This is a genomic window from Nocardiopsis yanglingensis (assembly GCF_045809185.1).
In the GTDB taxonomy this organism is placed as follows: Bacteria; Pseudomonadota; Gammaproteobacteria; order Xanthomonadales; family Xanthomonadaceae; genus Stenotrophomonas; species Stenotrophomonas yanglingensis.
The window spans coordinates 6,106-51,615 of sequence record NZ_JBJNRH010000007.1 but is presented as its reverse complement, the minus strand read 5'-3'; the positions used below and the strand labels follow the sequence as shown (position 1 = coordinate 51,615).

General features: G+C 68.4%; 38 protein-coding genes. 18 read left to right on the top strand and 20 right to left on the bottom strand.

The window, feature by feature from the left end:
* Positions 1–87 precede the first annotated feature (87 nt).
* Both ACJ7C5_RS11550 and ACJ7C5_RS11545 read right to left on the bottom strand, forming a co-directional pair.
* Entirely contained in the window at positions 88–1,515 is a 1,428-nt protein-coding gene (locus ACJ7C5_RS11550; protein WP_412703959.1) for an amino acid permease, read from the bottom strand.
* Positions 1,516–1,690: 175 nt separating this feature from the next.
* Positions 1,691–2,686 (bottom strand): aldo/keto reductase, encoded by a 996-nt coding sequence (locus ACJ7C5_RS11545; RefSeq protein WP_412703958.1) that lies wholly within the window; start codon positions 2,684–2,686, stop codon positions 1,691–1,693.
* A gap of 121 nt (positions 2,687–2,807) precedes the next feature.
* Here ACJ7C5_RS11545 and ACJ7C5_RS11540 point away from each other — a divergent pair, with 121 nt between their 5' ends.
* Positions 2,808–3,710 (top strand): LysR family transcriptional regulator, encoded by a 903-nt coding sequence (locus ACJ7C5_RS11540; RefSeq protein WP_412703957.1) that lies wholly within the window; start codon positions 2,808–2,810, stop codon positions 3,708–3,710.
* Positions 3,711–3,786: 76 nt separating this feature from the next.
* Here the strand turns inward: ACJ7C5_RS11540 and leuE are convergent, their stop codons facing one another.
* Together leuE and ACJ7C5_RS11530 are read right to left on the bottom strand one after the other, a co-directional pair.
* Complete coding sequence (gene leuE / locus ACJ7C5_RS11535; RefSeq protein ID WP_412703956.1) at positions 3,787–4,416, bottom strand: leucine efflux protein LeuE; 630 nt, start codon at positions 4,414–4,416, stop codon at positions 3,787–3,789.
* 15 nt (positions 4,417–4,431) lie between these two features.
* Positions 4,432–5,397 (bottom strand): LysR family transcriptional regulator, encoded by a 966-nt coding sequence (locus ACJ7C5_RS11530; RefSeq protein WP_412703955.1) that lies wholly within the window; start codon positions 5,395–5,397, stop codon positions 4,432–4,434.
* Between the two features lie 97 nt (positions 5,398–5,494).
* On the opposite strand from ACJ7C5_RS11530, the gene ACJ7C5_RS11525 reads away from it, so the two are divergent.
* Complete coding sequence (locus ACJ7C5_RS11525; RefSeq protein WP_412703954.1) at positions 5,495–6,502, top strand: zinc-binding alcohol dehydrogenase family protein; 1,008 nt, start codon at positions 5,495–5,497, stop codon at positions 6,500–6,502.
* A gap of 67 nt (positions 6,503–6,569) precedes the next feature.
* Here the strand turns inward: ACJ7C5_RS11525 and ACJ7C5_RS11520 are convergent, their stop codons facing one another.
* Positions 6,570–7,175 carry a glutathione S-transferase family protein gene (locus tag ACJ7C5_RS11520; protein ID WP_412703953.1) on the bottom strand — a complete coding sequence of 202 codons (606 nt, stop codon included), beginning with the start codon at positions 7,173–7,175 and terminating at the stop codon, positions 6,570–6,572.
* A gap of 45 nt (positions 7,176–7,220) precedes the next feature.
* Between ACJ7C5_RS11520 and ACJ7C5_RS11515 the strand changes: the two genes are divergently transcribed.
* From ACJ7C5_RS11515 to ACJ7C5_RS11505, 3 genes are all read left to right on the top strand, one after another.
* Positions 7,221–8,756 (top strand): DNA recombination protein RmuC, encoded by a 1,536-nt coding sequence (locus tag ACJ7C5_RS11515; RefSeq protein ID WP_094001779.1) that lies wholly within the window; start codon positions 7,221–7,223, stop codon positions 8,754–8,756.
* Between the two features lie 71 nt (positions 8,757–8,827).
* Entirely contained in the window at positions 8,828–9,226 is a 399-nt protein-coding gene (locus ACJ7C5_RS11510; protein ID WP_412703952.1) for a hypothetical protein, read from the top strand.
* A 128-nt stretch (positions 9,227–9,354) separates the two neighbouring features.
* Positions 9,355–9,900 (top strand): glutathione peroxidase, encoded by a 546-nt coding sequence (locus ACJ7C5_RS11505; protein ID WP_094001781.1) that lies wholly within the window; start codon positions 9,355–9,357, stop codon positions 9,898–9,900.
* Positions 9,901–10,044: 144 nt separating this feature from the next.
* Here the strand turns inward: ACJ7C5_RS11505 and ACJ7C5_RS11500 are convergent, their stop codons facing one another.
* From ACJ7C5_RS11500 to ACJ7C5_RS11475, 6 genes are read right to left on the bottom strand one after another with little or no spacing between them, the layout of a single operon-like run.
* The gene (locus ACJ7C5_RS11500; RefSeq protein WP_412703951.1) at positions 10,045–11,058 is read right to left on the bottom strand and encodes an MlaA family lipoprotein; all 1,014 of its coding nucleotides are present in this window, start codon (positions 11,056–11,058) and stop codon (positions 10,045–10,047) included.
* 1 nt (position 11,059) lies between these two features.
* A complete protein-coding gene (locus tag ACJ7C5_RS11495; RefSeq protein WP_094001783.1) occupies positions 11,060–11,371 on the bottom strand; it encodes an STAS domain-containing protein in 312 nt (103 codons plus the stop codon).
* The gene (locus ACJ7C5_RS11490) at positions 11,361–12,023 is read right to left on the bottom strand and encodes an MlaC/ttg2D family ABC transporter substrate-binding protein (protein WP_088028135.1); all 663 of its coding nucleotides are present in this window, start codon (positions 12,021–12,023) and stop codon (positions 11,361–11,363) included. Before ACJ7C5_RS11490 ends, ACJ7C5_RS11495 begins: the two co-directional genes overlap by 11 nt.
* Entirely contained in the window at positions 12,020–12,544 is a 525-nt protein-coding gene (mlaD, locus tag ACJ7C5_RS11485) for an outer membrane lipid asymmetry maintenance protein MlaD (protein WP_010487482.1), read from the bottom strand. Before mlaD ends, ACJ7C5_RS11490 begins: the two co-directional genes overlap by 4 nt.
* A 59-nt stretch (positions 12,545–12,603) precedes the next feature.
* Positions 12,604–13,353: an MlaE family lipid ABC transporter permease subunit gene (locus ACJ7C5_RS11480; RefSeq protein ID WP_005414955.1), complete on the bottom strand. Its 750-nt coding sequence runs from the start codon at positions 13,351–13,353 to the stop codon at positions 12,604–12,606.
* Positions 13,353–14,141 (bottom strand): ABC transporter ATP-binding protein, encoded by a 789-nt coding sequence (locus tag ACJ7C5_RS11475; RefSeq protein WP_041864700.1) that lies wholly within the window; start codon positions 14,139–14,141, stop codon positions 13,353–13,355. The genes ACJ7C5_RS11480 and ACJ7C5_RS11475 overlap by 1 nt, the downstream gene beginning before the upstream one ends.
* A 189-nt stretch (positions 14,142–14,330) precedes the next feature.
* Here ACJ7C5_RS11475 and recC point away from each other — a divergent pair, with 189 nt between their 5' ends.
* Genes recC through recD form a run of 3 tightly spaced genes read left to right on the top strand, consistent with a single transcriptional unit; the run spans position 14,331 to position 23,232 of the window.
* Positions 14,331–17,678, top strand: a complete 3,348-nt coding sequence (gene recC / locus ACJ7C5_RS11470; RefSeq protein ID WP_412703950.1) for an exodeoxyribonuclease V subunit gamma — start codon at positions 14,331–14,333, stop codon at positions 17,676–17,678.
* On the top strand, positions 17,675–21,355 hold the full coding sequence (recB, locus tag ACJ7C5_RS11465) for an exodeoxyribonuclease V subunit beta (protein WP_412703949.1): 3,681 nt from the start codon (positions 17,675–17,677) through the stop codon (positions 21,353–21,355). Before recC ends, recB begins: the two co-directional genes overlap by 4 nt.
* Positions 21,352–23,232, top strand: a complete 1,881-nt coding sequence (recD, locus tag ACJ7C5_RS11460; RefSeq protein ID WP_412703948.1) for an exodeoxyribonuclease V subunit alpha — start codon at positions 21,352–21,354, stop codon at positions 23,230–23,232. Before recB ends, recD begins: the two co-directional genes overlap by 4 nt.
* Before the next feature lie 327 nt (positions 23,233–23,559).
* Here recD and ACJ7C5_RS11455 read toward each other — a convergent pair whose 3' ends face one another.
* The 6 genes from ACJ7C5_RS11455 to ACJ7C5_RS11430 all read right to left on the bottom strand — a co-directional run bounded on the left by ACJ7C5_RS11455 (position 23,560) and on the right by ACJ7C5_RS11430 (position 29,240).
* Complete coding sequence (locus tag ACJ7C5_RS11455; protein WP_046988844.1) at positions 23,560–23,958, bottom strand: hypothetical protein; 399 nt, start codon at positions 23,956–23,958, stop codon at positions 23,560–23,562.
* Between the two features lie 94 nt (positions 23,959–24,052).
* The gene (locus tag ACJ7C5_RS11450; RefSeq protein ID WP_412703947.1) at positions 24,053–26,092 is read right to left on the bottom strand and encodes an FUSC family protein; all 2,040 of its coding nucleotides are present in this window, start codon (positions 26,090–26,092) and stop codon (positions 24,053–24,055) included.
* A gap of 3 nt (positions 26,093–26,095) precedes the next feature.
* Positions 26,096–27,556 carry an efflux transporter outer membrane subunit gene (locus ACJ7C5_RS11445; protein WP_412703946.1) on the bottom strand — a complete coding sequence of 487 codons (1,461 nt, stop codon included), beginning with the start codon at positions 27,554–27,556 and terminating at the stop codon, positions 26,096–26,098.
* On the bottom strand, positions 27,553–28,470 hold the full coding sequence (locus ACJ7C5_RS11440) for an efflux RND transporter periplasmic adaptor subunit (RefSeq protein ID WP_176433110.1): 918 nt from the start codon (positions 28,468–28,470) through the stop codon (positions 27,553–27,555). Before ACJ7C5_RS11440 ends, ACJ7C5_RS11445 begins: the two co-directional genes overlap by 4 nt.
* Entirely contained in the window at positions 28,467–28,676 is a 210-nt protein-coding gene (locus ACJ7C5_RS11435) for a DUF1656 domain-containing protein (RefSeq protein ID WP_010487502.1), read from the bottom strand. The genes ACJ7C5_RS11440 and ACJ7C5_RS11435 overlap by 4 nt, the downstream gene beginning before the upstream one ends.
* 108 nt (positions 28,677–28,784) lie before the next feature.
* On the bottom strand, positions 28,785–29,240 hold the full coding sequence (locus ACJ7C5_RS11430; protein WP_094001792.1) for a MarR family winged helix-turn-helix transcriptional regulator: 456 nt from the start codon (positions 29,238–29,240) through the stop codon (positions 28,785–28,787).
* A 602-nt stretch (positions 29,241–29,842) separates the two neighbouring features.
* Between ACJ7C5_RS11430 and folE the strand changes: the two genes are divergently transcribed.
* The 4 genes from folE to ACJ7C5_RS11410 all read left to right on the top strand — a co-directional run bounded on the left by folE (position 29,843) and on the right by ACJ7C5_RS11410 (position 36,121).
* A complete protein-coding gene (folE, locus tag ACJ7C5_RS11425; RefSeq protein ID WP_004141296.1) occupies positions 29,843–30,454 on the top strand; it encodes a GTP cyclohydrolase I FolE in 612 nt (203 codons plus the stop codon).
* Between the two features lie 112 nt (positions 30,455–30,566).
* Positions 30,567–32,036, top strand: coding sequence for a DUF3375 domain-containing protein (locus ACJ7C5_RS11420; protein WP_107433750.1), 1,470 nt, complete (start codon positions 30,567–30,569; stop codon positions 32,034–32,036).
* The gene (locus ACJ7C5_RS11415; RefSeq protein WP_087924080.1) at positions 32,023–32,724 is read left to right on the top strand and encodes a DUF4194 domain-containing protein; all 702 of its coding nucleotides are present in this window, start codon (positions 32,023–32,025) and stop codon (positions 32,722–32,724) included. The genes ACJ7C5_RS11420 and ACJ7C5_RS11415 overlap by 14 nt, the downstream gene beginning before the upstream one ends.
* A gap of 16 nt (positions 32,725–32,740) precedes the next feature.
* The gene (locus ACJ7C5_RS11410; protein WP_412703945.1) at positions 32,741–36,121 is read left to right on the top strand and encodes an ATP-binding protein; all 3,381 of its coding nucleotides are present in this window, start codon (positions 32,741–32,743) and stop codon (positions 36,119–36,121) included.
* Positions 36,122–36,217: 96 nt separating this feature from the next.
* On the opposite strand, the gene ACJ7C5_RS11405 is transcribed toward ACJ7C5_RS11410, so the two are convergent.
* The gene (locus ACJ7C5_RS11405; protein WP_014039007.1) at positions 36,218–36,997 is read right to left on the bottom strand and encodes a sulfite exporter TauE/SafE family protein; all 780 of its coding nucleotides are present in this window, start codon (positions 36,995–36,997) and stop codon (positions 36,218–36,220) included.
* Between the two features lie 101 nt (positions 36,998–37,098).
* On the opposite strand from ACJ7C5_RS11405, the gene ACJ7C5_RS11400 reads away from it, so the two are divergent.
* On the top strand, positions 37,099–37,491 hold the full coding sequence (locus ACJ7C5_RS11400; RefSeq protein WP_097048076.1) for a YchJ family protein: 393 nt from the start codon (positions 37,099–37,101) through the stop codon (positions 37,489–37,491).
* A 3-nt stretch (positions 37,492–37,494) separates the two neighbouring features.
* On the opposite strand, the gene ACJ7C5_RS11395 is transcribed toward ACJ7C5_RS11400, so the two are convergent.
* Positions 37,495–38,775 carry a GGDEF domain-containing protein gene (locus tag ACJ7C5_RS11395; protein ID WP_412703944.1) on the bottom strand — a complete coding sequence of 427 codons (1,281 nt, stop codon included), beginning with the start codon at positions 38,773–38,775 and terminating at the stop codon, positions 37,495–37,497.
* Positions 38,776–38,925: 150 nt separating this feature from the next.
* On the opposite strand from ACJ7C5_RS11395, the gene egtB reads away from it, so the two are divergent.
* From egtB to ACJ7C5_RS11370, 5 genes are all read left to right on the top strand, one after another.
* A complete protein-coding gene (egtB, locus tag ACJ7C5_RS11390; protein WP_412703943.1) occupies positions 38,926–40,197 on the top strand; it encodes an ergothioneine biosynthesis protein EgtB in 1,272 nt (423 codons plus the stop codon).
* Complete coding sequence (gene egtD, locus ACJ7C5_RS11385) at positions 40,194–41,168, top strand: L-histidine N(alpha)-methyltransferase (protein ID WP_097048073.1); 975 nt, start codon at positions 40,194–40,196, stop codon at positions 41,166–41,168. The genes egtB and egtD overlap by 4 nt, the downstream gene beginning before the upstream one ends.
* 84 nt (positions 41,169–41,252) lie before the next feature.
* Positions 41,253–42,521, top strand: a complete 1,269-nt coding sequence (locus tag ACJ7C5_RS11380) for a lytic murein transglycosylase (RefSeq protein ID WP_097048072.1) — start codon at positions 41,253–41,255, stop codon at positions 42,519–42,521.
* 40 nt (positions 42,522–42,561) lie between these two features.
* A complete protein-coding gene (locus ACJ7C5_RS11375; protein ID WP_097048071.1) occupies positions 42,562–43,428 on the top strand; it encodes a D-hexose-6-phosphate mutarotase in 867 nt (288 codons plus the stop codon).
* A gap of 50 nt (positions 43,429–43,478) precedes the next feature.
* Complete coding sequence (locus ACJ7C5_RS11370) at positions 43,479–44,252, top strand: DUF2628 domain-containing protein (protein ID WP_412703942.1); 774 nt, start codon at positions 43,479–43,481, stop codon at positions 44,250–44,252.
* A 6-nt stretch (positions 44,253–44,258) separates the two neighbouring features.
* On the opposite strand, the gene ACJ7C5_RS11365 is transcribed toward ACJ7C5_RS11370, so the two are convergent.
* Positions 44,259–45,510, bottom strand: a 1,252-nt coding sequence (locus tag ACJ7C5_RS11365) for a benzoate/H(+) symporter BenE family transporter (protein ID WP_412703941.1), incomplete at its 5' end; no start/stop codon positions are given.

Genomic DNA, 45,510 nt, shown 5'->3' with positions numbered 1-45,510 from the left:
GTGGGTTTGGGCGGGCCGGGGGCGGTCTTGGCCCCAAACACCCGGACCGGTGGGGCCGCCCCGGGGCCGCCACTACCGGTGATCCGGTTATTTCGCGATCAGCGCGTGGCGACGGCTGTACAGGAAGTACAGCACCAGGCCGGCCAGATTCCACAGCAGGAAATACAGCTGGGTGGTGTGCGGCAGGCTGATGAACAGATAGATGCAGCCCAGCGCGGCCAGCGGGCCGACCACGAAGGCCAGCGGCGTACGGAAAGTACGTTCGCGGTTGGGCTCGCGCAGGCGCAGCACCACCAGGCACACACCTACTGCGGTGAAGGCGGCCAGGGTGCCGGCATTGGCCAGGGCGGCGATCTCGTCCAGGCGGGCCACTCCGGCCAGCGCCGACACCACCACCGCGGTGAACAGCGTGGTCGCCACCGGCGTGCCGGTGCGTGCGTTGACCTTGGACAGGCTGCGCGGCAGCAGGCCATCGCGGCTCATCACGAAGAAGATGCGGCTCTGGCCGTACAGGAAGGCCAGCAGCACCGTCGGCAGCGCGATGATCGCGATCACGCCGATCACCATCGCGGCGGTCGGATGGCCCAGCTGGCGCATGATCAGGGCCAGCGGCTCGGCACTATGGCCAAACACCGCGTAGCTCATCGCACCGACGGCCGCGAGTGCGACCAGCACGTAGACGATGGTGCAGCCGATCATCGAACCGATGATGCCGATCGACAGGTCGCGGCCCGGGTTCTTGGTTTCCTCGGCCGCGGTGGAGATCGCATCGAAGCCGTAGAAGGCAAAGAAGATGATCGCCGCCGCCGCCATCACGCCGTGTTCGACGCCATCGGGGCCGATCGACTTGGCAAAGCCGTACGGCATGAACGGCTGCAGGTTGGCGCTGTCGAACGCGGGCAGCGCCACGGCCACGAAGATGGCCAGCGCGATCAGCTTGAACACCACCAGGATGGCGTTGAGGGTGGCGCTTTCCTTGGTGCCGGCCATCAGCATGCCGGCCACCAGCCAGGTGATGATGATCGCGGGCAGGTTGATCATGCCGCCTTCCACGTGAGGACCGGCCGCCAGCCACGCGGGCAGGTGCACGTTCCAGCCGAACTGGGTGTGGACCCATTCGAGGAAGCCGACGAAGTAGCCGGACCAGCCCACCGCCACGGTACTCACCACCAGCGAGTACTCCAGGATCAGGCTCCAGCCCACCACCCAGGCGAACACCTCGCCCAGCGCGCTGTAGCTGTAGGTGTAGGCACTGCCGGCGGCCGGCATCATCGTCGACAGCTCGGCGTAGGACAGCGCCGCGCAGGCACAGACCGCACCGGCGATGGAGAAGGAGATCAGCACGGCCGGGCCGGCCAGGTTGGCACCGACGCCGATCAGCGTGTAGATGCCGGTACCGACGATGGCGCCAATACCCAGCGCGATCAGGTGCGGCCAGCTGAGCGTCGGGATCAGACGCCTGCCGGCTTCGTGGACGGTGACGGAATCTAGGGACTTGCGCCGGAACAGGGACATGCAGGCCTCGGAAGGGGTGACTAAGAACGACAAGTTCCCGAGTGTGACCGAACGCAGCGCAGCATTACCACTGACGGGGGTCATGCATGGCGGGGCGCGCGCTGCGCCCCAGCCAGGCTGCCGGAATCGGCACAATCCGGCGGCAGCCACCGGTGTGCGTTCGTCCCGGCCGCTGCTACGACTCGATGTTGGCCATGCCACTGACCGAATAGCGGTCACCGGCCGCGGCATGCAGCGGGAAGGCCGCATCCAGTGCGTCCAGCGTGGCCGCATCCAGTTCCATCTGCAGCGCACCGAGGTTCTCGTCCAGCCGTACCTGCCGCGTGGTGCCCGGAATCGGCACGATGTGCTCGCCACGCGACAGCACCCAGGCCAGGGCCAGCTGCGAGGCGGCAATGCCGCGTTCGGCGGCCAGCGCCTGCACGGTGTCCACCAGCGCCAGGTTGCGCTGGAAGTTCGCGCCTTCGAAGCGGGGCGAGGTGCGCCGGTAATCGTCGGCGTCGAAGTCATCCGGACTGCGGATGGCGCCGGTCAGGAAGCCACGGCCCAGCGGCGAATACGGCACGAAGCCGATGCCCAGTTCCACCGTGGCGGCCAGCACTCCGTTCTGCTCCGGCTCGCGCGACCACAGCGAGTACTCGCTCTGCACCGCAGTGATCGGGTGCATCGCATGGGCGCGGCGCAGGGTGGCCGCCGAGGCCTCGGACAGGCCCAGCCAGCGCACTTTGCCCTGTTCCACCAGGCGTGCCATCGCACCTACGGTGTCCTCGATCGGCACGGTCGGGTCGACGCGATGCTGGTAGTACAGGTCGATGTGGTCCACGCCCAGGCGGCGCAGGCTGGCCTCGCAGGCAGCCTGCACATAGTCCGGATGGCCGTTGACCTGCCGCCCCTTCGGGTCGGTCGGGTCCAGGCCGATGCCGAACTTACTGGCCAGGAACACCTGGTTGCGGCGCCCGGCAATCGCGCGGCCGACCAGCACCTCGTTGGTGTGCGGGCCATACACATCGGCGGTGTCGAGCAGGGTCACGCCACGGTCCAGCGCGTGCCGGATGACGGCAATGCCGTCATCGTCACTGCCGCGGCCGCCGTAGTAGGCGCTCATGCCCATGCAGCCAAGGCCGAGGGCGGACACGGTGGGGCCGGCGGGGCCGAGAGTACGGGTCTTCATGCGGTTCTCCTTGGGGAAGGCGCCGCGCTTGGATGGGCAGCGGCGAGGGGCACAGCATCCTCCACGTCATCATGTGGATAAACTGCGTGCCACCGGACTTACATTGAAGACTGGCTTCACAATGGATGCCTCCGTCCCCCTCACCGCTGTGGTCGCCTTCGTCCACGTGGCAGAGCACGCCAGCTTTACCCGCGCCGCCGATGCCCTGGGCGTGTCGACCTCGGCGCTGTCGCAGAGCGTGCGCGCGCTGGAAGCGCGTATGGGCGTGCGCCTGCTGCAGCGGACCACACGGCGGGTCAGCCTGACTGAACACGGCGCGCGTTTCCTGCAGCGCGTGCGCGGCGGCCTGGACCAGATAGACCAGGCATTTGCCGAACTGGACAGCGCGCGCTCGGTGCCTGCAGGGCGGCTGCGGGTGACCCTGCCGCGCATCGTCGCCGATCGCATGGTGCTGCCGCGGCTGCCCGAATTCCTCGCGCGTTGCCCACAGGTGCAGGTGGAACTGTGCGTCGACCCGGCGCTGACCGATCTGGTGGCCGAGGGCTTCGACGCCGGCATCCGCCTGGGCGAATCACTCGCACAGGGCATGATCGCGGTGCCGGTCGGGCCACCCGAGCGGCAGGTGGTGGTGGCCACGCCGGCCTATTTCGAACGCCATGGCGTGCCGCAGACCCCGCATGATCTGCAGGGCCACGCCTGCATCGTGCACCGGCTGGCCAATGGCCGGCTGATGCCCTGGGAGTTCAGCCGCGAAGGCCACGACCTGGACGTGGAAGTGAGCGGGCAGCTGGTGTTCAACGATGCCGGTGTCGCCCATCGCGCCGTGCTGGCGGGGCTGGGCATGGCCCAGGGCTTCGCCTCGCTGATGGCCGATGACGTCGCCGCTGGGCGACTGCAGAGCGTGCTGCAGGACTGGCAGCCGCCGTTCCCCGGCTTCCACCTGTACTACCCGGCGCGCGAGCAGATGGCACCCAAGCTGCGGGTGTTCATCGATCACCTGCGCGCGGGAATGCCGCTCGGGTAACGTTGCTTCGGTAGATGCCAACCTTGGTTGGCTACTGATTGCAGCGGTCGAGCAAGCTCGACGCTACGCTGCCCGATCAGCCGTTCAACCCCAGCCTGATGCCGAAGCCGACCAGGAACAGGCCGGCCACGCGGCGCAGCGCATCGCTGATCCGCGGGTGCTGGATCAGGCGGCGACGGGCGAGGTTGCCCACGCAGATCAGCATCGAGCAGTAGGCGATGCTGACCACCAGGATGATGCCGGCCAGTGCCGCGAAGGTGGCGATGCCCTGGTGTGCCTTCGGATCGATGAACAACGGCAGGAAGGCCATGTAGAACAGGATCGCCTTCGGATTGAGCAGGCTGACCAGGATCGCCTGCTGGAAGTAGCGGCCCGGCTGCATGCGGATCGGGCCGGCGTCACCGCCCTCGTGCTTCGGCGTGCGCAGCAGGCTGATGCCCACCCACACCAGGTAGGCCGCACCCAGGTACTGCACCGCGTGGAACACCAGCGGGTTGGCCTTGAGCAGCGCGGCCACGCCGGCCAGCGCCAGCCACATCAGGATCTGATCGCCGACCAGCAGGCCGGCCAGTGCGGTGTAGCCGCCACGCACGCCACCACGGCCGGTGGCGGTCAGCAGGGTGAAGGTGCCAGGGCCGGGCAGGGCGAGAAACACCAGCACAGCGACCAGAAACGTCCACAGGTCCTGGATGCCCATCCACGGCATGGCGGCGTTCTCTTGTTACGGGGGGCCGCCATTGTCGGTCAGCGCCGGGATTGGCGACAGGGGGCCGGTGGACCCACCAGGCATGCCAGACAGCAGCGGTTGCAGGTGCTGGCGCAGCTGCGCGTGCAGTTGTCGCACGGCCGGCGAGAACTGCTTGCGGTGCGGGCATACCAGCTGCAGCGGGATGCTGCTGCCAACACCGTCCAGCAGCAGCTGCAGGCGCCCGGCCAGCACGTCCTCGCGCAGGTCCAGCCAGGACTTGTAAGTGATGCCTTCGCCGGCCACGGCCCAGCGTCGCACTACATCAGCGTCGTCGCAGACCAGCGGACCGCGCACCGGAATCACGCTGCGGCGCCCGTCGACCTCGAACGACCAGCGATCGTAGGCGCGGCCACTGAGCTGGTAGACCAGGCAATCGTGCTCACGCAGATCCTCCAGGCGGGTGGGCGTGCCACGCCGCTGCAGGTAGTCGGGCGAGGCCGCGAGTACGCGCCGGTTGCCTTCCAGCAGGGGCAGGGCGACGTAGTTGGCGTCGTCGAAGTGGCCGATGCGGATGGCCACGTCGACCGGGTCGCGGAACACATCGGCCACTTCGTCGGACAGGCGCAGGTGCAGGCGCAGCCGCGGGTGCGCAGCGCGGAAGGCGCTCAGCCAGGGCAGCAGCAGGTTGCGGCCGAGGTCCGAGGGCGCCGACAGCTGCAGGGTGCCGTGCAGCTCGGTGTCCTCGCCCTGCACGCGCGCCTGGCCCTCGCGCAGGGTGGCCAGCACCTCCTGCGCGTACGGCAGGTACAGCGCGCCCTCGCCGGTCAGGCGCAGGCTGCGGGTGGTGCGCACGAACAGGCGCAGGTCCAGCTCGCGTTCCAGCCGCGCCACCGCTGCAGCCACCTGGCCGGGCAGCAGGTCGGCCTCGCGTGCGGCCTGCGAGAAGCTGCCCAGCGCGGCAGTGCGGACGAACAGCTGCAGGTCGTCAAAGCGGATCATTTTCATTGCCGGAGTGAAAGTGCTGACTGATTCTGCGCCTTTCTGCGGGAGCGCGCGCGGCGCAACCTGTCGCCTCCTTCCCCACTGGACCGCTGCCATGCGCGCCATTGCCTACACCCAAGCCGGCCTGCCGATCGATGATGCCCGGGCCCTGATCGACATCGAACTGGAGCTGCCGCAGCCCGGCCCGCGTGACCTGCGCGTGGCGGTACGAGCGGTGGCGGTGAACCCGGTCGACACCAAGGTCCGTCGCGGCGTGGCCACCGATGGCCCGCGTGTGCTGGGCTGGGATGCGGTCGGCATCGTCGACGCGGTGGGCAGCGAGGTGACCCTGTTCCAGCCTGGCGATGCGGTCTACTACGCCGGCGTCATCGATCGCCCGGGCAGCAATGCCGAGTACCAGCTGGTGGACGAACGCAGCGTCGGCCGCAAGCCGGCCAGTCTGGATGACGCCGCCGCCGCCGCGCTGCCACTGACCGCGATCACCGCCTGGGAACTGCTGTTCGACCGCCTGCGCATCCCCGAGGGCGGCGGCGAAGGCCAGACCCTGCTGGTGATCGGTGCTGCCGGTGGCGTTGGTTCGATCCTGGTGCAGCTGGCGCGGAAGCTGACCAGGCTGACCGTGATCGGCACCGCCTCGCGTCCGGATACCCAGGACTGGGCGTACGCAATGGGCGCACACCACGTGATCGACCATGGCCTGCCGCTGGCCGAGGGACTGGCGCGGTTGGGCATCAGCGAGGTGCAGCACGTGGCCAGCCTGACCCACTCCGACCAGCACTACGCGCAGATCGTGGAACTGCTGGCGCCGCAGGGCCAGCTGGGGCTGATTGATGATCCCGGCCAGGTCGACGTGATGGCGCTCAAGCGCAAGGCACTCTCCCTGCACTGGGAATCGATGTTCACCCGGCCGCTGTACAAGACCGCCGACATGCAGCGCCAGCACGACCTGTTGAACCGGGTGGCCGAGCTGATCGACACGGGCGTGCTGCAGACCACGCTGGGCGAGCATTTCGGTCGCATCGACGCGGCCAACCTGCGGCGCGCCCATGCACTGCTGGAGAGCCACCGCGCCAAGGGCAAAATCGTGCTGGAAGGCTGGTAAGGCAGGTTGTTCCCGCGCCCTTGGGGTCAGATCCCTTTGCCCTTGGGAAAGGGATCTGACCCCTGCCTCAGGCCTCGCCGTTGTCGACGTATTCGGCGAAACCGGGCTGCTGGCGCAGGCGCTCGAACCACGCGGCGAGGTGTGGCAACGCGGGCTTGCTGCCCGGCGTGCTGCGCCAGCGTTGGGTCGACAGCCCGAGCACGATGTCGGCGAGGGTGAAAGTGTTGCCCACCACATAGCCGTCGGTGGCGGCCAGCTGTGCATCAAGCACACCCATCAGCCGGTTCCACTGCACCAGGCTGGCCCCGGCGCGGGCGTCATCCGGATAGTCCGGGTGCTGCCGCACGCGCGCCATGAACACATGGCGCCAGGCGCTGTTGAGGTCGCTGGCCTGCCAGTCCATCCATTGCTCCACCCGTGCACGGGCCTGCGCCGCGGCGGGCAGCAGGTCCTCGCGTCCGGCGCGCGTGGCCAGGTAGCGGCAGATGCTGTTGGATTCCCACAGCACGAAGTCGCCATCGCGGAGCACCGGCACCTGCCGGTTCGGGTTCAGCGTGGCCAGCATGTCCGGCAGTGGCGCAGGCTCGCGTTGTACATGCAGGTCCAGCCCGGCACACAGCCACAGAACCTTGCGCACATTGATGGAGGTGGGCTTTCCGTACAGGGTGAGCATGGTCCTGACGCAGCAGTTGAGACTCGGCCAGCCTACACTTGCCCCATGCAAACCGAATATCTGCTCATTGGCGGCCTGCTATTGGCCGTGCTCATCCTGCAGCTGGTCGCCCTGCTGCGCCGCCCGCCGCATGACCGCCTGGAACAGGCGGTGCGCGAGGAGGCGCGCGCCGGGCGCAGCGAGCTGCGTGAACAGCTCGATGGCTTCGCCCGCGCGCTGACCGATCTGTCCACCCGCACCGACCAGCGCCTGGACCTGCTGCGCGAAGCGCTGGGCGAAGATGCCCGAAAGGCGCGCGCCGAAGCGGCCGAGAGCCAGCAGCGCGGCGCGGCGTTGATGGGACAGCGGCTGCAGGAACTGCGCGGCCAGCTGGAAACCTTCGGCCAGCAGCAGGAAGCCCGCATCCATGCGTTTGGCCAGCAGCTGCAGGAGCTCACCGGGCGTACCGATACCCAGCTTGGCGCGCTGCGGCAGACCCTGGTGGACGATGCACGCAAGGGCCGCGAGGAGGGCGCGCAGTCGCAGCAGCGCCTGACCGAGAACCTGGGCCTGCGCCTGCAGGAACTGACCCAGCGCAACGAGCAGCGCATCGCGGAGATGCGCACGACGCTGGAAGAGCAGCTGCGCGCGCTGCAGAGCGACAATGCGCAGAAGCTGGAGCAGATGCGCGTGACGGTGGATGAGAAGTTGCAGTCCACCCTGGAAACACGCCTTGGCCAGTCCTTCAAGTTGGTCTCGGAGCGTCTGGAACAGGTGCAGCGTGGCCTCGGCGAGATGCAGCAGCTGGCCACCGGCGTGGGCGACCTCAAGCGCGTGCTGACCAACGTCAAGACGCGCGGCAGCTGGGGTGAAGTACAGCTGGAGAACATCCTCGAGCAGACCCTGATCCAGGAGCAGTACGCGCGCGGGGTGAAGGTACGCCCGGACAGTGGCGAAATGGTCGACATCGCCGTGCGCCTGCCGGGCCGCAGCAGCGACGACACGCCGGTGTGGCTGCCGATCGACTCCAAGTTCCCACGCGAAGACTACGAGCGCCTGCTGGACGCACAGGAGCAGGGTGACGCCGAACTGGTACGCGTGCAGGGTGCGCAGCTGGAGCGTGCGGTGAAGGTGCAGGCCAAGTCGATCTGCGAGAAGTACATCGTGCCGCCGCACACCACCGACTTCGCGGTGATGTTCCTGCCTACCGAAGGCCTGTATGCCGAGGTGATCCGGCGCCCCGGCCTGGTCGATCTGCTGCAGCGCGACCACCGCGTGGTGGTCGCCGGGCCGACCACGATCACCGCACTGCTCAACAGCCTGCAGATGGGTTTCCGCACGCTGGCCATCGAGAAGCGGTCCAGCGAGGTGTGGAGCCTGCTGGGTGCGGTGAAGACCGAGTTCGGCAAGTTCGGCGATGTGCTGGACAACGTGAAGGCCAAGCTGGACCAGGCCAGCAAGCAGATCGACCAGACCGGGGTGCGCACCCGCGCGATCGCCCGCAAGCTGAGGGATGTTGAGTCGCTGCCGGTTGAGCAGAGCCGCCAGTTGCTGCCGGACGCGCTGCCAGCAGAGGAAGGCAGTGACAGCGACGAGACCTGAGCCACGCTGACACGCCGCCTGCATCGCCGATGCGTATGCTGGCGGCCTGTCCGCTTCGATCAGGTATCGTCATGCGCCTGCGCTGCTTCACCAGCCTTGTCCTGACCGTGCTGCTTGCCGCCTGCAGCAGTGCACCACCGGCCGCCGATACGGTGGCGGCACCCGCCGCAGCCACCAGCCCTGAAGCGGCCGAGGCGTACCGTGAAGCGCGCGACGTCGACTGCCAGGCCGCCGGCGGCACCCTGCAGCGGCTGGGCCGCCTGCAGCGCGAGCAGTGCGTGATTCCCTATGCCGATGCCGGCAAGGCCTGCAGCCGCAGGAGTGATTGCACGGGCCAGTGCCTGGCCGGTCCCGAGGTGGCTGCTGGCAGTGCCGCCACCGGTACCTGCCAGCGCGATGTGCGCCAGAACTTCGGCTGCCGCCAGCGCATTGATGACGGCAAGGCGCAGGGCACGATCTGCGTGGACTGAGGATGTCCTCTGTGGAGCCGAGCCCATGCTCGGCTGCCCAGCAGTGAGCCGAGCATGGGCTCGGCTCTACAACAGCGCGCGCGGCGCTATGCTGGTGGGCCATTCCCCGCTGTTGCCGGAGCCCCCGCGTGAGCACCTCGATCCAGGATATTTCCCTCACCACCATCGACGGCCAGCCGTCCTCGCTTGCCGACTACCAGGGCAAGGTGCTGCTGCTGGTCAACGTCGCCTCCAAATGCGGCCTGACCCCGCAGTACGAGGGCCTGCAGGCGCTGTATGCGGAAAAGCATGCGCAGGGCCTGGAAGTGCTGGGCTTCCCTGCCAACAACTTCCTCGGCCAGGAGCCGGGCAGCGAGGCGGAAATCCAGCAGTTCTGCCAGCTCACCTACGACGTCAGCTTCCCGATGTTCTCCAAGATCAGCGTGGCCGGTGACGACGCCCACCCGCTGTATCAGCAGCTGACCGCCGCGCAGCCGCAGTCGATCGGCGAAGGCCCGCTGCGCGAGCGCCTCGCCAGCAAGGAAATCCCGATCCACCCGGCGCCGGCGGTGCTGTGGAACTTCGAGAAGTTCCTGGTCGGCCGCGACGGCAAGGTCATCGCCCGCTTCGCCCCGGACGTGGCCGCCGATGATGCGCGCCTGCGCGAGGCCATCGAGGCCGCGCTGGCAGCCTGAGCAAAGCGTGCCAACCAAGGTTGGCACCTACCGGTACCGGGCCGGGGTCGGATCCCTTTCCATGGGAAAGGGCTCCGACCCCATCCAGGGCCACAAAAGAAAAACCCCGCCGAGGCGGGGTTTTTCATGTGCCGCTGAAAGGACTCAGTGCGTCCACTGCGGCATCGGCATCGCATCGACCGGGATCGGCGAATTGGCATCGTCGTGGCCACGGTCACGCTTGCTGCGCAGATCGTTCTCGATCTGGTAGTTGCGGCGCTGCATCCACGCATCGCGGACCAGCGAGTACTCGTCCACGGCGGTGTCGCGCAGGTCGTCGATCGCCAGCAGCTGCGCGCGGGTATCGACCAGCTGCAGGCCCTGCAGGCCGATGCGGACCTTGTCCTCTTCGATGCGGCGGATCGGCGACAGCGGAATGTCACCGGCCAGGCCGAACACATCGCGCACGGTACGCGGGCCGAAGAACGGCAGTTCCACGTAGCGCGAACGCCGCCAGCCCCAGGCACCCAGGGTCTGGCCGAAGTCTTCATTGCGACGCGGCACCATCGCCTTGCTGGCCGGATCGAACAGGCCGCCGATACCCAGCGTGCTGTTCATCAGGAAGCGGCCCAGGCTGTCCCACGCATCGGCACCGCGGCCCTGCAGCAGCTGGTTGGTGATGGTCACCGGCGCGCGCAGGTTGCTGAAGAAGTTGCTGACGCCGGTACGCGCGAAGCGCGGCACCACGTGGGTATAGGCGGTGGCCAGCGGACGGGCGATACCGCGGTCGACCGCGTTGTTGAACGTGTGCACCTTGCGGTTGAACGGTTCCCACGGATCGTAGGCCGCCGCGCTGCCGGTGTTGCCGGCACCGCCATAGAGGGCATCGAAGTCGTCATCACCACCGGGAGCGGTCGCCGCTGCGGCCCTGGCCGCATCGGTGTCGGCGCTGCGGGCCGGTGCCGATGGCGGCGTGGCCGGCGCAGGTGCGGCAACCACGGCTGCTGCTGGCGCGGTATCGACCGTAGCGGAATCGGCGGTGGGGGCGGAGGTTTCGGCGATGGTACTGGCCGGGACCACGGTGCTGGCCGCCGGCGCATCGCTGCGCGCGGGCTTGCCGGCGCAGGCGGTGAGGGCGGTGGCCAGGACGATCAAGGGGAGAGTGCGTACGACGTTCATGTCAGCTCGCAGCAGAAGTAGCGTTGAAATCCAGGTCGGGCGACAGCCGGTAGGCTGCGCTCAGCTCGTTGTAGCCGGCCGGTGCGCCGGAGACTGCCAGCGGGTGACCGCTCTTGCGCGCACGTGCGGCCAGCTCGGCCAGCAGCGCCAGGCCGGCGCTGTCCACGCGTTCGACCTCACTCAGTTCCAGTCGTGCCAGCTGTGCCGGCAGCGCCTGCAGCTGTGGCCACAGCGCAATCACCGCGGCACGGTCGAGCACCCCACGCAGGCGCAGGGTGTCGCCTTCCAGCAATGCCAGTGCGTTACTTGCCATTGCCCGCGGGCCCGGCCTGCATGCTGCCGCTGTGCAGCTCGGTGGCCACCTGCTTGATGCCCTTCTGGCGCAGCGGGGTGTCGAACTGGTTGCGGAAGGTCTGCACGTAGGAGATGCCTTCGATGTTGACGTCGAAGATCTTCCACTGGCCGTTCACGTTGCGCATCCAGTACTCGACCGGGGTCGGTTCATTGCCGGCGCGGACCAGCTCGGTGCTCACGCGCACGCCGCGGTTGCCCGGCAGCGGGCTCTCACCCTTCAGGCGGAAGCTCGGCTTGCCCTGGATGTTGAGCAGGGTCGAGCCGTAGCGCTGCATCAGGCTGTCAGCCATGGCATCGGCGAACAGCTTGATGTCGGCATCGGAGGCGCCACGGGCGTGCGGGCCCAGCACCAGGCGCGCGGCATAGTCGCGGTCGAAGGTGCGGGTCAGCTCGCTGTCGATGTAGCTGCGCAGGCTGGCCGGGTTGCTGGTGAACTCGCTCTTGCGCTGCTGCAGCGTGGACAGGATGCGGCTGCTGGCATCGATCACCACCTTGCCGGCCTGGCCCTGCGTTGCGGCAGCGGCGGGAGCGGCGGCCTGCGCCTGAGCGAGGAACGGAGTGGCCGCCAGCAGCGCCGAGGCGAGCAGGGCCGGGATCAGTTTCATCTTCATGGTTGCGGTTCCGTTGCAGGCGCCTGCGCGCCATCGTTGGGCTTCTGAGCAGCGCCGCCACCGGCACCGCCACTGAACATGTACTTGCCGACCAGCTGGATCAGGTCCACTGCCGGCTGGGTGAAGACGATCTCGTCGCCGGCCTTCAGCACGTCCGGATCACCGCCCGGCTGCAGACCGATATAGCTCTCGCCGAGCAAACCACTGGTGAAGATACCGGCCGAGGTGTCTGCCGGCAGGTCCTTGACCTTGCTGTCCATGCGCAGGGTCACGATCGATTCGAACTTCACCGGGTCCAGGTCGATCGAGGCGACCTGGCCGACGGTGACGCCACCGATCTTCACCGGCGCCTGCTTGCGCAGCTGGCCGACCTGGGAGAAGCGCGCTTTCAGGTCATAGCCTTCACTGCCCCAGCTCCAGCGCTGGTTGGTCGAGGCCACGGCCAGCACCATCAGCGAGGCCAGGGCCAGCAGCAGGAAAGCGCCGACGGAGAATTCGAGTCTGGGACCGCGGATGGCCATGTGGATTACCTGATCGAGTCGTTGTGGCCGCGCGCGCCTGCGCACCGCCGGTGGAGGGGTTAGGTGAACAACATTGCCGACAGCACGAAGTTGAACATCAGTACCAGCAGCGAGGCGTTGACCACCGCACGGGTGGTCGCCACCGACGTGCCTTCAATGGTGGGCTCGGCATGGAAACCAACGTAGGCGGCAACCAGCGCGGCGGTGCCGCCGAAGATCGCCGACTTCAGCATTGCCACGCCGAAGTCGTCCCAGAAGTCCACGCTGTTGCGCAGCGCCGACCAGAACACGCCGTTGTCCAGGCCCAGCACGTGCACTGCTTCAAAGTAGCTGGCGCTGATCGCCAGCGAACAGAAGATGCCGGTCAGCAACGGCACGGTCAGCACCGCCGCCCAGAAGCGCGGCGCCACCGCCTTGGCCACCGGGTCGATCGCCATCAGCTCCAGCGCCTTGATCTGGTCGGTGGCACGCATCAGGCCCAGTTCGGCGGCGATCGAGCTGCCGGCGCGGCCGATGAACAGCAGCGCGGTCAGCACCGGTGCCAGCTCGCGGTAGAGCGACAGGCCGAGCAGGGTCGACAGCGCGTCAGCCGCACCGAAGGTGGTCAGCGTGCGGTAGCCCTGCAGGGTCAGCACCAGGCCGACGAAGGCACCGCCGACGGCGATGATCGGCAGCGAGCGCGCACCGATCTTGTAGATCTCGCGGGTCAGCTCGGCCAGGAAATCACGCGTCGGCAGCGAACCGCGCAGCACGGTCAGCGAGAACAGGCCGGCGCGGCCAAGCGAGCGGGTGGCTTGGACGAACGGCATCAGGCAACCCTCGCGCGTGGTGCGGCATCGAACGGAATCGGGCCATCGGGCTGGCCGTGCAGGAACTGCCGCAGCAGCGGGTCCTGGCTGGACTGCAGCGCCTCGGGCGTGCCCTGGAACACGATGCCGCCATTGGCGATCGCGATCACCTGGTCGCAGATCGGCAGGGTCTCGTGCACGTGGTGGCTGACGATGATGCTGGTCAGGCCCAGGCTGTGGTTGAGGCGCTGGATCAGGCTCATGATCACCCCCGAGGCGATCGGGTCCAGCCCGGTCAGCGGCTCGTCGTAGATCATCAGCGGCGGATCCAGCGCCAGTGCACGGGCCAGCGCCACGCGGCGCGCCATGCCACCGGACAGCTCGCGCGGCCAGGCATCGGCGGCGGCCAGCAGGCCCACCGCATGCAGCTTCATCTGCACCAGGCGGCGCAGCACGGCGGTCGGCAGACGGGTGTGCGTGCGCAGCGGCAGGGCGACGTTCTCGGCCACGGTGAGGTCGGTCAGCAGGCCGTTGCCCTGCAGCAGCACGCCCACGCTCTTACGCATTTCCAGCAGCGCGCCGCTGTCGTGCGGAATCGGCTTGCCGAACAGGGTGACCTCGCCAGCGACCGGGCGCAGTTCGCCGGTCAGCGCCGCCAGCAGGGTCGACTTGCCGCTGCCGGACGGACCGAGCACAGCGGTGATGCTGCCCTTGGGCACCTGCAGCGACACGTCGCGCAGGATCGTGCGCCCGCTCCGGTCGATGCGGACGTTGGATAACTGCACCAGACTGGAGGCGGAAGCCGACATGGGCACCATTAACGTTTTTTAGACATCGAAGGATCGGGCCCGTCGGCTGAACATAAGCAGACTGGACGGTGCAGTATTGTTGCACGACAAGCCCTGGCAGAGGCCGGGACAATCGGCCGGCGTCCCGGAACAATCCGTACCGTTGGCGAGCCAAGCATTGAATACTGCCTGCCGTCCTGCACACTGTGCATGATGAGTGACCCAGGCAGCGATTTCCGCCTCTACCATTCCAACTCCCTGGACGTGCTGGCCGCGCTGCTGGCACGCAACGTGCGTGCGCCGGTACCGGGCCAGCCGCTGCTGGCACCGGAAGTGGTGCTGATCCCGCAGGTGGCAATGCGGCGCTGGCTGCAAGCGACACTGGCCGCGGAATTCGGCGTCGCCGCCAACCTCGAATTCCTTACCCCGGGCGAGTTCGTGGCCCGCGCACTGAAGGCCAACGTCAGCGGCGAGCAGGACGATCTGGACGCGGCCGGCCTGCACTGGAAGCTGTACCAGACACTGCGTGACCCGGCGTTGCTGGCGCAGCCACCGATGCGCGCGCTGCAGTCCTATCTTGCCGGCGATGACGCATTGAAACCATGGGCGCTGGCCGGCGAGCTGGCCTCGGTGTTCGAGAAGTACCAGGCCTGGCGCCGTGACTGGCTGCTGCGCTGGGCCGCCGGCGCCGATCCGGCCGACCCGCAGGCGATCCTCTGGCGCACCATCACCCGAGGCCACGACTACCGCGCCCGCCGCATCCAGGAGTACCTGGACCGCTTCGAAGGCGCCGGCCAACCCTTGCCGAAGGGCTTGCCACCGCGCATGTCTGCGTTCGCGACGCTCAACATCTCGCCCGACGTGCTGCGGGTGATGGCCACCCAGGCCCGGGTCGGCGAGCTGCACTTCTATATGCCCACTCCGGTGCAGTCGTACTGGGGCGATCTGCAGACCCTGGCCGAGCGCCTGCGCAGCGGCGCGCCCGATCCCTTCGGTGAAGCGGCCGGCGAAAACCGCCTGCTGGAAGCTTGGGGCGCGGCGGGCCGCGACTTCATGGCGGTGCTGGGCAGCTACGAGGTGGTGCATCCGGCCGGCGAGATCGCCGCCTATTCCGATCCGGAGGAGGACACCCGCCCGACCCTGGACGAAGGCGGCCTGTCCGACAGCCTGCTGCATCGCCTGCAGCGTGACCTGTTCCACCGCCGCGCACTGCCCTCCGGCGAGCTGCGTGACGGGCTGCGCAGCGACGACCCCAGCCTGCAGGTACACGCCTGCCACACCCGCCTGCGCGAACTGCAGGTGCTGCACGACCAGCTGCGCAGCCTGCTGCAGGACCCGCGCTTCGACCCGCCGCTGCAGGCGCGCGAGATCGCGGTGCTGGCGCCGGATATCGATCCCTATGTGCCGTACCTGGAAGCGGTGTTCGGCGGTCGCGGCGGCGAGGAGGAGCACATTCCCTATGCGCTGGCCGACAGCAGTCCACTGGCGGGCGAGCCGTTGGCCGACGTGTTCGTACATCTGCTGGGCCTGCCGGTCTCGCGTTTCGGCCTGAACGAAGTGCTGGACCTGCTGGCGAGTGCACCGCTGGCCGAAGCGGCCGGGCTGGAAGCGGTGGACTTCGACCGCCTGCATGGCTGGTTGCAGCAGGCGGGCGCACGCTGGGGCCTGGATGCGAAGCACCGCAACCAGCACCAGGCACCGGCCGACGACGCCTACACCTGGCAGTTCGCGCTGGATCGCCTGGTAATTGGTCATGCCACCGGCAGCGAGGCGGACCTGGCCGGCGTGGCGCCGTGGATCGAACTGGAAGGCGGCGCGTTGGACGCGCTGGACCGCCTGCTGCGCCTGCTGCGCGTGCTGGCCACCTACCAGCGCCGCCTGGGCGAACTGCTGACCCCGGCGCAGTGGCGACAGCGCCTGCTGTCGCTGCTGGATGCACTGCTGCCGAACGCGCCCACCTCGCCCAACAGTCAGCGCGCGCTGGAGCGGCTGCGCAAGCTGCTCAACCAGTTTGCCGACGATGCCGCCAAGGCCGGTTTCGAAGACGGCGTGCCGCCGGAGGTGGTGCGTTCGCACTTCGCCGGCGCGCTGGGCGAGGCCGATACGCGCGCACCGCTGCTGACCGGTGGCATCAGCTTCGGCCGCATGGTGCCGATGCGCCTGCTGCCGTTCCGGGTGATCTGCGTGCTCGGTCTGAATGATGGCGATTTCCCGCGCCGCGACCCGGCGGCCGGTCTCAACCAGCTCACCGCCGAGCTGGACACGCCGCGCCGCCGTCCGGGTGACCGCTCCACCCGCGAAGACGATCGTTTCCTGTTCCTGCAGCTGTTCGCTGCCGCGCAGGAGGTGTTCTACCTCAGCTACCTCGGTGCCGATCCGCGCGATGGCAGCGTGCGCGAGCCGTCGGTGCTGGTCAGCGAACTGATCGATGCCGCCGCTGCGTATCACCTCGATCCGCCTGCGGCAGTCCGTGACTTCACCGTGCGCCACGCACTGCAGCCGTTCTCGCCAGCCGCGTTCGGTGACGGCGACCCACGCCGCTTCAGCTATCGCCGCCAATGGCATCCGGCCGCTGGTCGCCTCACCGGCCAGCGCGGTGGACTGCAGCCGTGGTTTGATGCCCCCTTGCCGCCGCCGCTCGACGATGCGGTGGAAGACGAAGTCGCACTCGATACCCTGCGCCGCTTCCTGTGCGACCCGGCCGGGCAGTTCCTCACACAGTCGCTGGGCCTGCGCCTGGCCGACGATGTCGAGGAGGTCGATGACCTGGAACCGCTGGTGCTGTCCTCGCGCGGGCCGGAAAAGCGCAGCGTGCAGGCGGCGGTGGTGCGTGCCACGCTCAGCGGCGATACCGAGCCGTTGTACCCGCGGCTGCGCGCACGCGGCCTGCTGCCTTCGGGTCCATTGGGCGAGCGTCAGTTCGAGGTCGAGCAGTTGAAGACCCGCCCGTATGCCAGTGCGTTGCTGGGCTGGATGCAGGGCGAACCATTGGAAAGCCGTCGCTACGAAGTGGACATCGACGGCGTGCGCCTGCATGGCCGCGTGGCCGATCGGCATCCCGAAGGGCTGGTGCGCCTGCGTGCCGGCACCCTCAATGGCAGTGCAGTGATCCGCCAGGGCCTGGACTGGTTGCTGGCCAACGCCGCGGGCGATGCGTTGCCGCTGGTGCAGTTCCACGATGGCGGTGACGCCGGCCCCGGCCCGCATGTGCTGCCGGCACTGAGCGCTCCCGCTGCACGCGCCGCACTGCGTGCGCTGCTGCAGCTGCGCCAGCGTGGCCTGCGTGAGCCGCTGCGCTTTGCCCCGTACACCGGCTGGGTGCTGTACAACGCGCCGGCAGAAAAACAGCGCAGCGAAGGCTGGAAGCAGTGGCATGGCAGCGACCGCAGCTGGGGCGAATCCAGCAGCGACGCCTGGCAGCTGCTGTTGCGCGGTGCCGACCCGTTTGCCACCGACGCCAGCTATGCCGACCTGCTGCGCAACAGCCAGGTGGTCTTCAGCGCGGTGCGCGAAGGCCGCACGCTTGGCGCCGATGCACGCCAGGAGGGCAGCGCATGAACACCGCCATCGCCGGAGACGGCATCGAATCTCTCAGCCGCGATCCCTATCTGGCCCTGCCGCTGGACGGCATCCGCCTCATCGAAGCCAGCGCCGGCACCGGCAAGACCTTCACCCTGGCCACGTTGTTCACCCGCCTGGTGGTGGAGCAGGGCCTGCGCATCGGCCAGATCCTGGCGGTGACCTTCACCGATGCCGCCACCCAGGAACTGCGCAAGCGCATCCGCGAGCGCCTGGCGCTGGCCGCGCGCCTGGTCGATCTGGAACCGGCCGAGGGCGAAGCACCGGACGTGCGATTGACCCGCGAAGTGTTGCAGCGCCATCTGCGCGGTGGCACCGAAAGCGCTGCCGCACTGAAACGCCGCCTGCAGGTGGCCGCCGACGAGATCGACCTGGCGTCCATCTTCACCATCCATGGCTTCTGCACCCGCGTGTTGCGCGAGCATGCGCTGGAAAGCGGCCACACCTTTGATCCGCCGGAACTGCTGGCCAGCGATCGTGAACTGCTGGAGGAGCTCGCGGCTGATCTGTGGCGCGTGCATGCCAATGACCCGGCCACGCTGGAGCCGCTGACCTGGCTGTGGTCCAACCCGGACGCGCTGGCCGCCGATCTGCGCGCGTTGCTGGGCGCGCCGCCGCTGCATCCGCTGCCACAGCCGGTGACACTGACCGATCCACACCCGGCCTTGCAGGCCACCGCCGCCGAACTGCAGCAGGCGCTTCGCGAACATGGCGAGCAGTTCTTCATCGACCTCTGCGATGCTGTCGACAACAAGTGGATCAACGGCGTGTCCTACAAGCTGGGCTGGCTGCACCCGCTGGGCCGACAGCTGCTGGCCTGGGCCGGGCGCGGCGACCCGCGCGAGCTGCTGGCCAGCGAGCGCCTGAAGGCACTGCTGCCGGAGGTGCTGGCCGACAAGACCAACAAGAAGTTCCCTGACCGCACGCCGTCGTCGACATTGCAGGCGCCGTTGGCGCGCTATGTCGCGCTGCTGGCCGAACGCGATGCCTGGTTGCGTGGTACCGCGCTGAATTTCCTGCACACGCTTCGCGCCGAAGCCACGCAGCGCCTGCAGGCGCTGAAGCGCACGCGCCGGGTCCAGACCTACGACGATCTGATCGATGGCGTAGCGCTCGCCCTGGAAGGCCCGCAGCGGCTGATGCTGGTCAGGCAGCTGCGTGCGCAGTACCGCATCGCGCTGGTCGATGAGTTCCAGGATACCGACGACCGCCAGTGGGGCATCTTCCACACCGTGTTCGGCGATTCGCCGGAGGTTCGCGAGCTCGGCCTGGCGCCGGCGTTGTTCCTGATCGGCGACCCCAAGCAGGCGATCTACGGTTTCCGCGGCGGTGATATCCACACCTACCTGAAGGCCAAGCAGGTGGCGCAGCAGGCGCCGGTGCTGGACCAGAACTTCCGCTCGCGACCGTCTGTGCTGCGCGCGTTGCAGGCGCTGTACGACAACGGTGGCGAAGACGCCTTCCTCGAGCGCGACATCCAGTTCGAGGCGGTGCGGCCCGGTGGCGTGCGCAGCAATGAGGACTACCTGCGCGACGGCCACGCCGCCACGGCACTTACCCTGCGCGTGCTGCGTAGTGGCGGTGACAAGGCGATGAGTGCGGACGCCTCGCGTGAGGCAGCGACCCAGGCCTGCGTGGCGGCGATTCACCAGATTCTGGTCGAGGCGCGTGCGGGCAGTGCCGTGCTGCGTGGGCAGCCGGTGCGGCCGGGTGACATCGCGGTGCTGGTGCGCTCGCATCGCGAGGCCACGCTGGTGCAGCGGGCGCTGGCGGCGGTCGGTATTCCTGCGGTGGCGGCCGGCAAGCAGAGCCTGTTTTCCACCCCTGAAGCGCGCGATCTTCGCGCGCTGCTGCTGGCGCTGCTGCAACCGGCCGACGAAGGCCGCCTGCGTGCGGTGCTGGCCACCGTGCTGCTTGGCCAGCGGGCAAGCGCGATCGCGGCGATGGAGCGCGAGGGCGACCTGCAACGCGAGTTCCAGGCGCAGCTGCTGCACTGGCGCGAGCGCTGGCAGCGCGGTGGTCCGTTCGCGGTGATCGCCGATGTCTGCGCCGCGCAGGGTGAACGCCTGCTGGCGCTGATCGATGGCGAGCGCCGCCTGACCAATTACCTGCAGCTGGGCGAACTGCTGCAGGAAGCCTCGGCGCAGGCGCTGGGCATGCATGGCCTGCTGGACTGGCTGCAGGGGCAGATGGCCAGCGCCGACCAGGATGACGAGCAGCAGCTGCTGCGCCTGGAATCGGATGCGCGCCGCGTGCAGATCATCACCCTGCACAAGAGCAAGGGCCTGGAGTACCCGCTGGTGTTCCTGCCCTTCGTCGGCATCGACGGTGGCGCACCGAACACCGCCTCGCACTGCACGGTGCATGTGGGCGGCGAGCGCCAGCTGCACTGGAAGCTGGACAAGGATGAGGCCTGGGAAGCGGCCAGCACGCAGCGTGAGCGCGAGCAGCGCGCCGAGGATGCGCGCCTGCTGTATGTTGGACTGACCCGTGCCGAGCATGCGCTGTGGATCGCCGCGGGTGATCTGGCCGGGCTAGGCAGGACACGTCTGGCGCCGCTGCTGGGTGACCTGCAGGCGCTGCGCGCGCACGCCGATGTGCACATCGATGACAGTGAGGCACCGGCCACGCTGCCGCAGCTGGCGGCCGAAGTGGAAGGCGACCTTCCGGCGGTGCGTGCTCTGACCCGGCGCGTGCCGCACGACTGGTGGGTCTACAGCTTCACCCAGCTGGCCCACGCAGACGCCGGTGCCGGCAACGATATCGAAGCCGCCGCCACCGAGCTGCCGGCGCCCGCCGCCGACGAACCGGCCGGCCCGGAACTGCCGCTGGAACCGGCGCTGCCCGAACCCGCCGCCGTCGTCGAAGACAGCGTGCCGATCGACCCGCGCTTCATGGGCAGTCGCTTCGGCAACGTGCTGCACGAGGCGATGGAGAACGTCGACTTCGCCGCATGGGGGGACTGGCAGCCAGGTCTGCAAGCCCCTGAGGGCCAGGCCGAGGTGCTGCGCAAGGCACTGCATGACGAAGGCTATGCCGACGTCGATCTGGACGATGGCGTGGGCGTACTGGTGCCGCTGGTCGGCCACACGCTCACCGTGCCGCTGCCCGAAGGCGGCGCGCTGCACAGCCTGGGTGAAGGCGAGCGTCGCGCGGAAATCGACTTCCATTTCGCCATCGAGCCGACCACGGTGCCGGCGCTGCTGCAGGTGCTGCATGCGCACGGTGTGTCCAGCACGCGACGCGGCTTCGGCCAGCGCCGCCGGTTGGAAGGGCTGATGACCGGCATGATCGACCTGACCTATGTGCGCGACGGGCGCTGGTACGTGCTCGACTACAAGTCCAACCGCCTGCCTGGTTACAGCCCGGACCTGCTGGCCATTGCCATGCGCCACAGCGAGTACGACCTGCAGGCGTTGATCTACACCGTGGCCCTGCATCGCTGGCTGCGCTTCCGCCTGGGCACGGCCTATGACTACGAGCGCGACATGGGCGGCATCCGCTACCTGTTCTGCCGCGGCCTGGATGCCGCCGGCAACGGTGTGCATGTGGACCGCTTCCCGTTGGCGCTGGTGGATGCCCTGGATGCGCTGTTCGCCGGCGGCGAACAGGCCCAGGCCGAACTGGCTGCGCGTGCCCGTGGAGCCAGTGCATGAGCCTGCTGAAGGAACTGCACCAGAAGGGCCTGCTGCGCACCCTCGACCATGCACTGGGGACCAGCCTGCAGCGGCTGCGCGACGACACGCCCGACAGTGTGGCGCTGGCGGCCGCCCTGGCTTCTTTGGCGGTGTCGCAGGGCCATGCTGCGTTCGATCCGGCGCAACCGCAGCGGTTGCTGGAAGGCGTGCTCGAGTGGCCTGCCGCGCAGGACTGGCTGGCGCAGCTGCGCGCATCGCCGTGGGTGGCGACGCCGGAGCAGGCTGATGCCATCGCCGAGGATGCGCCGCTGGTGCTGGAAAACGGCCTGCTCTACCTGCGCCGCTACCGCGAGTACGAGCGTCAGCTGGCGGCCGGCCTGCAGCGTATCGGCCGGCATCCGCTGCCGGCGCCGGATATGGCCGCGCTGGCACCGTTGTTCGCGCAGCTGTTCCCGCAGGCATCGGGCAGCGAGGATCACCAGGCACGCGCTGCCGGCGTGACCCTGCGCCATCCGCTGGCGCTGGTCACCGGCGGTCCCGGCACCGGCAAGACCACCACCATCGCGCGCCTGTTGCTGCTGCTGGCCGCACAGGCCCGGCACGCTGGCCAGCCGCTGCCCGAGGTAGCGTTGGCCGCGCCCACCGGGCGCGCCGCCGAGCGCATGGCCGAGAGCCTGCGCGTGGCTGTGCAACGCCTGCAGGAACAAGGACTGGACCCGGCGCTGTGCGCGGCACTGCCCAGTACCGGCACCACCCTGCATCGCCTGCTCGGCGTGATCCCCGATTCACCGCGCTTCCGCCACCACGCCGACAATCCGCTGCCGGTGGACGTGGTCGTAGTCGACGAAGCCTCGATGATCGATCTGCCGATGATGGCCAAGCTGGTCGATGCGATCGCCAGCGGCACCCGGTTGATCCTGCTCGGCGACCCCGATCAGTTGCCCTCGGTCGAAGCCGGCGACGTGCTCAGCGCGATCCTGCGTGCCAGCGGTGATGGCATCGGCACCCGCGCCGATGATGCGCAGGCGCTGCATGGTCTGCTGGCGCCGGCCACGCTGCAGCCGCAGTCGGCACCACGCGCCTTCGCTGGCCGCCGCGTGCAGTTGCAGCGGGGTTACCGGCAGAGCAATGCCCTGGACCTGGCACCGCTGGCGCATGCCGTGCGCGAGGGCGACAGCGCCGTCGCATTGCAGCTGCTGCGCGGCGGTGCATTGGCTGGCGTGCATTTCCACGAAGGCGAAGCCGATCCACTGCGTGGCCAGCGCGAGCACCTGCTCGGCCACTGGCGCGCACTGGCTGAGGCCGCCGACCCGGTACATGCCCTGCAGCAGGCCGGGCGCCTGCGCGTGCTGACCGCGCTGCGCGAAGGCCCGCAGGGTGCGCGCGGCCTCAACAGCCGCATCGAACAGCTGCTGGCCGGCAACACCCCGGGCTACTTCCAGGGTCGCCTGCTGCTGGTCATCGAGAACAGCTATCGGCACCGCCTGTTCAACGGCGATATCGGCATCTGCCTGCGCGATGGCAGTGGTGCGATGGTGGCCTGGTTCCCTGGCGACAGCGTCGACCAGCCGCGCGCCTTCCATCCGGCCGCGCTACCTGCGCACGAAAGCGCCTTTGCGATGACCGTGCACAAGGCACAGGGCTCGGAGTTCGATGAAGTGTGGTTGCAGCTGCCACGCCAGGACAGCCGCGTGCTGTCACGCGAACTGGTCTACACCGGCCTGACCCGCGCCCGCCAGGTGTTGCATGTGGCGGGCAGCGCTGATGTGCTGCAGGCTGCGTTGAAACGCCACGCCAGCCGATTGGGTGGTCTGGCCTGGCGGCTGGGTGCGGAAGAGGTGGCCGAACAACCAACGCGCATCGAACAGCCCACGGTGCAGGGCACGTTGTTCTGACGCGGGCGCGATGCGTTTCCTGTAGAGCCGAGCCATGCTCGGCTGATGGGCGACGGAGTCGAGCATGGCTCGACTCTACAAAAGCGTACTTCGATCATTTCCACGCTCATCCACGCATGGCGTGGATCTACTGGCCACCGGGAAACTGTCGAAGGCGGGGTGGGTCCGGTTGAGGGGGGCGTGAGCCGCATGGATGCGGCGACCGAGCTTACATGGACGTACTTGCAGCGTCCCCCGCAACCGGACCCACCCCGCCATCCCACGGATTGCAGGGCTTTGACGTTGACGTTGATTCGGCAGGTGCAGGGCGCAGCCCTGCCGCCACGTTCATTCCGCGATCAGTACCAGCCCATCAGGGAACACGATCGCCGCTTCATCCGCACTCACATCGAAGAAGCCCACGCCGTGCTTCTCGGCCAGGTCCTGCACGCGGCCATGCGCGCGCTCGGCCACCGAATAGGCGAACGCGCCGTAGATCACCTGACTACCGATGCTGTACTCGGTCACCTCGGCACGATCATCGTCGTCATTGCTCAACGGCCCGTTCATCGGCGGGAACTCCTGCGCCATCTCCGCGAACCACGCCTGCAACGCCGGACTGCTGACCACCGGGTCGTCGTACTCGTGGCGCTCGTTCCACTGCGTCTGCTTCTCGAACCAGGCGATGAAGGCCGCCGCCTCGCGCGGGGCCGCACTGGCCTCGAACACCATCATGTCGTAACTCATTGAACCGTCCTGTTGCCGTGGCGTAAGGACGCCGGGCATGGCCCGGCGCTACCGGATGATGATGGTAGCGCCGGGCCATGCCCGGCGGATCGCACTACATGGACGGCGCGTCGGCATCCGCCAACCCCGGCGCCAATGCCTTGGCCTCCGGGAACAGCGCGAAGCGCAGGCCGATCAGGCCCATCAGCGCCTCGTCGCGCGCCTTGCACGCGGCCACGCTGCCGACCCGGCCCAGCGAGGTGTCCAGCCGCTCGCGCAGCGCTTCGGCCGCCACAATCGGTTTGCGCGCAGCGATCTGCCGGCGGTAGTGCACGGCGATCTCTTCCAGGATGTGCTCGACTGCTTCGCGGCTGCGCTCGGGCAGTTCCAGCCGCGCGCGGCGCAGCTGCAGGATGTTCAGGCCGATGCGCGCTTCGTTGAGCATGTCCACCGAGGCGATGTCGCTGCCCTCGGGCGTCGCTGCCAGGCGCGGTGCGAGCAGGCCCAGCAGGTCGAGCATGCGTGCGGCGAAGCGCTGGCGGTCCTGCTGGCCACGGCCTTCGGCGGCCTCGGCCAGCGTGGTCCAGCCCTGCCGCACCAGCCGGCGTGCGGTCCACTCGGCACCCACCGAACGGAACAGGCGGGTCATTACCACCGCAAAGCCAATGCCGATGAACATCGCGATCGACGAGTTGAGGAAGGTCTGGATGTTGGCGCTGTAGGTGTTCTGCAGGCTCAGCAGCGCGGCCAGGTTCACCGTCAGCGGCAGTGCGAACAGCGCGCTCTTGGGGTGGTGCAGCATCAGCCCCAGCGGCAGGAACGCCACCGCCAGCACCAGTGCCAGCAGGCCGAAGTCGTGCACGGCCGGGAACACGCCGAACAGGTACACGCCAGCCACCACCGAGGCGACCATCGCCCACACCAGGAACGACACCATGCTCGGCGCGGGATCGTCCTGCGCGGCGAAGAACGCGGCGGTTACCGCAGCCATCATCGCGCCGTTGCCGCCGCCTTCCCAACCCAGCGCGATCCACAGCACGCAGTAGCTCATCAGCGCCACGCCGGCACTGAGCGCGGAGAACAGCGCCATGCCGTAGTCGACATGCTTGTCGGCGGCCACGCGTTCGGTGCGGATGCGGTAGTGCGCGCGGTCCAGCGGCGCGGTGCCGTGGTCGATCGCATGCTGCAGGGTGCGGCAGTCCTGCCACAGGTCCACCAGTTCCTCCAGGCGCAGCAGCAGGCTGGCCAGCTGCAGGTGCTGCAGGTCGCGGTCCACCTGTGGCTTCAGTGCGCTGATGCGCGCGCGCAGGCGGGCGTACTCGCTGGCATTGGTGGGTCCGTCCAGCCAGTCATGGATATCGTCGACCAGTGCCGGCAGCCCTTCGGGCAGGGATTGGCCGTCGCTGCGCAGCGCACTCAGGCGGTCGGCGATCGACGACAGCACCGGCAACAGCAGCAGCATGCGCTCGCGCAGGCGCTCCATCGACACCGCCGAACCGGCATGGCGCGGATCATCGCGGCGCAGGAATTCGATCAGCGCCTCGAACTGCACCAGGTCGGCGGCCAGCCGGTTGCGCGGCGCATGCGCGCGGCCACGTTCAAGAATCTGCCGGCACCACTGCGCGGCGTCCTCCATCCAGTTGCCGATGCGCGCGCGCAGCATCGGGCGCACCGAGGCCGGGAACAGCAGCGAGGCGAACAGCACCGCCACCACCGTGCCCAGGATGATCTCCTCGCTGCGTGCCACCACCGTGTCGAAGATGGTCTCCGGCGAGGTCACGGCCGGGAAGCCGATGAAGGCCGTCGTGTAACCGGCCAGCAGGAACGCGTAGCCTCGCGGCCCGCGGTTGAGCAGGGCCATGAACAGGCAGCCGGCCAGCCAGATCGACATTGCTGCGCTCAGCACCAGCGGCGTTTCCACCAGCGCCGGCAGCACCAGCAGGGTGGCCAGGCCGGCCACCAGGGTGCCGACGATGCGGTACACGCCCTTGGCCCGGGTTGGGCCCAGCAGCGGCTGGCTGACGATGTACACCGTGCCCATCGCCCAGTACGGGCGCGACAGGTTGCCGGCCATGGCGATGTACAGCGCGGCCACCGCGGCCAGGTAGGTCTTGATCGAGAACAGCCAGGCCTGGCGGTCGGTCAGCGCGTTCATGGCTTACTTCGCTGCGGTCGAGGCGTTGGGCGCGGCGGCGCTGGCCTGCCAGCCACCACCCAGCACCAGGAACAGGTGGATCTGGTCGCGCGAGACCTGCGCTTCGGCGGCGGCCAGGGTGGCGTCGCTGGTAGCCAGGCTGCGGTCGGCATCCAGGCTGGACAGGTACGGCGTGCGGCCGCCCTGGTACAGCCGGCGGTTCTGCTCGGCGGCCAATGCGGCCTGCTCCTGCGCAGTGCGCAGCGACTGCAGCCGGCGCAGGTCCTGCGCGTAGCGATCCAGTGCGGTCTGGGTCTCGCGCAGCGCCTGCAGCACGGTGTGGTCGAACTCGGCCAGCGCCGCATCGGCACCCGCCTCGGCGGCGTGGATGCGTGCGTGGGTACCGGACGACGGCAACGTCCACGAGATCAGTGGGCCGATCGACCACTGCTGGGTCATCGGCGTGCCGAAGTCTTCCAGCAGGCCGGCGGCACCGAGCGAGGCACCCAGGCGGATGTCCGGGTACAGCTCGGCGGTGGCGACACCAATCCGTGCCGTGGCCGAGGCCAGCTTGCGCTCGGCCTGGCGCACGTCCGGGCGGCGCTGCAGCAGTGCGCGGCCATCACCGACCGGCAGCGGCTGCGCCAGGCTGGGCGCGTGTGCACAGTCGATCACGCCGGCCGGCAGCTGGCCCGGGGTCTGGCCCAGCAGGGCGGCCAGCGAATAAGCGGCCGCTGAGCGCTGCGCATGCAGCGGCGGCAGTGCGGCTTCCAGCAGCGCCACCTGGGCATTGGCGCGGGCCAGTTCCGGCGGCGTGCCACGGCCAGCCGCGATCAGGCGTTCAGTGACCGTGCGGCTGCGCTGCTGCAGCTGCAGCGAATGCTCGGCCACGTGCAGCTCGTGGTTGGCGTGGCAGATCTCCAGGTAGCTGTCGGCCACCTGCGCGACCACGCTGACCTGGGCCAGGTCACGTGCTGCGGCAACCGACTGTTCGTCGGCGCGCGCCGCTTCGGCGCCGCGCTTGAGCTTGCCGAACAGGTCGAACTGGTAGCTGACCGCGAACTTGCCATCGGCCAGGTTGATCACCGGCAGCTCATGCTCCTGCAGGAACGATTCGGCCGACAGTTGCGCGCGGCTGACCCCGGCCTCGGCCTCGTACTCGAAGCCGCCGGCGTCCAGCGCCTGCTCGTACACCGCCGCGGCACGGCGCAGGTGCGCATCAGCGGCCTTCAGTTCCACGTTGTCACGCAGCGCCTGGGTGATCAGCCCGTCCAGCACCGGGTCGTTGTACAGCGACCACCAGCGGTCGGGCAGCGCCTGGTTGGCGGCCACCTGCGGGTTCTGGGTATCGATGAAGGCCGCATTGGACTCCGGGCGCTTGAACGCCGAGCCTTCCGGCAGTGCGTAATCCGGGCCAACGGTCCTGCATGCGGCCAGGCTGGCCAGCGCGACGATCAGGCCGAGACGGGGCAGGGCGGCGTTCACAGGCCCGCCTGTGTCGGCGCGGTGCCGGCCTTGTCGTTATGCCGGTGGCGGCCGGTGTCCACGGTCACCGTGGCGGTGCGGCCGGCGATCAGTTCCACGCCCTTGGGTACTTCGTCGATGGCGATGCGCACCGGAATGCGCTGCGCCAGCCGCACCCAGTCAAAAGCCGGGGTCACGTTCGGCAGCAGGGTACTGCCGTTGCTGCGATAGCGGTCCTCGATGCCGGCGGCGATACTTTCGACATGGCCACGCAGCGCGGTCGATTCGCCCATCAGACGGATGTCCACGGCTTGTCCCGGGGCCACGCCGCGCAGGCGGGTTTCCTCGAAGTAGCCATCGATGCGGAACGAGCCGGTATCCAGCAGCGCCAGCACCGGCTTGCCGGCCACCACGTAGTCGCCCACGCGCATGGTGCGGTCGTTGACCCGGCCATCGGCCGGTGCGCGCACTTCGGTGCGGGCCAGGTTGAGTTCGGCCAGGTCGACCGCCGCCTGTGCAGTGGCCAGCGCGGCCTGTGCGGCCTGCAGCTTGGCGCGGCGTACTTCGGCGTCCTCGGCGGCGACCAGGTCCTGCAGGCTGCGGTCACGGCCGATCTCGCGGCGCAGCTGTGCCACCGAGGCCTGGCGCTCGCCCAGGCTGGCCTTGGCCTGCTCCAGCGCGATGCGGTAGCGCGCCCGATCAATCACGAACAGCAGATCGCCCTTCTTCACCGCCTGGTTGTCGGCCACCTGCACTGTTTCCACCAAGCCGGACACATCCGGTGCGACCTGCACCACGTCGGCGCCGACATGGGCATCGCGGGTCCACGGCTCATCCATGTAATAGACCCACAGCTGGCGCAGCACCAGCAGGGCGACGATCACGGCTGCGCTGGTGAGCAGCACCGGCAGGGTCTTCTTCACGATCTTGTTCACGATTGCATCCAACGCAGGAGGTGGAACAGCAGGCCAAGCACGATCCCGTACAGGGCCAGGTTGAACAGCGCCGGGTGCCATACATGGCGGTAGGCGCCGGCACGCTGCAGCAGCGCGTGCAGGCCGCTGTTGACCAGATAGGCCAACAACATCAACCCGAGCAGGGTCGGGACGAACACTCCGTGGAGACTGAATTCACCGGGCATCGGTAGGGGCGGGGGCGAGGTGGGGGAGGGGAGGAACAACGAAACAACGGCAACGGGTAAAAGCCGCTGGCGTGTGCACGGCAGCGGCGGTATTCGGGGGCAGCGGTCTTACGTGATGCGGTCGGCAGCCTCGGCCAGCAGGCGCCATGCCTTCAGCACGGCGTGCAGTTCATCCATGGAAAGCTCGCCGAACACGTCCTGGCGCAGGCCGATCAACTGGTCTTCCAGCTCGCTGACCAGCGCGTGTCCCGTGTCGGTCAGCCACAGCAGGTTGGCGCGGCGGTCGCTGGCGTCGCTCTCGCGGCGGACCAGGTCGCTGGCGCACAGCTTGTCCAGCAGGCGGACCAGGGAAGGACCCTCCATGCCCAGCTGCTGGGCCAGCGCCACCTGGCGGATGCCACCGCCGGAGCGGCCGATCATCAGCAGCGGCATGGTGCAGGCGGTGGAGATGCCGTAGCTGCCGAGCCGGCTGTCGGCCAGGCGCTGCCACTGCCGCCCTGCGTACAGCAGGCCGGAGCTGAGCTGCATCTGCAGCACGGTGCGCTCGTCGAGGGGTCGGTCCATAAGAGATAGATAGGATACTACTAATTTCATTCCTATCAATGGGTTTTTCTGAATGGGCGGGTGTAGTGAGGAAAGCGTTGCGCCTGCCTGGTGTCGGGTGGGGCTGCGGAGGCCGGACGGTGCAGGACACGCCGCAAGTACGTCCCTGTAGGCTCGGCCGCGGCATCCATGCCGCGGACGGTCCTGCCCCGCCCGGCCCCCGCTGCCCTCCCATCACCCCGCGGGCGCGGTGGGTTGGCTCTTTAAAATCAAGAGCGGGAGCAAAAGCAGTGCGGACCAACGGTCCACACCTACCAGGGCGGTGGCGGGCCGCTTCCGAAGCCATGAACCCCAGCTTTTGACCCCGCTTTCGGGTGGTCCGGCCGCGCCCGCAGGAAACCGTCAGGGAGGGGGAGAGGGGGCTGCGCAGGACCGTTGGCGCCATGGATGGCGCCATCGAGCCCCCATGGACGGGTTTACGGCGTGTCCTGCGCAGCCCTCTCTCCCGCTCCAGACCGATAGCAAGCACGCGCCGCAAGAACCCCCCGATGAACCGTCCCAACAGGACGACCCCCCCCCCGGTCGGGTACGATGCTCGCCCCCCGTTCGGGACGCTGTACGCAATGAGCAAGAACAACGAAAAGGCCGCCCCGCAGGGCGACGTGACCCAGGACCAGGCCGAGGATGCCGTGCGCACCCTGCTGCGCTGGGCCGGTGAGGACCCGTCCCGTGAAGGCCTGCTGGATACCCCCCGCCGCGTCGCCGAAGCCTATGGCGACTGGTTCAGCGGTTACCGCGACGACCCCCGCGCCTACATGGAGCGGACCTTCGAGGAAGTGGCCGGCTACGACGAACTGATCGTCCTGCGCGACATCGAGTACGAAAGCCACTGCGAACACCACATGGCGCCGATCATCGGCCGCGTGCACGTCGGCTACCTGCCGGCCGGCAAGGTGGTGGGCATCAGCAAGCTGGCCCGCGTCGTCGAAGCCTACGCCCGCCGTTTCCAGGTGCAGGAGAAGATGACCGCGCAGATCGCCCAGTGCATCCAGGATGTGCTGCAGCCGATCGGTGTCGGCGTGGTCGTCGAAGGCGCCCACGAATGCATGACCACCCGCGGCATCCACAAGCGCGGCGTCAGCATGGTCACCTCGAAGATGCTGGGCAGCTTCCGCGACGACGCGCGTACCCGCGCCGAGTTCCTGCGCTTCATCGAAGTGGGCGGCAAGCGCTGAGCCGCTTGCCCGCACCCCGCCGGCCGCTGCGGGCCGGCATGCCCACGGCTGCCCGCGCGGCAGCCGTGCGTGGCGGCTCGTCCCTGTCAGCCCAACAGACCTCTTTCGCTGCATGAAGCACCGCGAACGCATCTCCCGTTACCGCCATCTGCGCGAACAGCCCCAGTGGAAGCTGCTCGCCGCCGACCACGCTCCGGAAATCATCGGCCTGCTGCAGGGGCTGCTGATGGACGGCGAGCGCACGCTGTCGTCGTCGGTGCTCAACGAGCGCCTGCAGCGCGCGCTGGACCAGCTCAACGGCGACGAACTGTCGCGCGACCTGCCGCGTACCGCGCAGGCCTACATCGCGCACTGGCTGGCCCAGGGCTGGCTCGAACGCCGCCTGCCCGAAGGTGCCGACCAGGAGCAGTACGAACTGTCGACCGCGGCGCTGCAGGCCATCCGCTTCGCCGATGGCCTGGAGCAGGCCCGCGTGGCCGCCACCGAAAGCCGCCTGGCGCTGGTCATCGAACAGCTCTCGCAGCTGGCCGCACAGACCGAATCCGATCCGGACGCGCGCCTGTCCGCGCTGCGCGACGAGCGTGACCGCATCGACGCCGAGATCGCCCGCGTCGGCGCCGGCCGCGTGATCGCCCTGGACGGCAAGCGCGCGCTGGAACGTGCGCGCCAGATCATCGGCCTGGCCGACGAGCTGACCGAGGACTTCCGCCGCGTGCGCGACGACTTCGAGCAGCTCAACCGCGATTTCCGCGAACGCATCATCGACGACGAGGGCGAACGCGGCGATGTGCTGTCGCAGCTGTTCGAAGGCGTGGACGTGATCGGCGAGAGTGATGCCGGGCGCAGCTTCCAGGCCTTCTGGCGCCTGCTCAACGACGCCGAACAGAGCGCCCAGCTCGATGCTGCACTGGAAGCGGTGCTGGCGCGTGGCTTCGCCCGCCGCCTGGACCGCAACGAACGCAACTTCCTGCGCGGCTTCACCAGCACCATGCTCGAGCGCGGTGGCCAGGTGCACGACGTGCTGCAGAACTTCGCGCGCAGCCTGCGCGGCTTCGTGCAGAGCCGTGGCTACCTGGAACAGCGCCGCCTCAACCAGCTGCTGAAGCAGGCGCAGTCCGAAGCGCTGGCGCTGCGCGACGAGTTCCCCGCGCAGCGTGGCATTGGCCGCGACCTGCAGCTGACCACCAGCCGCCTGCGCTCGTGGTCGCAGTGGAGGCTTCACGATCCGCGCAGCGCCCAGGTCGATGGCAACGTCGAGTACAACGACGCAGCCGCGATCAGCCTGGAGAGCGTGGGCGACCTGGTCGCTTCATCTGAAATCGACTTCCGCACCCTGCGCCGCGACCTGCACGACCTGCTCGATGCACAGCCGCGGCTCAGCATCGCCCAGGCCCTGTCGCAGCGCGAGGCGCCGCAGGGCCTTGGCAGCGTCATCGGCTACCTGTCGCTGGGCACGCGCTTCGGCAACGTGGTCGCCGGCGAGCAGGAGCTTGCGCAATGGCGTGGTGGCGACGGCCAGATCCGTCGCGCCCGCATCCCGCTGGTTTGGTTCACCCAGGAGAGACGCCATGAGCTGGCATGAAGATCCCATCGACGCACCGCAGGCCGACGTGGCGGAAGACGCCTACGAAGCCGAACCGGTGGCGGCCGTGGCGCAGCCCCGCCGTGGCAACGACGTGTACTACCTCGGCGATACCGGGCGCCTGCCGCTGGATGCACGCCGCGCGCTGTGCCAGCTGCTGATCGGCCCCAGCATCGACCAGCTGCGCCACGCCAAGCTGTGGCCGGCGCTGATCCGCAGCGAGGCGGCCATCCGTTCGGCGCTGGCCGACCTGTTCCTGGAACTGGTGCTGGACCGTGACAGCGGCGTGGCGTTCACCCGCCAGGCCGATACCGAAGACGTTGATGCGCCGGTGCTGCTGCGCACCTCGCCGCTGACCTTCATCGATTCGGTGCTGCTGCTGTACCTGCGCCAGCAGCTGGCCGAGGCCGATGCGCGCGGCAACCGCGCGGTGGTCGCCGACGCCGAGATGGCCGAAGCGCTGGCCATCTACGAGAAGAACCTGTCCACCGACCGCGCCGGCTTCAACCGCCGCGTTGCTTCGGCGGTGCAGAAGATGAAGGACAACCACATCCTGACCCGCCTCAGCGGCCAGGAAGACCGCCACGAAGTCTCGCCGGCACTGAAGCTGCTGTTCTCCGCCGAAGACGTGTCCCAGCTTTCGGCGGTGTACCGCCAGCTGCGCGAAACCCCGGCCGCCGAGGCCTGAGAGACCCGACCATCGCATGGCTATCTCCAAGCACACTCCCGCCCTGTTCAACGAAGGCCTGCCGGACCCGCGCCTGCAGCAGTTCCGCATGCGCCGCCTGCAGGTGCACAACTGGGGCACCTTCAACGGCCTGACCGAAGTGCCGATCGCCGAGCGCGGCTTCCTGTTCGTTGGCCGTTCCGGCTCGGGCAAGTCGACCCTGCTCGATGCCATGTCAGCGCTGCTGACGCCACCGGCCATCGTCGACTTCAACGCCGCCGCGCGTGAAGCCGAGCGCAGTGGGCGCGACCGCAACCTGGTGTCCTATGTGCGTGGCGCGTGGGCCGACCAGCAGGACAGCGGCACCGGCGAAATCGCTACGCAGTACCTGCGCAAGGGTGCGACCTGGACTGCACTGGTGCTGGAATACCGCGCTGGCGACGGCCGCGTGGTCAGCCTGGTGCGCCTGCTGTGGATCTCCGGCAACGGCACCTCGGCCGGCGACGTGCGCAAGCACTACATGATCGCCGAGCGCCCGTTCGACATCGCCAAGGACCTCGGCGGCTTCGACCTGGACCTGCGCAAGCTCAAGCAGAAGCTGTCCGACCTGCATCACTTCGACACCTTCTCCGGCTACGCCGAGCGCTTCCGCGACCTGCTCGGCATCGACAACGAAATGGCACTGCGCCTGCTGCACAAGACGCAGTCGGCGAAGAACCTGGGCGACCTCAACGTCTTCCTGCGCGACTTCATGCTCGACACGCCGAAGACCTTCGACGCCGCCGAGCGCCTGGTCAGCGACTTCGCCGAGCTGGATGGCGCGCACCAGGCCGTGGTCACTGCCCGCCGCCAGGTGGAAATCCTGCTGCCGGCACGCGCCTACTACAACGACCTGAAGGAAATGCACCGCCAGCGCGGCGACGACGAAGCACTGAAGCTCGGCGTCGACAGCTTCCGCGAAAGCCGCCGCCAGGCGCTGATCGAAGCGCGCCTGCGCGAGATGGACGTGCGTGACCGTGGCCTGCTCGGCGAAGAGGCCCAGCGCCGCGCCGCGCTCGACAACCACACCGAGCGTCTGGCCGAACTGGAACTGCAGCGCCGCCAGCAGGGCGGAGAGCGCATCGAGGAACTGGAGCGCGAGCAGGGCCGCGCCGAAGCCGAGCGCGACCGCCGCAAGGCCAAGCGTGACCAGGCCCAGGAAGCGGCACAGCAGCTGCAGGCCGAACTGCCCGACGACGCCCATGGCTTCGCCGAGCTGGTCGAGCGTGCGCAGAACGAACTGCAGGACCGCCAGCGTGCCTCGGCTGCCCTGGACGACGCGATCAGCGATCGCCTCGGTGGCAAGCGCGACGACGAGCGCCGCTTCGGTGAAGTGCGCAGCGAGCTCGAAGCGATGCAGCGCACGCCCTCCAACATCCCGGCGCCGATGCAGAAGCTGCGCGCGCGCCTGGCCGAGGAGACCGGCATCGCCGAAGCGGCGCTGCCCTTCGTCGGCGAGCTGATCCAGGTCCGCTCGGAAGAGCAGGGCTGGCAGGGCGCCATCGAACGTGTGCTGGGTGGCTTCGCGCTGTCGCTGCTGGTCGATGACAAGCACTACAACGACGTCGCCGAGTGGGTGAACCGCACCCACCTGGGCATGCGCTTCACCTATTACCGGGTGCGCCGCAACGATGATGCGTTCGCGCGCGAGCCGTCGGCGAAGTCGCTGCTGCACAAGCTGGAACTGCGCGAGCACGTGTTCGAAAGCTGGCTGCGCCGTGAGCTTGGCAAGCGCTTCGACTACGAGTGCGTGGATGCCAAGCAGCTGCGCAACGTCGACCGTGGCATCACCCGCGAAGGCCAGGTCAAGCATCCCGGTGACCGCTTCGAGAAGGACGACCGCAGTGCGGTGGGCGACCGCCGTCGCTGGATCCTTGGCTTCAACAACCACGACAAGGTGGGCGCCTTCGAGCGCGAAGCACAGGAACTGGCCAAGCGCATCGCCAGCTGCGAGACCGACATCGCACGCCTGCGCGGCCAGCGCGACCGCGACAACGAGCGCCGCCTGGCCTGCCACGAACTGGTCAGCATCAGCTGGAACGAGATCGACATCGCTGCCCCGCAGCAGCGCCTGAGCGATATCGAAGCGACCCTGCGCGACCTGCGCGAAGGCAATGCCGATCTCGCCAAGCTGGCCAAGCAGATCGACGCCGTGCGCGCAGACATCGAACAATCCCGCCGCACCTATGAAGACGTCCGCGTCGAGCGTGGCCAGCTGGTCAAGGAACGTGATCGCCTCGACCGCGCCCGCCAGCAGAGCCGTGCGCTGGTGCTGCCGAGCCTGGCCCAGGAGCAGGAAGCCGGGCTGGCCGAGCGCCTGCAGGAGCAGGGCCCGCTCAGCCTGGAAACGCTGGAAGCGCACATGCGCCAGGTCAGCAACGCGCTGAACGAACAGCTGTCGTCCTCGCAGCAGGACCTCAACCGCATCGAGAACCAGCTGATCGGTTGCTTCCGTCGCTTCATCCAGCAGTGGCCGGAGGAATCGGGCGACTTCACTGTATCGGTGGCCTCGGCCGAGGACTTCCTCGCCCGCCTCGAACGCCTGGAGCGCGACGGCCTGCCGCAGCACGAAGAGCGCTTCTTCGATCTGCTGCAGAACCAGAGCAAGAACAACCTGCTGGCCCTGCAGCGCCACAGTGCAGAGGCCCGCAAGTCGATCGGCCAGCGCCTGGACGAAGTGAACGCCAGCCTGGAGCAGGTGCCGTTCAACCGTGGCACGCTGCTGACCATCGAACTGAGCGACCGCCGCCTGCCGGAAGTCGGCGAGTTCCACCTGCAGCTGCGCGAGGTGCTGTCGCAGCAGCAGACCGAGCAGCGGGAGCTGGCCGAATCGCAGTTCACCGTGCTGCGCCAGTTGGTCAATCGCCTCGGTTCGCAGGAAGGTGAGGACAAGCGCTGGCGCGAGCTGGTGCTGGACGTGCGCATGCACGTGGAGTTCATCGGCGTCGAGCTGGATGCAGAAACGCGCCAGCAGGTCGAGATCTACCGCAGCGGTGCCGGCAAGTCCGGCGGCCAGCGCCAGAAACTGGCCACCACCTGCCTGGCGGCGGCACTGCGCTACCAGCTCGGCGGTGCCGACAGCCAGCTGCCCAGCTACGCCGCGGTCGTGCTCGACGAAGCCTTCGACAAGGCCGACAACGAGTTCACCGCACTGGCGATGAACATCTTCGACAACTTCGGCTTCCAGATGGTGGTCGCCACCCCGCTGAAGTCGGTGATGACGCTGGAGCCGTTCATCGGCGGTGCCTGCTTCGTCGAAATCAGCGGCCGCCACGACTCCGGCGTGCTGCTGATCGAGTACGACGAAGAAGGCAAGCGCCTGAAGCTGCCCGAGCGCAGCCGCCAGCAGGCCAACGAACCGGAAGAAGCGGAGGCCTGAGCCGGCCGGTTGATTGGGATTGCCGGCCTGCGGCCGGCACTACCCATGGGCGGGGTTCATGACCCGGTAGTGCCGGCCGCTGGCCGGCAACCGCGTTCACGCTCCGCGGAACGTATCCCACGCCATCCGCGCGATCAGCACCACCACCAGCCCCACGAACAGCTTACGGATGAACGGCGTACCGCCCTTCAGCGCCAGCCGCGTGCCCACCACCGAACCGATGATGTTGGCCGCCGCCATCGGCAGCGCGAACAGCCACAGGATGTTGCCGGTTGGCACGAAGAACGAGATCGCTGCAACATTGGTCGCCAGGTTCACCACCTTCGACGCGGCCGACGCGCGCAGGAAATCCAGGCCGAAGAAGCGCACGAACAGGAAGATCAGGAAGCTGCCCGTACCCGGCCCGAAGAAGCCGTCGTAGAAGCCGATCGCCGCACCGATCGCCAGCGCGATCACCAGCTCGCGGCGACCGATCTCCTGCGGACGGTGCAGCGCGCCGAAGTCCTTCTTCCACAGCGTGTAGGCCAGCATCGCGATCAGCAGCACCAGCACCAGTGGGCGCACCGCATCCTTGGGCAGCAGGCTCACCGCCGTGGCGCCGGCGAAGGAGAAAATGAAGGCCGTGCCGGCCGCGAACAGTACCGGCTTCCACGGGAAGCGCACGTTGCGCGCATAGCGCCAGGCCGCCGCACCTGTGCCGAACATCGAACTGAACTTGTTGGTACCAAACAGCATCGCCGGCGTCTGCTGCGGCAGCACCGTGAACAGGCCAGGCAGCTGTACCAGGCCGCCGCCACCCACGGCGGCATCCACAAGGCCGGCGATGAAGGCGATCACCACCAGCCACCACAACTCAGGGGGAACCAGTTCCAGCACGGCGATCAATCAAGGTGGGGGCGCGACAGCATACGCCTGTCCTCTACCGGCGACCCGTGCCGTACGTGGATCAATCCGTGCAACCCGGCGACAATGCCGATATGAGCCGAAAACCCGCCGATCCCTGCCCCTGTGGCCTTCCCGCCGACTATGCCGCCTGCTGTGGCCGTTTCCATGCCGGTGAAGCCGCGCCGGATGCCGAGCATCTGATGCGGTCGCGCTACAGCGCGTATGTGCGGGGCCTGGCTGACTACCTGCGCCAGACCTGGCATCCGGACACGCGTCCGGCCGAGTTGTCGCTGGATGATGCGCCCGGCCAGCGCACCCATTGGCTGGGCCTGACCGTACACGAGTACACCGTCACCGGTACCGACAGCGCCGACGTCCGCTTCACCGCGCGCTATCGCATCGGCGGCGGCAGTGCGGTCAAGATGACCGAACACAGCCGCTTCCAGCGCATCGACGGCCGCTGGTACTACCTCGACGCGGTCTGAGCCTCAGCCGCCACGCACGGCCAGCACGCGCTGGCCGGCATGTGCGTGCACCTGGTTGCGACCCCCGTCCTTGGCCACGTACAGCGCCTGGTCGGCGGCCTTGACCACCGCCATCGGGCGCGGATCCACGCGGCTGTCGGCCAGCCCGATGCTCACCGTCACCTGTACCACCTGGCCGCTGCCACCGCGTCCACGCTGCTGGCGGCCGGCTTCGTCATCGCGGCTGCGGGTGCTGCGGTCGCGCAGTTGCATGCGGGTGTCCTCGATGCTTTGCCGCAATGCTTCCACGGCATCGACGCAGGCCACTGCCGGGCGGTCCAGGAACACCACCGCGAACTCCTCGCCGCCATAGCGGAACGCACGACCACCATCGCCTACCCGTGCCAGCCGCGAGGCCACCAGGCGCAGCACGTCGTCGCCGGTATCGTGGCCATGGGTGTCGTTGAACGATTTGAAGTGGTCCACGTCCACCATCGCGATGCTGTAGGTGCCGCGTGCCCGCTGCAGGGTCTCGTTGAACGCGCGGCGCCCCGGCAGGCCGGTCAGCTCGTCGCGGAAGGCCATGTGGAAGGACTCCTGCAGCATCGCACCCAGCATCAGCAGCAGGGCGGCGCTGCTCAACGCCGGCAACAGCACCGGCTGCAGGAATACCCGTGGCAGCATCCACCACAGGCACAGCAGGGCCAGCAGCATTGCCGTGTGCAGTGGCCGCGGATGCCGCCAGGCGTGCCAACCCAACGCGGCGGTCGCCAGCAGGAACAGCAGCGCCGGCAGCTGCGCCAGCGCGTTCCAGTCGGCCGGGATCCACGCCCAGTGACGGTTCGACAGCAGATCGTGCATGCCGCTAGGCTGCTGCGAGGCCAGCAGCAGAAAGATCAGCAGTGCCGTTCCGCTGGCGACGGAACGCAACAGCAGGTCCTGGCGGCGCCGCCCGCGCTCCGGCCACAACGCCAGCCCGGCGAACAACAGCGGCAACCACGCCGAGATGGCGTGGAAGCGCAGCGGCGTCAGCGTGGCGACATGGCCACTGCGCAGGTAGCCAGCGACGTCCTGGTGCAGCAGCGCGAACATCACCGCCACCACCAGCAGCAGGCACAACGTGCGCACCTGGTGGTAGAGCAGGGCCAGACCGGCACCGAGGCAGGCCAGCAGCCACGGCAGGACGCGCTGCGCCGGGCTGGTCACGTCTGCGGTATCCAATGCGGTCCATACCACCACGGCAACCAGCAGGGCGGGCAGCACGAACAGGTAATGCGCAGGCTGGCGGAGCGGATGCAGGGGCAAGCAGGAATTCCAGCGCGGTGACGACGCGGCCGCAGCATTGCCGTTAGCGGCGTTCGTGCCTGCATCTTGAATGCGGGAGGCTTACCCATGTGAAAAAAGTGACGCCGAACCATGACATCGCACTCACCGTCCAGCGCCGATGCTGCCCACATGGACAGCGTACCAGCCGCCGTCGCTGCCCCGCAGCACGATCTCGCCCACCAGTTCGCACGGGTGCGTGCGCGCAGCATGCAACTGGCCGCGCCGCTCAGCGCCGAGGACGCCATGCTGCAGAGCATGGCCGACGCCAGCCCGAGCAAATGGCACCTGGCCCACACCACCTGGTTCTTCGAACGCTTCGTGCTGGCGGGCTTCGCCACCGCGCCAGCGCATGACCCGGCCTGGGATTACCTGTTCAACAGCTACTACAAGAGCATCGGGCCGGCGCATGCGCGGCCGCAGCGTGGCCTGCTGTCGCGGCCCTCGTTGCAGCAGGTGCGCGACTACCGCCAGCAGGTCGATGCACAGGTGCAATCGCGGCTGGCGACAGGCGATCTTGATGAGCAGGCACTGCAGCACCTGCAGTTGGGCCTGCAGCACGAACAGCAGCACCAGGAACTGCTGCTCACCGACATCAAGCATGCGTTGTGGTGCAATCCACTGCAGCCGCCGTATCGCGAAGACCTGCAACCCGCCGCAAGCAGCGCCACTGCGCAGGGCTGGATCGAATCACCCGAGCGCATCGTCACCGTCGGCGCCGCAGCCTGGCCGCAGCACACCGCCTTCGCCTACGACAACGAATCGCCAGCGCATCGCGTGCTGCTCCCCGCGCACGCACTGGCCGATCGTCCCGTCAGCAATGCCGAGTACCGCGCCTTCATCGACGCCGGCGGCTACCGTGAACCGCGCTGGTGGCTCAGTGAAGGCTGGGCGCTGCGCGAAGCCGAGGGCTGGCAGCACCCGCTGTACTGGGACGACGCCCTGCAGCGCGAGTACACCCTGGGTGGTTGGCGCGAACTGGATCCGAATGCGCCGGTCTGCCACCTCAGCTACTACGAAGCTGACGCCTGCGCCCGCTGGGCCGGCGCGCGCCTGCCCAGCGAGTACGAGTGGGAAGCCGCTGCCGCGTCGCAGCCGCTGCGCGGCCATTTCGCCGATGACGATCGGCTGCACCCGCAAGCAGCGCAGGGCAGTGGAATGCGGCAGCTGTTCGGCGATGTATGGGAATGGACCCACAGTGCCTACGGTGCCTATCCCGGTTTTCGACCCTTCGCCGGCAACCTCGGTGAGTACAACGGCAAGTTCATGTGCGGGCAGTGGGTGCTGCGTGGCGGCAGCTGCGCGACACCCCGCGGCCATGTGCGCGCCAGCTACCGCAACTTCTTCATGCCGCCGGCGCGCTGGCAGTTCTCCGGGCTGCGCCTGGCCAGGGACCTCACATGAGCACCGTGCATGACGCGCTGCAGGCATTGACCGATCTCACCCCCGGGCGGCAGCAGATCCTCTCCGACGTAGTGGCCGGACTCTCACGTACGCCGCGCCAGCTGCCGTCCAAGTACTTCTACGATGCGCGTGGCTCGCGCCTGTTCGAGCAGATCACCCAGACCCCCGAGTACTACCCCACGCGCACCGAGCTGGCCCTGCTGAAGCGTGTGCTGCCGGACATCGCCCGCAGCGTGGGCCCGCGTCTGCACGTGGTGGAGCTGGGCAGCGGCAGCGGACGCAAGACCGCGCTGCTGCTGGCCGCACTTCACGACCCGGTGGCCTATACGCCGATTGAAATCTCGCGGGCCGCGCTGCTGTCCAGCATCGATCATCTGGCGCCGGCGTTGCCGGAGGTGGAGATGCTGCCGGTCTGTGCCGACTTCACCCGCCCGGTCGCCGTTCCCATGCCCGAGCGCGAACCCGCGCGACGGCTGCTGTTCTTCCCCGGTTCCACGCTGGGCAACTTTGAAGGCGAAGACGCGGTCGCACTGCTGCGGGCGATGCGCCAGACGATGGGCCGCGACGGCCTGGCCCTGGTCGGCATCGATCTGCACAAGGACCCGGCACTGATCGAAGCGGCCTACAACGACGCGCAGGGCGTAACCGCCGCGTTCACTCTCAACCTGCTGGCCCGGCTCAATCGCGAGATCGGCAGCGACTTCGACCTCGACGGCTTCCACCACCGTGCCTGCTACAGCACCGCGCGGCTGCGCATCGAAACCGATCTGGTCAGCCGCTGGGCGCAGGATGTGCATCTGGACGGCCGCACCTTCCACTTTGCCGCCGACGAACCGATCCGTGTGGAGTACAGCCACAAGTACACCGACGACAGCTTCGAGGCGCTGCTGCAGCAGGCGGGACTGCAGGTCACGCAGCGCTGGAATGCCGACAGTCCCGCCTACGGCCTGCGCCTGCTGCGTGCCATCTAGGGCGGACGGCCAGCCGGTACCCCTTCAGGTTCAGCAGTACCGCTACCCCTAAGATGGCCGTGCAACGGCAACACGGAGGACGCCATGCCCATTCTGACCACGCTCGGCCTGGCGGCCGCTCTCGCCTCGCCCCCCGCGCTGCCTGCAGCACCGGATGCCACCGTCGATCCGGCCTTCGGCCGCTGCCTGGCGGGCCTGCAGGCCACGGCCGCCAGCCAGGGCATCAGCGCCGACCGCTTCAATGAAATCACCGCCGGGCTCACCCCGGACCCCAGCGTGCTCGGCCTGCTCGACGCGCAGCCGGAATTCACCACGCCGATCTGGGACTACCTGGCTGCGCTGGTCGATCGTCAGCGCGTGGCTGATGGTCGCGCCATGCTGCAGCAGCATCGCGACCTGCTCGATCGGGTGTCGGCGCAGTACGGCGTCGATCCGGCCACCATCGTTGCGGTCTGGGGCGTGGAGAGCGACTACGGCCGCGTGTTCGGCAAGCGCCCGCTGCTGCAGTCACTGGCCACGCTGTCCTGCGCCGGCCGTCGCCAATCCTTCTTCCGCGGTGAACTGCTGGCGCTGCTCAAGCTGATCGACCGTGGAGACCTGCAGGCACAGGGGCTCACCGGTTCCTGGGCCGGTGCCTTCGGGCATACGCAGTTCATGCCCAGCACCTACGCACGCATCGCCGTGGACGGTGATGGCGATGGCCGCCGCGATCTGGTCGGCAGCATTCCCGATGCGCTGGCGTCCACCGCCAACTACCTCAAGCGCGCCGGCTGGCGCAGCGGCGAGCCGTGGGGCATGGAAGTTCGCGTTCCTGCCGGCTTCAACGCCAGCCAGGCCGGGCGCACCCAGCGTCGTGCCCTGGCCGACTGGCGTGCGCAGGGCGTGACCGCGCTGGATGGCAGCGCGCTGGCTCCGGCCAACCTGCCGGCGGATGCGCGCGCCGCGCTGCTGCTGCCGGCCGGCATCAAGGGCCCGGCATTGCTGGTGTTCCGCAATTACGACGCGATCTACAGCTACAACGCCGCTGAAAGCTATGCGCTGGCGATCGCGACGCTGGCTGACCAACTGCGTGGCGGCAACGGGCTGGCCACCGCCTGGCCGACCGACGACCCGGGCCTGGGCCGCGATGAGCGCCGCCAACTGCAGACCCTGCTGCTGGCCCGTGGCCACGACATCGGTGCCGCCGACGGCATGATCGGTACCGCCACCCGTCGCGCGATCCAGACCGAGCAGCAGCGCCTGGGCTGGAGCGAGGTGGACGGCCGCGCCGGCCAGCGCATCCTGCGCACGCTGCAGGAAGAGGCGGCCGCCATCGCACCCGCTGGGCAGAAGGCCTTGCCGGCGACACGTTGACCACGACATCATCGCCGCGGTCTTCAAGGAGCGTCATCGCATGCAGTCGAATCCGGACATCAGCACCGGCCTGTATCACGGCCTGCAGGCCTGGCAGGTGCGAACCGCCAACGCCACGGCGGTCGTCAGTGTGTTTGGTGGCCAGCTGCTGTCGTTCATTCCCGATGGGCAGCCTGATGTACTGTGGCTTTCGCCGACGCGCGCCGAGCTGCCCACGCCCATCCGCGGTGGCGTCCCGGTGTGCTGGCCGTGGTTCGGCCGCCAGGGCCAGAACAATGATGTGCCCGCGCATGGCCTGGTGCGCACCGCGCGCTGGGAGCTTCTGCAGGCCAGCCAGAACGATGACGGTGAGGTCGAACTGCAGTTGGCACCTGCACCCTGCGCCGATCCCGGCCTGCGCCTGCAGATGCAGTTGCGCATCGGCCGCCAGCTGCGCCAGCAGCTCGTCACCGAGAACACCGGAACCTCGGCGGTGACCTTCACCCAGGCCCTGCACAGCTATTTCCGGGTGGGCGATGCCAACCAGGTCGAGGTCGAGGGCCTTGATGGCCTGCAATACCTGGACAAGTACGAGGACTATGCGCAGCTGCGCCTGCAACAGGGACCGTGGTCATTGCGCGATCCGCGTGACCCCGGTCGCAGCGATCGCATCTATACCGGTGCCGGCGGCCATTACGTGCTGCGTGATCCCGTACTGCAGCGGCGGATCGAGATCCGCAGCGAAGGCAGCCAGACGCTCGTGGCCTGGAATCCCGGTGCCGAGGCCGCAGCCAGGATGGCCGATGTCGGCGATGGCTGGCACGATTACGTTTGCCTGGAAGTGGCCAACGCAGGCCCGGAGCAGATTACGCTTGCGCCAGGTGCGCGCCATCAGCTGGTGCAGACCCTGGCCAGTACCGCGCTGTAGGCGCTGGCGGTGGTTTCAGTTTGTCGATGCAGGTAGCAAGGATGGAAAACATGCAGGAAGCACAATGGTGGTACGCCAATGGCAGGCAGAGCAGTGGGCCGGTGGATCTGGCCGGTCTTCGCCAGCTGCAGCAGGAAGGGACGGTTACGGCGCGCACGCTGCTCTGGTGCGAAGGCATGCCCTCATGGCGGCCGTTGGCGGAACTGGAGCAGGCGTCCACGCCCATCGAGGTGGCTCCGGTCCCGGATATCGACGCAGCCCCTGCGGTTGAGGGCGTCGCGCCGAGTGTCGGCGATCCGTCTGATCCCTATCGTGCGCCGGTCGCTGCACCGGATGTGGCTGCGGCTGCCGGGCTGGAGGGCGAGATGGCCTTGTACGCCAGCGTGGTCGGCGGCAACTTCCCGATCTATCGCCAGCGCTGGCGGCTGGATCAGGGCATTGCCACGGGCAGTGGCACCTGGCACTGGCCGGCCTTCCTGCTCGGCCTGATCTGGATGATGTACCGCAAGATGTACCGCCTGGCGGCGATGTGGGCTGGCCTGCTGCTGCTGATCAGCGTGGTGGAGACCTTGCTGGATGTGCCGGATGGCTTGTCACTGATCATCACCTTCGCGCTCAGCATCATCACCGGCATCTTTGGCAACAGCTGGTACCTGGCACACTGCCAGCGCCTGATCGCCCAGGCCCGTGCCGTCACCGGCGGCGATGACGCACGGCTGCGCAGCGAGCTGACCGCGCGCGGCGGCACCAGCGTGGTCGCCACACTGATCGCCATCGTCATCGCGCTGGCGCTGAGTACCGTCGGCGCCGCATTGGCGGGGTAGGGCGGGTCAGCGTCCCTGACGGGGCCGCAGCACCAGCAGGCACAGCGCACCGGCCACCAGGCCCCAGAAGGCCGAGCCGATGCCGGCCAGTGAGACGCCCGAGGCGGTGACCAGGAAGGTGACCAGTGCCGCCTCGCGGTCCCGCTCCACCGCCAGCGCACTGGCCAGACTGTTGGCGATGGTGCCGAACAGCGCGATACCGGCCACGCAGGCCACCAGCTCCTTCGGGAAGGCGGCGAACAGTGCGGCCACGGTGGCACCGAACAGTCCGATCACGATGTAGAAGGCACCTGCCGCCATGGCGGCGGTATAGCGCCGTGCCGGGTCCTCATGCGCATCGCGGCCCATGCAGATCGCAGCGGTGATTGCCGCCAGGTTCAGCGCGTACGCACCGAACGGTGCCAGCAGCGTATTGACCACACCGATCCAGCCAATCAGCGGCGACACCGGGGCGTCGTAGCCGGATGCCCGCATCACTGCCACGCCCGGAATGTTCTGCGAGGCCATGGTGACCACGAACAGGGGCAGGGCGATGCCAGCCACTGCAGTCCAGGACAGGGATGGGGTCACCCATTGCGGTACCGCCAGTTGCAGCTGCACCTGCTGTGCGTGCAGCAGGCCACGGCTGGCCGCCACCGCGATGCCGACCAGCAGGGTGGCGATGACCGCATAGCGCGGGAACAGGCGGCGTCCGGCCAGCCAGGTGGCGAACATTGCCAGCGCCAGTACCAGTTGGGTGTTCATGGCCACGAACACGTCCAGACCGAAGCGCAGCAGCACCCCGGCCAGCATGCCGGCGGCCAGCGCCATCGGCACCCGCTGCATCAACCGGGCGAAGATGCCGGAGAAGCCTGCCAGCATGCCCAGCACCGCGGCGAGCAGGAATGCACCGGTGGCTTCAGCAAGCGAGGCGCCACCGGCACCGACCACCAGCATCGCCGCGCCCGGTGTCGACCACGCGGTCACCACTGGCACGCGATAGCGCAGCGACAGCCCGATGCAGGTCACACCCATGCCCAGACCCAGTGCCCACATCCATGAGGCGATCTGTGCCTGGTTGGCACCGACGGCTTGCGCAGCCTGGAACACGATGACGGCCGAACTGGCGAAGCCGACCAACACAGTAATGAAGCCGGCAACGAGGGCCGGTACTGAAAGGTCGCGCCACCACGCTTGCCGCACCTGCATGTTCATTGCCGTCTCTCCACTGTGCATCCGTGCATTGATAGCCCTTGTGGCGTTGACCGCGCAACGCGCG

Bases quoted from the DNA above. Each gene is read 5' to 3' on its own strand.
- ACJ7C5_RS11380 (WP_097048072.1), top strand. From the start codon at position 41,253: ATGCCCATTCTGACCACGCTCGGCCTGGCGGCCGCTCTCGCCTCGCCC.
- ACJ7C5_RS11550 (WP_412703959.1), bottom strand. From the start codon at position 1,515: ATGTCCCTGTTCCGGCGCAAGTCCCTAGATTCCGTCACCGTCCACGAA.
- ACJ7C5_RS11450 (WP_412703947.1), bottom strand. From the start codon at position 26,092: ATGAACGCGCTGACCGACCGCCAGGCCTGGCTGTTCTCGATCAAGACC.
- ACJ7C5_RS11430 (WP_094001792.1), bottom strand. From the start codon at position 29,240: ATGGACCGACCCCTCGACGAGCGCACCGTGCTGCAGATGCAGCTCAGC.
- ACJ7C5_RS11410 (WP_412703945.1), top strand. From the start codon at position 32,741: ATGGCTATCTCCAAGCACACTCCCGCCCTGTTCAACGAAGGCCTGCCG.
- ACJ7C5_RS11480 (WP_005414955.1), bottom strand. From the start codon at position 13,353: ATGCCGTTCGTCCAAGCCACCCGCTCGCTTGGCCGCGCCGGCCTGTTC.
- ACJ7C5_RS11510 (WP_412703952.1), top strand. From the start codon at position 8,828: ATGCGCCTGCGCTGCTTCACCAGCCTTGTCCTGACCGTGCTGCTTGCC.
- folE (WP_004141296.1), top strand. From the start codon at position 29,843: ATGAGCAAGAACAACGAAAAGGCCGCCCCGCAGGGCGACGTGACCCAG.
- ACJ7C5_RS11525 (WP_412703954.1), top strand. From the start codon at position 5,495: ATGCGCGCCATTGCCTACACCCAAGCCGGCCTGCCGATCGATGATGCC.
- mlaD (WP_010487482.1), bottom strand. From the start codon at position 12,544: ATGGCCATCCGCGGTCCCAGACTCGAATTCTCCGTCGGCGCTTTCCTG.
- ACJ7C5_RS11490 (WP_088028135.1), bottom strand. From the start codon at position 12,023: ATGAAGATGAAACTGATCCCGGCCCTGCTCGCCTCGGCGCTGCTGGCG.
- ACJ7C5_RS11415 (WP_087924080.1), top strand. From the start codon at position 32,023: ATGAGCTGGCATGAAGATCCCATCGACGCACCGCAGGCCGACGTGGCG.
- ACJ7C5_RS11545 (WP_412703958.1), bottom strand. From the start codon at position 2,686: ATGAAGACCCGTACTCTCGGCCCCGCCGGCCCCACCGTGTCCGCCCTC.
- egtD (WP_097048073.1), top strand. From the start codon at position 40,194: ATGAGCACCGTGCATGACGCGCTGCAGGCATTGACCGATCTCACCCCC.
- recC (WP_412703950.1), top strand. From the start codon at position 14,331: ATGATGAGTGACCCAGGCAGCGATTTCCGCCTCTACCATTCCAACTCC.
- ACJ7C5_RS11435 (WP_010487502.1), bottom strand. From the start codon at position 28,676: ATGCCCGGTGAATTCAGTCTCCACGGAGTGTTCGTCCCGACCCTGCTC.
- ACJ7C5_RS11455 (WP_046988844.1), bottom strand. From the start codon at position 23,958: ATGAGTTACGACATGATGGTGTTCGAGGCCAGTGCGGCCCCGCGCGAG.
- egtB (WP_412703943.1), top strand. From the start codon at position 38,926: ATGGACAGCGTACCAGCCGCCGTCGCTGCCCCGCAGCACGATCTCGCC.
- ACJ7C5_RS11375 (WP_097048071.1), top strand. From the start codon at position 42,562: ATGCAGTCGAATCCGGACATCAGCACCGGCCTGTATCACGGCCTGCAG.
- recB (WP_412703949.1), top strand. From the start codon at position 17,675: ATGAACACCGCCATCGCCGGAGACGGCATCGAATCTCTCAGCCGCGAT.
- leuE (WP_412703956.1), bottom strand. From the start codon at position 4,416: ATGCCGTGGATGGGCATCCAGGACCTGTGGACGTTTCTGGTCGCTGTG.
- ACJ7C5_RS11515 (WP_094001779.1), top strand. From the start codon at position 7,221: ATGCAAACCGAATATCTGCTCATTGGCGGCCTGCTATTGGCCGTGCTC.
- ACJ7C5_RS11520 (WP_412703953.1), bottom strand. From the start codon at position 7,175: ATGCTCACCCTGTACGGAAAGCCCACCTCCATCAATGTGCGCAAGGTT.
- ACJ7C5_RS11370 (WP_412703942.1), top strand. From the start codon at position 43,479: ATGCAGGAAGCACAATGGTGGTACGCCAATGGCAGGCAGAGCAGTGGG.
- ACJ7C5_RS11495 (WP_094001783.1), bottom strand. From the start codon at position 11,371: ATGGCAAGTAACGCACTGGCATTGCTGGAAGGCGACACCCTGCGCCTG.
- recD (WP_412703948.1), top strand. From the start codon at position 21,352: ATGAGCCTGCTGAAGGAACTGCACCAGAAGGGCCTGCTGCGCACCCTC.
- ACJ7C5_RS11500 (WP_412703951.1), bottom strand. From the start codon at position 11,058: ATGAACGTCGTACGCACTCTCCCCTTGATCGTCCTGGCCACCGCCCTC.
- ACJ7C5_RS11475 (WP_041864700.1), bottom strand. From the start codon at position 14,141: ATGTCGGCTTCCGCCTCCAGTCTGGTGCAGTTATCCAACGTCCGCATC.
- ACJ7C5_RS11400 (WP_097048076.1), top strand. From the start codon at position 37,099: ATGAGCCGAAAACCCGCCGATCCCTGCCCCTGTGGCCTTCCCGCCGAC.
- ACJ7C5_RS11420 (WP_107433750.1), top strand. From the start codon at position 30,567: ATGAAGCACCGCGAACGCATCTCCCGTTACCGCCATCTGCGCGAACAG.
- ACJ7C5_RS11540 (WP_412703957.1), top strand. From the start codon at position 2,808: ATGGATGCCTCCGTCCCCCTCACCGCTGTGGTCGCCTTCGTCCACGTG.
- ACJ7C5_RS11530 (WP_412703955.1), bottom strand. From the start codon at position 5,397: ATGATCCGCTTTGACGACCTGCAGCTGTTCGTCCGCACTGCCGCGCTG.